This is a genomic window from Rhabdochromatium marinum (assembly GCF_016583795.1).
Lineage (GTDB): Bacteria > Pseudomonadota > Gammaproteobacteria > Chromatiales > Chromatiaceae > Rhabdochromatium > Rhabdochromatium marinum.
Window position 1 is genome coordinate 110,001 of sequence record NZ_NRRS01000002.1, and the last position, 44,913, is coordinate 154,913.

Consider the following 44,913-nt stretch of genomic DNA (forward strand, 5'->3'; position numbering starts at 1 on the left):
TCATCCTTCAGCGAGAGCCCGAAAGCCCCCTTTCACCCGTAGGTCGTATGCGGTATTAGCCCGGGTTTCCCCGGGTTGTCCCCCACTGTAGGGCAGATTCCCACGCGTTACTCACCCGTCCGCCACTCTACTCAGGACGAATCCCTTTCGCGTTCGACTTGCATGTGTTAGGCATGCCGCCAGCGTTCAATCTGAGCCAGGATCAAACTCTTCAGTTCAATCTTCTCTTTGGCACTTCACCCAACCCAAAAGGCTTTGATACCTCTCGAATCCAGCTCAGCGCCGTTTTCCTCTCTTGACGCGTTCTACCTCGTGGTACTACTCGTCAATGGCACTCCCGTACCACCTAAACCGAGCATCCACACAAGCTGACTTCCTGATTGTTAAAGATCTGTATCCCAATATTGGCTTGACTATAGCTTTACAATAGCCATTAGGGTAAAATCGACTGAAAATTATCGATCAACCCTACTTAAACCTGTGCGCCGCTGATATCAAGCTAAAGTTGCTTGAGAGCTAACCGCGCTGGGAAGACGGACTATTCTACCGATCTTGCCGCTGCCGTCAAGCGGTTTGGACAGATTTTTTTTCGAACCGGTTCCACCCTCAATCCTCGCTGATCTGAACGCGAGCGAACCGACGCTTGCCCACCTGCACCACAGGGCGCTCCCCTACCTGTAAGCTGAGCTTTGGATCGCTGATCTTTTCTCCATCCATGCGCACAGCCCCCTGCTTGATCAGCCGCAATGCCTCAGAGGTACTCCCCACCAAACCGGCTCCCTTTAATAGATGCCCGATGCCAAGCGCCCCGTTCTCAGCGCTTAAGCGCACCTCGGGGATATCCGTCGGCATCGCTCCTTTTTGAAACCGCTGAATGAAGTCGTCTTGCGCCCGATCCGCATCAGCCGCGCCATGGAAGCGCCCGACCAGCTCCTGGGCGAGTTGCATCTTGACATCGCGCGGATTCAGGCCAGCGGCAACTTCACGCGCCAAGCGCTCGACCTCCGCAAGCGGACGAAAACTCAGCAACTCAAAATAGCGCCACATGAGTTCATCGGAAACCGACATCAGCTTACCGAACATCTCTCCTGGCGGGTCGGCAATGGCGATGTAATTGCCAAGCGACTTGGACATCTTCTGCGTCCCATCGAGTCCTTCGAGAATCGGCATGGTCATCACCACCTGCTCGGGCTGACCATGGGCGGCCTGCAGCTGACGCCCAACCAACAGATTAAAGGTTTGATCGGTTCCGCCCAGCTCCACGTCAGCACGCAGCGCCACGGAATCGTACCCCTGGATCAGCGGATACAAAAACTCATGAATTGCAATCGGCTGACCACTGCGGTAACGCTTGGAAAAATCCTCGCGCTCCAGCATGCGCGCGACCGTATGATGCGCCGCTAATCGCACCAGCTCCTCAGCAGACATCGCCCCCATCCAGTGGGAATTAAACACCACTTCGGTGGCTTCAGGATCCAGAATCTGAAACACCTGCTGACGATAGGTTTCAGCATTCGCCAGCACCTGCTCGCGCGACAACGGCTGACGCATGACATTTTTCCCGGTCGGATCGCCAATCATCCCGGTAAAGTCGCCGATTAGAAAAACGACCTGATGCCCCTGAAGCTGAAACTGACGGAGCTTATTAATCAACACCGTATGACCCAGATGGAGATCCGGAGCGGTCGGATCAAAGCCCGCTTTCACCCTCAACCGCGCACCGGAAGCCAGCTTTTTGCGCAGCTCTGCTTCGGTCAAAATTTCTGCAACTCCACGTTTCAACTCGGCAACCGCGTCATCAATCGCCTGCATCAATGTCTTACTCCTGATAAAATTTGTTGTTTGCGCAAAGGTCAATCAGCGGCACTTGCGGTTCTGACTTCGCGCCGAGGCGCTAGCTTAGCCTGAAGTTGCGCGTATTGGGTGGCCAGCCCGTCGCAACACCTGGCCATCATCCGGCTTCACGCCCTCAAGCACCAAGGCCGTGATGAACAAAATCACCAACGTTAACCTAGTGGATTCACACAGAATTCCAAGTCTTCCGTTGACCTTCTACAAACATAGACTAAACTTGCTGAGTATGCGGTTACCTTTCAAAATCGGGACCTTGGGACAGATTCATGATGCGTGACTATAAGTTTTGCATGCGCGGCTCGAGCTCTCGGCGCGCGCCAAACCGCCGGTCGCGCCGTAGTCTGCGACTGGGTTTCCTGGCAGTGGCTGCTGGCATCAGTTATGCGCTGATACAGGTGGTGACATCAGGTTTCCAAGACCCAACGGCTGCCTCGCAAGCAAAGAATCCGAAAATCATTGAGCGGCCGCTATCACCAAACCTTAATCAGGAAACCAGGACACCTGATGCCAGCCCGTCACGCCAGGCTGAACGCCAAGGCTCTCAAGCGCTGGCCATCCCGCTCAATATCAGCCATCCACTGCAAGGAGCACACCCACAACGGCTGAGCCAGTTCAAACAACGTCCAAGCACAACCAACGCCCTTTATGATCCGCTCGGTATCGACCCGCTGCGCTTGCCTGACCTGCCTGAACTATCGACAGCGAACCCAGCAAGTTTCGTCCTGCAACTCAATGCCCCGACGACGACGCTCGCTGCAATCAAACCGCCGCCCACCCTGAGTCGCGGGCCTTTCCGTCTCGACTACCAGGTGCAGGCAGGCGACACGCTCGGCACTATCCTGCAATCACAGGGCCTTCCGAGTGACATGGTCTATCAGATACTTGGCGGCCTTTCAGATCAACAACGTCAGCGTCTCACGCGCATCCGCCCCGGCGAGACCATCCAGCTCAATCTTGACGAAACCTTGCAGCTGAGCAGCCTCAAGCTCAAGCTCAACGCAACCAAGCGACTGCTGGTCTACCGCGCAAACGACCATATCAGCGCCAAGGTTGAAGCGGTCGCAACCGAACCTCGCCGCCAATGTCTAACCGCTGTGGTGAAAAACTCCCTGTACAACGCCGCGAAAAACGCCGGGATCCCGGATCAAGTCACCCAGGGCGCCATCAATCTCTTCCGCCACCAGATCAACTTCGCCCGTCAAACCCGCAAGGGCGATCAGATTTCAGTCCTGTTTGAGCAGATCTACGCAGACGATCAGCCCATCAAAACCGGCCCCGTGCTCGCCGTTGAGATTACCAATGGCAACAAGCAATACGCTGCCGTGCGCTACACCACTTCAAAGGGCATCACGGACTATTATTCAACTGATGGTCAACCCCTCAACAAGAGCAAGTACAGCTTCCTGCGTCGGCCACTGAAGTACACCCGTATCAGTTCAAGGTTTAGTAACAGCCGCCGACACCCGATTCTCGGTCGAGTACGGCCGCATACTGGCGTTGACTTTGCCGCCCCCTCGGGACGCCGCGTGGTGGCTGCTGCTGACGGCCGGGTGCACTTCAGAGGCCTAAAAAGCGGCTATGGCAACCTCGTCATCCTGCGCCATGGCTCGCGCTATGAAACCCGCTATGCCCACCTGATGCGCTTTGCCACGGGACTCTCCCAAGGCAGCCAGGTCAAGCGCGGCCAGACCGTCGGCTATGTGGGCCAGACCGGACTCGCAACCGGCCCACATTTGCATTATGAGATTCGCATCAATGGCACGCCGGTCAATCCACTGACGGCCAAACTGCCCTTCCTCAATGAATTCGACGACAGCGAAAAAGCACGTTTTCGCCGCGAAACCAAACCCTTGCTCGTAGAGCTGCAGCGCAACAAAAATCAATCCTTACTGGTAGATGCGCGCGGCTTCGATCAAACGGATGATCGACTGCCAGCCCCGAATGGCGAAACGCTGCAATAGCACCGAACTCTACACACCAAACGATGATCCACAACCACAGGTGGTTGTTGCATTTGGGTTGCGGATCACAAACTGCGCCCCCTGCAAGCCTTCGCTATAGTCGATCTCTGCCCCGGTGAGATACTGCATACTCATCGGATCGATCAGCAGCTTAACCCCATCGGTGATCACCTCGGTGTCACCATCCTGAACCTGTTCATCGAAGGTGAAGCCATACTGAAAGCCCGAGCAGCCCCCGCCTTGAATATAAACCCTAAGCATCAGCTCATCATTGCCTTCGTCCTTGATCAGATCAGCAACCTTCGCGGCCGCTGAATGGGTAAAGACCAAGGGGGTATCCCCGGTTAGATCGGTTGTCATAGTCATCGCAGCCCTACCTCTATTCCGTATTGCCCGGAGTACCGGGCACTGTAGTCTGTTGAATAATGCGACCGCTCCAGGCGCGAATCAAGACCAAGCTCGAGCGCAAACAGCAGGCACCCAACGCAGGCCGGTTAAGATTAAGATGCGATGCAAGCTCCTCACTCCAGCTCGGGTCCAGACTCTAGCCCTGCCTCGACTTCAGATTGCCAAGCTTCCGGCTCCCAGGCATAGATACGTGATGAGGAAATCAAATTTTTCACCGCCGGTTCAATCTCAACCATCAGCGTCTGCGGCTGCATACCATCCGCCAGATGCAATCTCCCGCTGAAATGCTGAAAAAACTCGAATTTCATGCGATGCGCCCCCGGCTCCGACCCCTCCAGCTGAGCCGCCGTGCGCGAAAAAGGCTCGCCCTGAGCTGTTTTCCCCTCCACTCGCAACCGCACGTGACCGGAGGCCTGACCAAATTCCGGAATCAGCTGGGCAACGGTGAAGCGGTAGCCGAATTCATTGGGCTGCTTGGTCTCCCAAAGCTCGAATTCCTGCACCTGCACCACACCGCCGCCACCTTCGCGAATCAGGCGCTCCAACGCCGAGACCTGCTTGGCGTACTCATGTCGATCATTTTGCAATTTTTCAAGCTGCGCCTGGGCCAGCCGCTTAGCCTCGCGATCAATCGACTGCGCCCGTTCAAGACCGGCGATACGCTCCTGCGCCGCCAGCAATGACTCGCGCAGTTCATGCCGATCCGTCTTAAGCTGCTGCACTTCGAGTAAAGCATTATCCGCATCGTGGTAGGCTAACTGGTAACCCAGCACAAATGCACTGCCGATCACCACCAACCAGCCGAGGGTTGTAAACAGCCGAAACGTCCCGTCGGACACACCTGAGCGGCGGCCAGATGAGCCCACATTTGGATTCCACCTCATCGCAGCCGCTCGCTTCTGGAGGGGATCAATTCAGAGGTCAGGAGAAAAAGGACGCGCCATCACTTAAGGCGACCAGGCCAGCTCCGTCAAGCCAGTCGTCTCAGGCCAGCCAAACATCAGATTCATGTTCTGCACCGCCTGACCGGCCGCCCCTTTCACCAGATTGTCGATCACCGACTGCACCACCACCACCGGCCGATCCTCCGGCATGCAGACCGACAGCCGACAGATGTTGGTTCCGCGCACCGAGCGGGTCTCAGGGGTCGATCCCGCCGGCATCACATCAACAAAGGCCTCCTCACGGTAGCGCGTCTCGTACAGATGTTGCAGCGCCTCAAGTCCCCCGCTCCCCGGTTCAAGCTGCGCATACAAAGTCGCCTCAATCCCGCGGATCATCGGCAATAAATGCGGAACAAAGGTCAAGCCAATCGCAGAGGAACCCTGCGGCTGTACGCCCGTCAGTGTCTGGCGAATTTCCGGCTGATGCCGATGCCCAGCCACGCTGTAGGCTTTGAAGCTCTCGCCCATCTCAGCCATCAGCAAACCGGTCTTGGCCTGCCGCCCGGCACCGCTGACACCGGATTTGACATCTGCCACCAGAAACCCCGGCTCCACCATACCCGACTCGATCAAGGGCAAAAACCCCAGTGCCACCGCCGTAGGATAACAGCCCGGATTGGCCACCAAGCGCGCCTCGGGCAAGGCTGCCCGATTGACTTCCGGCAAGCCATACACAGCTTCTGCCAGCAACGCTGGGCAAGCATGCGCCATACCATACCAAGACGACCACAGATCGGCATCGCGCAGACGAAAATCGGCCGCTAGATCGATCACCCGCACGCCGGCCGCCAGCAAAGCCGGGGCTTCTTTCATCGCCGTGCCATTGGGTGTCGCAAAAAACACCAGATCGCACTCACTCAGCAACGGAGAATCCGCCGGAGCAAAGGCCAGCGAGCAAACACCCCTAAGCGCCGGGAAGTAATCACTGACCGCACGACCGGCTTCGGCGCGTGATGTCACCACCGCCAGTTCCGCCTCAGGATGCCGCAACAACAGCCGCAACAATTCTGAGCCGGTATAGCCCGTGGCTCCAACAATACCTACGCGCATCATCGGTCAGGAACAACCGCCTGAACCGGAAGACCCACAACTACCGCAACCACCGCCCGCTTTCGGCAGGTTATTAAAGACGAAGGTGGCATTCCCGTCGCCCTGATCGACAAAATCGATCTCGACCCCGCGCAAATAATCGAGCGTGCCGTCATCAACCACCAACTTAAAGGACTCGAAATCACGCACGCCATCCTGAGCGCTGATCTCATCGGTAAAGGCCATGCCAAAGCTGATGCCACTGCACCCACCCTGAGCCGCATAGACCCGCACACCCTGAACATTGTCCTCGACCTGCGCAAACAGCTCGGTCATTTTCTCGACCGCAGGACTGGTTAGGGTTACTTCAGTTTCCGTCAACGAAATAGACATGAATGCGCGCCACTCCCATCACAAATTCACTACCAAAGACTCTAAAGTTTTTCAAACCATAGCATGAAGATTGCCGTCAACTCCAGCCACAGGGACCGCTCAACATTCGAGCCGGTCTTACAAGCCAGCACTTAATCGGTATCCGCGTATACAAAAAACATCGCTCTATCCTCAAACAGCCATCATCAGCACAGTCAAATTTCCACCATCTCGAAATCCTCCTTACCCGCATTGCACTCTGGACACACCCAATCCTCGGACACATCCTCCCACTTGGTACCAGGCTCAATGCCATCGTCAGGCCAACCTTTCGCCTCGTCGTAAACCAGCCCACAGAGCAGACAAACGTATCGTTTCATCATCACCACCTGATCAATCCTGGTGCACTGCGTTGATTTCAGTCACCATGCACAAACATCCAAAATTCTGCGTTTCGCTCCGGCTCCGATTCAGCGACAATGCTGAACATGAAAGCATTCTCCTCAGCGCCTCGCGACCCGATCCTGCTCGCCATCGGCGGGCATGATCCCGGTGGCGGCGCCGGCCTACAGGCCGACATCGAAACCGCCGCCGCGCTTGGCCTGCATTGCTGCACAGCCATTACCTGCATCACAGTCCAAACCTCCTGCCGTCTGACACAGGTCATCCCGCAACCGCCGGAGCAGCTGCGCGACCAGTGCCAGGCTGTTTTTTCTGACTATAAGGTCGCGGCCATTAAGATCGGACTCATCGGTCACTCTAATCTGATCCAGACCATCGGCGCCCTGCTCGATGCCCATTCCAGCCTACCCGTGGTCTTCGATCCGGTGCTGGCTGCCGGCAGCGGTGAGCACATTGTCGATGCCGCCCTACTCAATCAGCTGCGCCTGCATTTGCTGCGCCGCTGTACCCTGATCACGCCCAATCTGCCCGAGGCCGGGTTGCTGGCCGATGTGGCGGAGCGCGACCAGGCTGCCCGGCAACTGCTCAGGCTGGGCGCGAAAGCCGTGCTGATCACCGGCACCCATGATGCCAGCGCCCAGGTTATCAATACATTTTACCCCGCCAACGCGCCCCCCAGCCAATGGGAGTGGCCGCGTCTGCCGGGCAGTTTCCATGGCTCCGGCTGCACCCTGGCCAGCGCCGTTGCCGCCCGACTCGCGCTGGGCATGCCTCTGGAGACAGCCATCATCGAAGCGCAGCAGTATGTCATCGACAGCCTGCGCCAAGCCCGCGCACTCGCACGCTGCCAACTGATTCCGCAACGCCTGTTCGCAACCCGCCATGCCGACTGACACCGGGCAGTCCCAAGCGCACATCAATTAGGCATCGGTTGCACCCGCCCCGACCAAACCAGACAATGACGGCTAGACGGGCTAAAATCCAGACCAATGCGTCCTTCATCACTTGTGCCTAAAAGGAGACCAGATTCAATGAGTCGATCCCACGACCTCTTCGTCGCCGCCCAACATCATATTCCCGGTGGTGTCAACTCACCCGTGCGCGCTTTCCGCAGCGTTGGCGGAGATCCCGTATTCTTCGAGTCCGCCTCCGGCGCCCATGTCCAGGATGCCGATGGCCGCGACTACATCGACTACGTCGGCTCCTGGGGGCCAATGATCCTCGGTCATGCCCACCCGGAGGTTCTCCAGACCGTCAGCGAGCGCGTCGCCAAGGGCCTGTCCTTCGGTGCCCCGACGGAACTCGAAACCCAGATGGCTGACAAGGTGTGCGAACTGGTGCCCAGCATCGACCTGGTCCGCATGGTCAGCTCCGGCACCGAAGCCACCATGAGTGCCCTGCGCCTGGCGCGCGGCTTTACCGGACGCGACAAGGTGATCAAATTCGAAGGTTGCTATCACGGCCATGTCGATTCCCTGCTGGTCAAGGCGGGCTCTGGCATGCTCACCCTGGGCGAGCCCAGCTCACCCGGCGTCCCGGCCGCACTGGCTGAACTCACCCTGACCCTCACCTACAACGACCTAGACGGGGTGCGCGACACCTTCGCGAAAATGGGCGACGACATCGCCTGCATCATCGTCGAGCCGGTCGCTGGCAACATGAACTGCATTCCGCCCCAGCCCGGTTTTCTGGAGGGCCTGCGCGAGCTCTGCGACCAGCATGGCGCGGTCTTGATCTTCGACGAAGTCATGACCGGCTTTCGCGTCAGCCTCGGCGGCGCCCAAGGGCGCTATGGCGTCACGCCCGATCTGACCGCGCTGGGTAAGGTCATCGGCGGCGGTATGCCGGTCGGCGCCTTTGGCGGGCGACGTGACATCATGGAAAAAATCTCCCCCCTGGGTCCGGTCTATCAAGCCGGCACCCTGTCGGGCAACCCCATTGCCATGGCCGCCGGCCTGAAAACCCTGGAGCTGATTTCGGCCCCTGGTTTCTTCGAACAAGTCGAGGCCAGCACCACGCGCCTGACCGCTGGTTTGAGCGAGTTGGCCAGTGCCGCCGGTGTTGGCTTCAGCACCAATCAGGCCGGCGCCATGTTTGGGCTCTTCTTCACCAGCGACGGCCCGGTTACCAATTACCAACAGGCCACCAGCTGCAACCAAGACGCCTTTCGCACCTTCTTCACCCGCATGCTGGAACAAGGCGTCTATCTCGCCCCCTCAGCATTCGAAGCCGGCTTTGTCTCCTCCGCCCACAGCGCCGCCGACATCGACGCGACTCTGAACGCCGCGCGCGAAGCCTTCGCCGCCGTGGCCGCCTAACTGGCACCCTGATCGCCTAACGCCACCGACCGACCACGGCTGAGCCCGGGTCGGTGGCGCACGGCAACCGCCCAGCCTGCGGCAAGCCGCTCCATGGAAGCCGCGCTCAGCGCCGTACTCGACAGCATCCGCGCCCACCCAAGCGCGGCCTATGGCGTCATTTTTGCCGTCGCGCTGGCCGAATCCCTGGCGGTCATCGGCGTAGTGGTGCCCGGTGTTCTGATGATGCTCGCCGCCGGTGCCCTGATTGCCGACGGGGTACTGAGCTTCTGGCCCAGCTGTCTGCTTGCCATCCTCGGCGCCATCCTCGGCGACACGCTGAGCTTCTGGCTCGGGCGGCATTATCAATCCCACCTGCGTCGCCTCTGGCCCTTTAGCCGCCATCCGGCGCCGCTGGAGCGCGGCATGGCCTTCTTCTCGCGCCACGGCGCCAAAAGCATCCTGCTCGGGCGCTTCGTCGGCCCCATGCGCGCCATGGTGCCACTGGTGGCCGGCATGCTCGACATGCCCATCCGGGCGTTTTTTCTTGCCAATCTGGGATCGGCGCTGCTGTGGGGGCCGGCCTATCTGGCGCCCGGCATTCTGTTCGGCGCCTCGCTGAAACTCGCCTCCGAAGCGGCCACCGGACTGTTGTTTATCAGCTTGGCGCTGATCGCTGTGCTGTTCGCCGCTGTCTGGCTCAGCCGCCACCTGGTGCGTTGGGCTGGTTACCAGGCCAGCGCCTGGGTCAGCGCCCTGCTGCACTGGGCCGATCTGCACCCGCTGATGGGACGCATCGCCGCCGCCCTGGCCGATCCACGCCATCCGGACGCTGGCACCCTGACCGGGCTGGCCTTGGCGCTACTGGCCGCCACCCTGATACTTGGACTCAGTTTAAGCCTGGTACTGCTCGGCCCGGACAGCCTGAGCCTCAACCGCATGGTGCTCGACCTGGGCCAGAGTCTGAGTTCACCAGAGGCCGATCATATTCTGGGCATGCTCAACACCCTGGGCGACCCAGCGCTGCTGCTACCTCTGGTGGCCCTGGTGTTTGTCTCTCTGCGCTGGCAGGCACGCCAGCGCGATGCGGCCTACTGGCTGGCCGCCGCCAGCTTTGCCCTCATCGCCAGCCCCCTGCTTGGGGCGCTGATCGGCACCGCACGGCCCACACCCCATGTCGAGCTGACTACTTGGCCCTGGTCGTTTCCCAATCCGCAGGTGCTGAGCGCCACCTTGATCTATGGTTTTCTCGCGCTGATGATCGCGCGCGCACTGCCGGTACGGCAGCGCTGGCAGCCCTTCGCCCTGGCCAGCAGCCTGGTCAGTGCCTTGAGTTTCGCCCGGCTGTATTTTGGCACCGAATGGCTGACCGATCTGCTGGCCAGCGTCACCCTGGCCTTGCTCTGGCTCGCCGCCCTGGGCCTGGCCTACGCCCGGCATACCGCGCCCGGGCGCGGCGCCCGGCCTTTAATTTTGATTGCCCTGCTAGCCTGGCTGCCGGGATACCTGATGCTGAGTCTGGACAACAACGCCGCGCAACGCATCCACCATCGCCCGGCCACCGCGCTCACACACCTGACACCGGAGCAATGGCTGTCCGGCGCACCAGCTGAGCTGCCCGGCATGCGCCAGGATCTGTGGCAACAGCAGCGCCAGCCCCTGGATATCCAGTACGCCGGCGCCTTGCCGGCCCTCAGCCACGCCCTGGCCGCCAGCGGCTGGCAACCGGCCACCAGGCTCAACTGGCACAATGCGCTGCGCTTGTTCTCCCACTCCGCGCCCCTGTCCAGCCTGCCGCTGATTCCTCATGTTCACCAGGGCCGCCATGAACGCCTGACCCTGTCCCGGCAGCACGCTGATGGACGGCGCTATGTTCTCAGGCTCTGGGCCACGCATGACCTCATCACCGGCTGCGGGCCGCTATGGATCGGCGACATTACCGAGGTCACCAAGACTTCCATCGCCGGTTGGTTTGCCATCCCCGTGACCCGCCCCGGCACTCCGGTCGCCGAACTCGACGCCCTCGCGCGCGCCCTCCAAAGCGATCCGAGCTTTGCCCAACACCGCACCGAGCGGCTGCGCCTCAGTCACTGTCGGGCGGCGGATCCCCCCAGCGCGGCATCAGCGCCTGCGGCACCTGCAAGTGATCCAGCACCCGCGCCACCATGAAATCAACCAGTTCCGCAACACTCTGCGGATGACAATAAAAGCCCGGATTGGCTGGCATAATCACCGCGCCAGCGCGCGCCAAGCGCAGCATATTCTCAAGATGAATCACCGTTAAGGGGGTCTCGCGCAGCACCAGAATCAGCGGGCGCCGCTCCTTCAGCGCCACATCCGCCGCCCGATCAATTAAATCCTGACTCAAGCCGGCCGCAATCCGCGCCAGGGTTCCGGTGGTACAGGGGCAGATCACCATGGCATCCGGCGGATGGCTGCCGCTCGCCACCGGCGCCGTCCACTGCTGCCGCCCAAACACGCGCAGCTGCCCAGGCGCGGCCCCCAAGTGCGCGCTGAAAAACCGCTCGGCCTCCGCCGGCCGCGACGGCACCTCCAGCCCAGCCTCCATTTTCAGCACCACCTGCCCGGCCTGCGACAGTAGCAGATACACCCGCACGCCAGCCTCAAGCAGACATTGCAACAGCCTTAATCCATACTGAATGCCGGAGGCTCCAGTCAGCGCCACAGCAATGGTGCGCGGCCAGTTGCCACCTGCCGGCGACTCAGACAGTGATGTGGACAGTGATTCAGACAGCGGCTGCGGCTCCGTCACAGTCCAGACGGCCCCATGCCTGGATTCTGTACTGGTTCGCGTGCCGCCAAACCATCAAGCAAACGCTGATGAATGCCCTGAAAACCGCCATTGCTCATCACCAGCAGCTGATCGCCCGGTTGCACCTGCGTCAGAATCTCAGCCACCAGCGGTTCAATCGCCGCGCACACCCGCACCCGCTCGCCCAAGGATGCCAGCGCCGCCGTCGCATCCCAGCCGAGATCAGGCGGAGCAAACACAAAAATCAGATCAGCCACCTGCAATGAAGCGGCCAGGGTCTCGGCATGCACACCGGCGCGCATGGTGTTGGAGCGTGGCTCCAACACCGCGAGAATCCGCGCGCCCTGCGCTGAAGTCGCTGAAGCCGTTGCAACATCAGCTAATGGATCATCTGCAGCATCAATCGACTGATCAAGCAGGTGACGCAGCCCATCAAGTGTGGTGGCAATCGCGGTGGGATGATGCGCAAAATCGTCATACAAACGCACACCACCGACCTCGCCGCGCAGCTCCATGCGCCGGCGCACGCCCTGAAACCGGCTCAGCGATGCCAGCGCTTGCGCCGGCTCAACGCCCACATGAGCGGCCGCCGCCAGCGCCGCCAGCGCATTGGCGACATTGTGCCGCCCGCTCTGAGACCAGGACCAGCGTCCCACTGGCGTCCCCGCACGGCCGAGCAGCACCTCAGTGCCGGCGGCATCCAGCGGAGTTGCGCTCCAATCAGCGGTGCCAGCTGCACCGGCCGCTGAAGACGTGGATGCGGCCTTCATCGGCAACGCCGTTTCCCGAGTTGCCTTGCTGGTCAGGCTTTCCATGGGCGTAGGCGTGGGCGAGAATTCGTCGCTCAGCGCCAGCGTCTGACAGGGCGTCCAGCAGCCCATGGCCAGGGTCTGCTCAATACTGGCAACCCCCTGGGGATGAATAATCAGCCCAGTGCTCGGCACTGTGCGCACCAGATGATGAAACTGGCGCTGAATTGCCGCCAGATCAGCAAAGATGTCGGCGTGATCGAACTCCAGATTATTGATCACCAAGGTGCGCGGGCGATAATGAACAAACTTGGAACGCTTATCGAAAAAGGCGGTGTCGTACTCATCGGCCTCCACCACGAAATAGCGCCCTGCACCCAGCCGCGCCGAGCAGCCGAAATTCCCCGGCACTCCGCCAATCAAAAACCCGGGTTCCAACCCCGCATCGTCCAGCAACCAGGCCAGCAAACTGGCTGTGGTGGTCTTGCCATGCGTACCCGCCACCGCCAGCACATGACGTCCGACCAGTAGATGCTCAGCCAGCCACTGCGGCCCGGAAAGGTACGGCAACCCCTGATCGAGCAGGTACTCCACCGCCGGCACACCGCGCGTCATCGCATTGCCGACCACCACCACATCGGGCGCCGGCTGCAAGGCCTCGGCACCATAGCCTGGGGTGAGCGCTATACCAGCCGCCTCCAGCTGCGTACTCATTGGCGGATAAACATTGGCATCCGAGCCGGTCACCCGATGGCCCAGCTCGCGCGCCAGCAGCGCCAGACCGCCCATGAAGGTGCCACAGATGCCGAGAATGTGCAGATGCATGTTTCAGCTCAACCCCTGAGTCATTCCGCCCACCACCAGCAACGACAATACATCGTAAACAATGGCGAGAAACACTCCCTGAATCAGACGAATCTCAAACGCATGGCGCAGAATGTGCGCCGTAATCAGCACACCCCAGAGCACCAGCGCCGTAAACAACACTCCGGCCAGCAACAGCGCCGAGCTTTGTTCCTCGGCGCCAACCGCCTGACTCAAGGGCACTAGCGCCAGCAAGCCGATCAGAGTATCCGTCCCGATTAACGCCGTCGCCGTCTGCAACAAGCGCGTCGGCTTGCCGAGATGCTGCAACACCGCCGCCAGTACCAGCAGCATTAAGCCACTGTCCAACAGCCCCTGGAGCAGACCGATTAACGCCTGTTCCCCGGCGCTCATCGCCAGCAGCATGGAGCCCAGCATACTGGCCGCGAACACCAGCACAAAGATTTCCCTGGACGCTGGCAAATCCTGAGGCGCACGTTTGAGCAGACAGAGATCAAGAAAAAAATGCAAAATTGCGAGCACAGCCGTTATCCGCCAGCAAGCTGAAGATGAAGCCTCGGCATGATACCGAGTCGCCAGGATGAGGCCAAAATCATCATGACCGGGCCAGCCGCCGCACCAGCGCCAGTAGCACCGCCCCCAGCAGCATCGCCAGCGCTAACCCAAGCGCCAGCCAGCTACCAAAGCGCGCAAAGGGCGTCTGACCGCTGAACGGCTGCACCGTGCCGACCAGGGCGCCGCGCTCAAAGGCGGGCAGCTCAGCGCGCACCTGGCCCTTCTGATCGATAATGGCGGAGATGCCGGTGTTGGTGGCCCGCACCAGATAGCGGCCATTCTCCAGTGCCCGCAGCCGCGCAAACTCCAGATGCTGCGCCGGAGCGAGCGAATCGCCGAACCAGGCATCGTTGGAAACATTGATCAAATAATCCGCCTCCGGCAGTGCTTGGCGCACCTGATCCGGAAACACATCCTCGTAGCAGATGGAGGCCCCCACCCGATGGGCGCCGACCTGCAACAAAGGCTTGCCCGTATGGCCAGCGCTAAAGGAGGACATGGGCACCTGAAACCAGTCCAACAGCGGCTCGATCCAGGTCCGCAACGGCAGATACTCCCCAAAGGGCACCAGATGGCGCTTGTAGTAGCGGTCCTCGGTCGTGCCAACGCTTAGCAGGCCATTGTAGTAGCGCCCGTCGCTTTCCATAATAGGCACACCAACCACGATCTCTGACCCCTCCGCCCGGGCACGCTCCGCCAGTGGCTCAATCAGCGACCGGCGCACCTCGTGCAAAAAGTTCGGGATCGCGGTTTCCGGCCACAAAATCAGCCCCACACCAAGATGCGCATGCGTCAGTTCCAGATGGGCTGCGAGATTCGGTTCCAATGCATCCGGCTGCCATTTAAGCGAGGGAGCAATATTGGCCTGCACCAGTGCGGCCGTAAAGGGCGCCCCTATCGGCTGCGTCCAGTCCAGCCCCCGCAACAGGCCACCACCGCCCCAAACAAGTACCAAAGCCAACAGCACGGCCACGCGGCCGCTGCGCTGCTTCCAGCCCAGCCACAGCAGCCCGGATGTCAGCACCGTCAGCAAGCTCAGTCCATGCACCCCCAGCAGCGGCGCCCAACCGGCCAGCGGTGAGTCGATCTGGGTATTCCCCAGCAACAGCCAGGGAAAGCCGGTCAGCACCCAGGCACGCAACCATTCGCTCAACACCCAAACGCCCGGCAACACCAGCAGAGCACTGGCCCAAGCGTGCCCGGCTCGCTCCAGAACAGACCCCAGCCGCGCAATCAGCCAGCCCGCCAGCCCGTAGTAGAGCGCCATGGCCGTCACGAACACCAGCATCATGCCATGCGCCGCTATAGCCGGCAGATGGGCAAATTCATTCAGGCTGATGCGAATCCAGGCCACCCCAAAGCCCAACAACCCGACCCCATAGAGCCAGCCATATAGAAAAGCACCACGCCCGCTGCGCCCACGCAGACAGTGATACCAGAACACCAGCGCCACAATGCCCAGCGGATACCAGTCGAAGGGGGCAAAGGCCAGCACTGTCAGGCCACCAGCTGCCGGTGCCAACAGCCAGCATCCGCGCCGCCTCAACAGGCTCACAAGCCAGGCACGCGCGTCAGTCGTAATCCTCATCCTTCCAGCGGCGCAGCGCGGTAAAGACCTCCGTCGCATCCGTCAGCGTGCGCCCGGCCGCGCGTTCGGCAGCTGCGATCACGGTCGGCTGAGCGACGCGCAGGAAGGGATTGGTTGCCAACTCCACTGCCAGGCGTGAGGGAACCGTGGGCTCATCGGCGGCGCGCAGCCGTTCAACCTCAGCGGCACGCTCCGCCAGCGCCGAGTTCTCCGGCTCCACCCAGCGCGCAAAGCCGATATTCTCCAGGGTGTATTCATGCGCGCAGTAGCACAGGGTTTCGGGGGCCAAATCTGCCAGGCGGCGCAGGGAAGCGGCCAGTTGCTCGGGGGTGCCGTCAAACACCCGCCCACAGCCGACGCTGAACAGGGTATCGCCACACAAGAGCACCGGTGGATCCTGATCAAGCGTCAGATAAGCCATGTGGCTGGAGGTATGACCGGGCACCGCCAACCCCTGGAAGTCAATCTCCAGGCCGGGCAGCTTGAAGCGCTCACCATCCCCCACCACTTGCGTGGCACCGGGAATGCGCGGATCAGCGGGTGCGATGATTTCAACACCCGGCCAGGCGGCTTGCAGCGCGGCCAAGCCGCCGATATGGTCGCGGTGATGATGGGTGATCACAATACAGGCCAGTTCCAACCCCTGTTGCTGAAGGACAGACTGCACCGGGCGCGCATCTCCCGGATCCACCACCGCCACCCTGGAACTAGACGCCGTGCGCAATAGCCAAATGTAGTTATCCGCAAAGGCCGCAATGGGTGCAAGTTCAAGTCTGTGCATCGGCAATCCCCGCACCGCCTCAGGCACTTTCCCGCGCCAGCGCCGAATTCAACTGTGGATCCAGCCCCAAATCCGCCAGCTCACTCAGCACCGCCGCGCGAATGCCTGGTGCATCCAAGCCGCACACATGCAGTTGCTCATTATGACTGGCCTGCTCCTGACAGACATCCGGCAGACCCAGATGCACGCAGCGCACGGTCAGGCCATGGGCCGCCAGCAACTCCGACACCGCCGAACCGGCTCCACCCGAGATGACATTTTCCTCAATGGTGATCAATAACTCATGTTGATCAGCCAGTTCCAGAATCAGACGCTCATCCAGCGGCTTGACGAAGCGCATGTTCGCCACCGTGACATTGAGTTCCTCCCCCACCTCCAACGCTGGCGCCACCCGGCTGCCAAAGCCGAGCAAGGCCACATGCCGCCCCTGGCGCAGCAGTTCGGCCTCGCCAATCGGCAGCACGCCAGCCTGGAGATCAATCTCCACGCCCGGCCCCGCACCACGCGGATAGCGCACCATCGCCGGCCCCGGATGCTCCAGCGCCGTCTGTAACATGCGCCGGCATTCGTTCTCATCCGCCGGCGCCATGATGACAAAGTTCGGCAGCGGACGACCAAAGCTCAGATCAAAACTGCCGGCATGGGTCGCCCCATCAGCACCGACCAGTCCGGCACGATCGACTGCAAAGGTCACATCCAAGCCCTGCAAGCAGACATCATGCACCAGCTGATCGTAGGCACGCTGCAGGAAGGTGGAATAAATCGCCACCACCGGCTTCATGCCCTCGCAGGCCATGCCAGCCGCCAGAGTAACCGCATGCTGTTCGGCAATGCCCACATCGAAATAGCGCTCCGGAAAGCGCTCGGAGAAAGCCACCATGCCCGAGCCTTCGCGCATGGCCGGCGTGATAGCCAGCAGGCGCGGCTCCACCGCCGCCGCTTCGCACAGCCAGTCGCCAAAGATCTGGGTATAGGTCTTACCGCCGGATTTCTTGTGCATGCGACCGGTTTTGGCATCAAAGGGCGTAACGCCATGAAACTGCACCGGCTGCCCCTCGGCCGGTTCATAACCGCGCCCCTTTTGGGTGGCGACATGCAGAAAGCGCGGCCCCGGCATGGCTTTCATGTTGTGCAGGGTCGAGAGCAGATCATCCATGTCATGACCATCGATCGGGCCGATGTAATTAAAGCCCAGTTCCTCAAACATGGTACTGGGCATCACCATGCCCTTCATGTGCTCTTCCCAGCGCCCGACCAGTTCGCGCAAATGCGGCATCCGGCGCAGTGCTGTCTTGCTGCCCTCGCGCATGCTGGTATAGACCTGGCTCGACAACAGACGCGCCAGATGGGTGCTAATACCCCCAACCGGCGGGGAAATCGACATTTCATTGTCGTTCAGAATGACCAGCAGATCCGGATCCAGCGGGCCGCCGTGATTCAGTGCCTCAAAGGCCATGCCGGCACCCAGCGAACCGTCGCCAATCACCGCAATCACATGGCGCTGTTCGCCTTTGAGCCGCGCAGCGATGGACATGCCCAGCGCGGCGCTGATGGAGGTGCTGGAATGCCCGACGCCAAAGGTGTCATAGCGGCTCTCGCTGCGCTTGGGAAAGCCTGAAAGTCCGTCTTTCATACGCATGCGATGCATGCGATCACGACGCCCGGTGAGGATTTTGTGCGGATAGGCCTGATGCCCAACATCCCACACCAAGCGATCATGCGGGGTATCGAAAACATGGTGCAACGCAATGGTCAGCTCCACCACCCCCAGCCCGGCGGCCAAATGTCCACCAGTGCGCGAGACGCTGTCGATCAGAAAGGCGCGCAGCTCGGTGGCCAGCTGCTTGAGTTGTTCGCTGCTCAGCGCACGCAGATCCACCGGGTCTTGAATCCGAGCCAGCAGCGGATACTGGGACATGGTGGCTTCAGCAGAGACGGCATCAAGCATAGTGTTTGACCGGTTGGTGACAGGATAGCCGAGGATTTTAGTCCAAATCGCCCAGGCGCGGGCAACTCCCGCGCAGCACACCGACTCTGGCGATCGCGGCAGCGGCCCGGAACCAGACGTTTGGGCCGATACCGCTATACTAACGCTCATGGGGTTCACCACCCCAAGAAGGATGAAATTATTGCTTCACAGTCATGCGGTATCCCTCTGCCCTCCGCCCCCCTGCCACACCAAGCGCACCATGATTCAACCCCCCAATGCCAAAGCTTTATTGATCGAAGACAGCCGCTCGCTGCGGCAGTATCTCGCCGATGCCATTCACAACGCCGCTGATGTCACAGTCGCGAGCGCCGGCTCGCTTGCCGAGGCCCGCCAACTGATCGACGCTGGACCGGGGGAATTCTTTGTCGGCATCCTTGATCTCAATCTGCCTGATGCGCCTGATGGCGAAATTGTCGATCTGGTTGCACAAGCCGAGATTCCCATCATCATCCTTACCGGCCACCTCGACGAAGGCCTGCGCGAGCGGATTCTGGCCAAACCCAATGTCATCGACTACGTCCTCAAGACCAACGTGAGCGAAATCAGCTATGTCGCCAACCTGATCAAACGCATTCATCGCAATCACCAAATCAAGGTGCTGATTGTCGATGATTCAAGCAGCTTTCGCGTCTACCTGCGCCAACTGCTGAGCACTCACCGCTACCAGACCATCGAAGCACGCAATGGCGAGGAAGCCCTGCAGTTACTGCACGAGCATCACGACATCCGCCTGATGCTGACCGACTTTCACATGCCCAAGATGGACGGTCAAACCCTGATCCAGCAAGCCCGGCGCCACTTCGACCGCAATCAACTGGGCATCATCGGCCTGTCCGATCAAAGCACTCCCATCACCTCGGTGAAATTACTCAAAGCCGGCGCCAATGACTTTATTCCCAAGCCTTTTCTAATCGAGGAATTTTATTGCCGTATCACGCAAAATATCGAAACCCTGGAGTTTATTCACTTCATGCGCGATTCTGCCGTGCGCGACTTCCTCACCCAACTCTACAACAGGCGCTATTTGTTTGATGTTGGCACCAAGGCGTATGAGCAAGCCAAACAGCAGGATCTCGGTTTTGCTACGGTAATGATCGATATCGATCACTTCAAACAGGTCAACGACAACCATGGACATTTTGTCGGTGACCGTGTCCTGCAACGTGTCGCGGGCGCCCTGCAACAATCCATGCACCCGGACGATCTGCTGGCGCGCTATGGTGGCGAGGAGTTTTGTCTGCTGATCCACGGTGAGCGCGCCTGCAGACGGCTGGCTGACGAACTCGAACGCATCCGGTGCGCCATTGCCGCCCTCGAAGTCGCCAATGGTGCCGATCAGCTGCGCATCACCGCCAGCCTAGGAGCCACTCGCAATCGGACTCATTCACTGGCCGCCATGATCGACATTGCCGATGCTGCGCTCTATCTCGCTAAGACCCAGGGACGCAACCAGGCGCAGATCAGCTAGTTTCAATGGGGCTGGGAGGCGTTGGCCGGGGGTGAATTGACCGGGAAAGCGAGGCCGCCAATGCAGCTGGGCGAGTCCCCGGCCTGGGGCGCAGTCGCTGCCCAGTCTCATCCAGCCAATGGTGCAGCACGCGTTCAAGCAACTCCAGGCGCAGGGGCTTGGTCAGATAATCGTCCATGCCGGCGTTCAGGCACCTGTCCCGATCGCCTTTCAGCACATGCGCTGTCATTGCGATAATGGGCGTCGTGCGATTGAGATGACCCGGTTCATCGCGAATCGCAATACTGGTCTGCACTCCGTCCATCACTGGCATCTGCACATCCATGAAAATCAGATCATAGCGCTGGGTGCGCGCCAGCTCGAGGGCTTGCAAGCCATTGGTTGCCGTCGTGACGTCAATGCCATAGCGCACCAAATAAGAGTGTGCCACTTTCTGATTAAAGGGTCGGTCCTCCACCAGCAGCGCCCGCTTGCCAGTGAAGTCCGCCCGCCGACTGGACGCCCAGACCCCAGTCGCAGCTCCAACCTCAGCGCCAGCGGCCATGCGGCTTTCACCGTATGCAGCAGGCGCCGCCAGCACCTGCGCAATGGCACGCAATAGCTGGCGGCTCCTGACCGGCTTAATCAGCAGGCCATGCACCCCCAGGGCGCGCAGACTGGCCATATCACCGCGCATGCTGGCCGAGGTCAGCAGCAGAATTTCCGGCTCACCGCAGGCCGGGGTGTTGCAGATGGCACGCGCGGTCTGTTCACCATCCATCCCCGGCATCAGTAAATCGAGCAACACCAAACGGAAGGGATCCTGGGCCTGCGACGCGCTGGTCAGCGCATCAATGGCCTCCGCGCCGCTGGCCACTGACTGCGGCTCGCAGCCCCAGCCGCTCAGTGTCTTCTCCAGCAAGCGCCGATTGGCACTGTTGTCATCCACCACCAGACAGGACAGCCCCTGAAGTGACGGATTGATCAGACTGGCCTTAAACACCGGACTGCTGGCCGCCAACATCGGCAGCAAAACCCAAAATTCACTGCCCAACCCCGGGGCACTGTTCACCCCGATCCGCCCCCCCATCAATTCAACCAGCTGCCGGCTAATACTCAGCCCCAGCCCCGAGCCGCCGAATTCCCGGGTAGTACCATTATCCGCTTGCTGAAAGGCGACAAAGATCTCCGTCTGCTGCTCAAGCGCCACCCCGATCCCGGTATCGCGCACCGCAAATTTCAGCCAGATGACGTTCGAGTCATCGACCTCCGGTTGTGGCGCCGGCGCCATTCCATCACTGGCACTGGATGCCAACTCGACACTCAACACCACTTCACCGGTGGCGGTAAACTTAATCGCATTCCCCAGCAGGTTGATCAACACCTGGCGCAAGCGCTGCACATCGCCACGCAAACCCAGCGGCACCTGAGGATCAATAAACTCAATGAGTTCCAGAGATTTTTCCGCCGCGCGCAAGCCAAAGCCATCCAGCACTTCCTCAAACAGCACGCTGAGATCAAAATCCATCGGATTAAGCGACACCCGTCGAGCCTCAAGTTTGGAAAAATCGAGAATATCGTCGATCAGTTCCAACAGCGACTCCGCCGAGGCATCGACAATTTCAAGATTCTCCCGCTGATCGGCATCCAGTTGCGAATCCAAAGTCAGCTTGGTCATGCCCAGAATGGAATTCATTGGTGTGCGGATTTCGTGGCTCATCTTGGCCAGAAACTCGCTTTTAGCGATGGCTGCGGATTCCGCCTTCTCCTTCGCGCTTCGCAGCGCCTGCTCGGTCTGCTTGATCAGGGTAATATCAACAAAACTTTCAATCAGCAGATTTTGTTCATTCAGGCGCAGCGGAACGGTACTTTTAAGCACGCTAACTTGTGAGCCATCGGCACGGACAAAGCGCGCCTCCTGATTGGTGACGGTCTCCCAAGTCTCCAGCGCCCCTTGCTCAAACGGGCACCCGGCCGGATTCAAACACAGACGCCCACCACAGGGTGACCCAATCAAGGCCTCGCGCGAAGAGCCCAAAATCTGCGCCGCCAGGTGATTGGCATCAAGCACCATGTGTCGATCATGATCGATCACCACAATGCCCGTCTGCACCGTCTCAATCACCGCCGCCAGATGTGCCTCCTTGGCGCGCGCACGCTCCTCAGCCCGGGCCGTGATAGAAATATCAGCCACCACCCAGAGGATGCCATCCTCGCAATTGGCCCCATTGAGCGGCCGGCCCGATAGCGCCGCCAGGAAGACCTCGCCATTGGCACGCTTCATCTCATAATGCACATCGGCCACACCACGGCTCTTGATGTGCCGAAACACTTCGGCGCCGAAACGCTCGCAAGCGGCCGGGGAGGTATGCAGAAGCTCAACCAACTCCCCGGTCAGCGCCCCCGCCTCATAGCCAAACAACTGGCTGGCACAGTCGTTGATCTTGATAATGCGCTGCTCATCATCAACCACAAAAATGCCAATCAGGCTGTTATCAAACACCAGCCGAAACAGATCTTCCGAATCCGGCGTCATGCCAGTCCTCTTATAAGGCCCAAAATCCATGCTGAAGGCCTGTTGTCAGCGTCTCCGCCTAAGACAGACTATCCTCAAACATCAGGCTGGCGGTCAGGTCATCGGCCTGCGGATAGGTACTGGGCGACTCGGCCATCAGGCACCGCCCCGGCCCTTCACGCTTGGCACGATCCATCGCTTCATCAGCCGCTTGCAGCATTTCATCAACACTGCCACCATGCTCGGGAAACACCGCCACACCAACACTGGCGGTAATTTCGACCTCCCCACCTGACAGGCGCATCGGCGCCGCCACCGCCGCCACCACCTTCTGACCGAGCGACATAGCCGCCTTGGCATCACTGACCTCGGTGAGCAGCACCGCAAACTCATCGCCGCCAACCCGCGCCACCGTATCGGAATTGCGCAGCCGATTGCTCAGCATACGCCCGACGCGAATCAGATACTGATCCCCATCGCTGTAGCCAAACCGCTCGTTGACGTCGCCAAAGCCGTCAAGGTCAAGCACAATCAACCCATAGCGTCTTTTATAACGCTCGGAATGCAGGTGAATACGCTCCAGGCGATCAAAAAACAACGCCCGGTTGGGCAGATCGGTCACCCGGTCAAAATCGGCCAGTTCCTGGGCGCGCGCCCGCTCGCGGCGCCACTTCAGCTGCGCATCGGCCAAAAACCAGGCTCCCACCGCAATGAGCGCAAAGAGCACCAGTCCAAAGACCCCCATCATCACACCGGTGGTTGCATCGGCCTGCTCGGCACGGTAGAACAGGAACATGGCCACTCCCAGCACCAGCCCTGCCGGCACCAGATAGCCAAAAAACAGCTTGATGGAACCCCACCGGGAGTTTGAGCGGAAACCCGGCTGAGCGACCGACTTGAGGTCCGGCGCGGATTCCGGCCTGGTACGGGGGTTTGATTCTCGGTTCGATTCAGTTGCAGCCATCGTGACGTCCGTCCATTCAGCCTTTCGATCCGTTTGCACAAGCGTTGAAGTTAAGAGTCTAATGCAATCGGCTGCTTTTCTCACCCGAAACCGCACGCGCGACCTTATCATTGACAAGCTGCGCGCAGGTCATTATGCTTAATCGTTTCCGGGCGTAGCGCAGTCTGGTAGCGCACCACAATGGGGTTGTGGGGGTCGCAGGTTCGAATCCTGCCGCCCGGACCAAATCACTTCTATCTCCGGATCACCCCGCGCGAGCAACCGAGTGCCCAACTCAAACAAGCCTCGCCTCCCCCCGGCTTCCTCACCAAACCACCTGCCACGCAACCCGCAGGCCGAACACATCCGCGTACGCGGACTGGTGCAGGGTGTAGGCTTTCGCCCGCACGTTTGGCACCTGGCCCATAGCCTAAGCTGCCGGGGCGATGTCCGCAACGACGGCGACGGCGTGCTGATCAGACTCTGGGCACCGGACACAGCAACCATTGATGACTTCTGTCAGCGTCTGCGCACCCAGCCACCACCGCTGGCGCGCATCGACTGCATCGAGCGCCATCCGCAGAACACCGATCAATCGGCCCCCGCGCCCCACTTTGAAATCATTGCCAGCGCTGCCACCGAGGTGCACACATCCCTGGTGCCAGATGCCGCCACCTGCCCCGCCTGCCTGGCTGAGCTGAAGGATCCCGGCAACCGCCGCTACCGCTATCCTTTTATCAATTGCACTCACTGCGGCCCCCGCCTCAGCATTGTGCGCGCCATTCCCTACGACCGCGCCAACACCAGCATGGCCGTTTTTCCGCTGTGCCCGCACTGCCTGACCGAATATCGCGATCCGGCGGATCGTCGTTTTCATGCCCAACCCAATGCCTGCCCAGTGTGCGGCCCCCACGTCTGGCTCGAAGATGCCACGGGCCAACGCTTGGATCCAGTCCAGCTCGGTGCCGCCGATGCCATTGCCGCCGCCAGTCAGCAGCTAGCCGCCGGACAGATTCTCGCCATTAAGGGCATCGGCGGCTTCCATCTGGCCGCTGATGCCACCAATGCCACAACCGTCGCCCGCCTGCGCCAGCGCAAAGCCCGCGACGCCAAACCCTTTGCGCTCATGGCGCGTGACCATCAGGTTATCCGCCGCTTCTGCCGCCTGAGCGCCCAGGAACAAGCGCTACTCGACAGCCCGGCCGCCCCCATTGTGCTACTTGAGGTGCAGCCCGAACGTCTGCCCGCCAGCCGGATCGCAACCGGCATCGCACCGGGCCAGTCCCGCCTGGGCTTCATGCGCCCCTACAGCCCACTGCACCATCTGCTGCTGGCCGACTGGGAGCGCCCGCTGCTGATGACCAGCGGCAATCGCAGCGATGAGCCGCAGGTCATCGACAACCAGGACGCGCGCACTCGCCTCGCGCCCCTAGCCGACGCCTGGCTGCTGCATGACCGTGATATTCTCAACCGCTTGGATGACTCCATCGTGCGGGTGGATGCCGGTCAGCCACGCCTACTGCGGCGCGCACGCGGCTATGCGCCAGCCCCCCTGCCGGTTCCGCCCGGATTCGAAGACGCGCCTCCTGTCTTGGCCTTCGGGGGCGAGCTGAAAAATACCTTCTGCCTGCTTGATGCCCCCCGGCTAATGCTGTCGCAACATCTCGGCGACCTCAGCGACCCCCGAACCCTGCGCGAATTCGAGCGCACCCTGGCACTCTACCGCCGCATCTTCCAACACCAGCCGCAGGCCATTGCCATCGACCGGCATCCGGAGTATCACAACCGCGCCATCGCTCACCAGCTGGCCGCCACCGCCGGGGTGCCCCTAATCGAAGTTCAGCACCATTTCGCCCACATCGCCGCCGTACTCGGCGACAACGGCTGGCCGAAAACCGCCGGCCCGGTCCTCGGGGTTGCCCTTGATGGCCTCGGCTACGGCCAAGACGGTGGTCTCTGGGGCGGCGAGGTGCTGCGCGCCGACTACAGCGGCTTTACTCGCCTGGCCTGGTTGCAACCTACCCCGCTGCCCGGTGGCGACCAAGCCGCCCATGAGCCCTGGCGCAATCTGCTCGCCCAACTCCATAGTCGCTTAGGCTGGTCGCATGCCTGCGAACAATGGCCCATCCTCAAACGCCTGCCGGCCCTCGACACCCCCGCCAGTGCCACCCTGTTGCGTATGCTGGATGCGGGACTGAACGCGCCCCTGAGTTCCTCCACCGGCCGGCTGTTCGATGCCGTCGCCGCTGCGCTGAGCATCCACCCCGAGCGCGTCGCCTATGAAGGCCAGGCCGCCATGGAGCTGGAGGCTCTGGCCAGCCGCTGGCGCAGAGACTCTGGTGCGGAAGTTGATTCTGACTCCAGCACCACCTTCGGATACCCCTTTGCCCGCCAGTCCTTGACGGCGGGCATTACCCTCGACCCCAGCCCCATGTGGCAGGCTTTGCTCACTGATCTGAGCCAGGGCGTTGAACGCGGCTGCATCGCCGCCCGCTTCCATCACGGCCTTGCCCAAGCTCTGACCGGCCTGTGCGTGGATCTGGCACAAGCACAGGGACTCGACACTCTGGCACTCTCCGGAGGCTCTTTCCAAAATCGCCTGCTGCTCGAATCCATCACTGTCCAAGTCGAACGCGCCGGACTCAGGGTGCTGTCTCACCATCAGATTCCCAGCAACGACGGTGGCCTAGCGCTGGGGCAGGCGCTGATTGCCGCCGCTGAGATGGACAACAGCCCAGCCCCAGTCACGAACTAAACCAGACACACCCCGCCGGCGCGTCTCTGCGACAATAGGCACTACAGCGACGCCCGCGCCGAAACGGCACGCGCCATGACACACACGACACCAGCGTCTTCAAGTTCTGTGCGATCCTATGGATAACGTATTCACCCGGTTTCTTTCCATCGAACTGCCCGCGCAACTGCCCTGCGAAGCCAAGGGCGGTAATCCCGCCTTCGCAGTCACCCTGACCGCCGACGGCGCCATCCCCTTTCCGCAAGTCATTCTGCGCCAACATGGGCGCGAGCATCTGTTTCGCAATCAGCAGATTGTGTGGATGTCCGACGATCCACAGCAGGGCTATCAGTATCGCGCCGACATTCCCGCTGGCCTGCTCAGCGAGGGCGAGGTACAGATTCAAATCGAGGGCTGCCGGCAGGCGAACTTCACCCGTGCCAACGACAATGACTGGATCAAAAGCTTTCGTGCCCTGCAACTGATCCGCGCCACGCCAAGCCCGCGTGAAGCCACCTCCAAGCACAACCACCAACAGCCCGCCGCCACCCCCTCTATCCGCGCCGGCCGCGACCAGCCCAAGCTCTACTTCGGCATCCACAAGCATATGCACCAGCCCTACTATGATGCCGTGGATCCGGACTATTGGGATGGCGAAAAAGACGGCATCTTTGGCACCCGCAGCGGCCCTTACACCGATTTTGTTCCTGCCGCCATTCACCAATACGAGGAATCCGGGCTGCCGCACGCCGGCCTGAGTTGCAGCTGGAGCGGCTCCCTGATCGAACAGCTGGAACGCTGTGCCGCGACCGGACGCGCTGGCGGTCGCTTCGGCGACTGGACCGCCGCCCTGCGCCAGGCCGCCCAGCTGACCACCGCCGCTGGCAATCGCCGCCTCGACCTCAGCGCCTTCGGCTTTTACCATCCGCTGATGCCGTTGATCCCGCCGCGCAACATCGTGCGCCAGATTCAGCAGCATCGGGAACTCATTCCGCGCATGTTTGGCGCCCCGGCCTCGGATATTCTGTTTCCACCCGAAACCGCCTTTCATCCGCGCATCATCCCGGCGCTGAATCAGGCTGGCATTCGCGCCGTTATCTACGACTCCATTCACCGCTACCGCGCCTGTCGCGACTATCCCTACGGCGGCTCGACTGAAGGCATGCTGCCGCCTAACCCGGCCGATCAGGTCAATCCACCGGCCAGCGACTGGCTGCGGCTGGGCAATGTCTGGACCGGCTCGGAAATCGCCCCGAGCCTGCTGCGCCCCGAATACCTGGCTTACACCGATCCCGAGGGGATCGAGCACACAATTATCGGCGTGCCCGCCGAGCGCTACATTGGCAACGAGGACGCCCGCGGCGGCTTCGGTGCCCTGCAATATCCGGATGTCTTCAGCCAGGTCCATGCCCAGCTTGAACGCCATCACAGCTTCAACCCGCAGCATCCGCCCTTTTTTCTGCTGCACTCCGATGGCGACAACCACGGTGGCGGCGCCGAGAGCTACTACCGCCACAACACCGCTGCGCTGCTTGCCTGGCTACGCGAGGATCCGCGCTTCGAACTCACCACCACCGCCGACTACCTCGACCGCTTCCCGCCCGATCCCAGTCAGGCAGTGCATCTCGAAGCCGGCTCCTGGAGCGGTGCTGACAACGGCGACCCGCAGTTCATGAAGTGGTTCGGTCGCTACCGCGAGTCCTACTCACCGGATCTCAACTCCTGGGCGGTGCTCACGGCGCTGCACAATGCTGTGCATACGCTTGAGGACAGCGAACCCGAGCACCCACTGCTGTCGCAGCTGGTACGCCTGATGCTCACCGCCGAGGCCAGCGACTACTGGTACTGGACCGGCCAAAGCGTCTGGGACAGCCAGGTCACCCGCGCCGCCAATCAAGCCTGGTCGCTGGCCGGCACCGAGTTCCAGCGCCTAGCCGACACCCGCGCCGATCGTACCGGCCCCACGCTCTTCCCGCCCTGGGTCACACCCGAAAACCCCGGCGGCCAGCAATGGCGCCCCGGTGGCCTCGAAGACGCCCCGCGTGAAGCAACCCTGCACAGCTTTGCTTATGATCTCTCCGGCATTGCCCGCCTGCGCTTGCATTTGCGCAGCGCCTCGGGCGATCACGCCAGCGAGCAGATCATTGACATGACCGATCACGGCCCCTATCCCTGCGAAACCGGCGCGCGCGTCACCGCGCACTACTTCACCGCCGCCCTACCCCCCGGCCTGGGCGACATCCGCTACTTCTTGATCGCCGAAGATCACAACGGCAACCACAGCCGCAGCGCCTTGGAGCGGATTTTTCTTGCCTGATCAGCCAAACACCCCCGCAATCTGCTGCTGCGCCCGCTCCGCTGCGGCGCGTGGATCCTCGGCATCGCGAATCGGGCGGCCAATGACCACATAATCGGCGCCATTGCGAAACGCCTGTTCGATATCCACCGTGCGCTTCTGATCATCCACCGGGCGGTTATCAACCGGCCGAATCCCAGGCGTCACCACCAGGAAGCGCTCGCCCAGCTCGGCACGCAGACGCGGCGCTTCCAGACCCGAGGAGATCACCCCATCGCAACCCAGGCGTAACGCCTTGCGCCCGCGCGACACCACCAGATCCTCGACATCGCAGTCAAACCCCAGGGCATCCAAATCCGAGCGATCCAGGCTGGTCAGCACCGTCACCGCCAGAATTTTCAGGTCGCCCTTCTCGCGAGCTGCGGCCTCCAGCATGCTGTCATTGCCATGCACAGTGGCAAAGTCTACCTGTCGGTCACTCAGCCGCCGCACCGCGCGTCCAACCGTCTCCGGCACATCAAAGAACTTGAGATCGCAAAACACCCGCTTGCCTTGCCCACGCAGCCATTCCACCAGCTCGAAATAGCCGCCCGCCATAAACAGCTCCAGCCCGACCTTGTAGAACTGACAGGCTGGGCCAAGCGTTCTGACCAGCGCCCGAGCGGCCTCTGCATCCGGTACATCCAACGCCACGATCAAACGCTCATTCAAGGGGATGGCTTTCTCTGAGAGATGAGAGCTTTGCATAGTTTTCACGGAATCTTAACTCTTAAAAAACATAGGCCAGACAAGCGTAGCGTATCCGGCAAAAACGTTCATAGACACCCAGCGGTTAATCCCCAGCGCCCAACACACAACCACTAAGCGCATACTCCAGCCGCTGCCAGGCCGCCTCGTCCCCCGGCAACCCAAAACGCAGACTCGGCGGTTCTACAAACAGGCGCGTCAGTATCCCCTGGCGAGCCAACTGCTGCCACAGCAAGGGTGCCCGCTCGGTGCGCACCCAGGCAAACAAGCCGCAACCGCCGCTCGGTGGCAGATGATAACGGCTCAACAAGGCCGCCAGACGTGCACCAGCAGCGCTCAAACCCGCGCGCGTCTCCTGCTGCCAGACCCGATCTCGCAGCGCCTGTTCCGCCAGCCAGCGTGCTGGCGTGCTGAGCGTCCAGGGGCCCAGCAGCGCCCGCATGCGCGCTAATAAGGCCGGCTCAGCCAACACAAAGCCAACTCTGGCACCAGCCAGCCCGAAAAACTTGCCCAGGGAACGCAGCACGATCAGCCCCGGTCGCGCCGACTGCTGTGCCAGACTCTGCTCCGGCGTGGCATCCATGAAGGCCTCATCCACAATCAGCCAGCCACCTCGATCCGCCAGGCGCTGATGCCAGGCCAGCAGCTGCTCCGGCGGACAGCGCAACCCGGTTGGATTGTTTGGCTGGATCAGCACCAGCACCTCCACCGCATCAAGGGCTCGCTCCAGCGCCTGCGTCACCGCCGCAGGGCGGTGCAGCGCATCAATACTCCTCACCTGATGTCCACCGCCACGCCAGGCCGCCGCATGCTCCCCATAGCCCGGTGCCAGCAAAGCGACCCGCGAGCACTCGCGCAACCGGGGCAGCGCTTGGATCGCCGCCTGGGAGCCAGCCACCGGCAGCAGGGTCGGGCAGCCATAGTAGTCGCGCGCGGCGGCTTCCAGCCCGTCCTCCTCCTCGGGCAACCGTTGCCAGCAAGAGGGCGGCACCGGCGGCACCGGCCAGCCGATGGGGTGAATGCCGGTGGACAGATCCAGCCAGTCTGACAACGGGCGGCCAACAGCCATCGCCGCCGCACGCAGGCGACCGCCATGGGACAAGGCGGCGCCTTCCGGCACCAGGTGTCTGTGGTGGGAGCTGGAGATCGGATCATTTACTCGCATGCGTGCGAGTATGACGCCTCACCCGCCCACCCGCCAGTCCGCCACCAAGCGCAAAGGTTTGACAGCTCGTGGCGAATTTGCTGCTATAGCTGGTCAAGTTAGCGGAACCGCTCTTGGTTCAATCCTGCGGAGATCAGCATGCGCATTTTGTTCATTCACCCCAACTACAGCGCCGGTGCCGCCGATATCGCCGGTAACTGGTCACCGGCCTGGGTTGCCTATATTGCCGGCTATCTGAAGTCGGGTGGCTATCAGGATTACCAGTTCATTGATGGTCTGGTGGAACAGCTCAACGACGAGCAAATGCGCGCGGCCATCCGCGCCACCCAGCCGGACATCATCGCCACCACGGCCATGACGCCAATGATCTATGCCGCCCAGCGCGTGCTGCAGATCGCCAAGGAAGAGCACCCGAACGCCGTCACCGTGCTTGGCGGCATCCACGGCACCTTTATGTACAATCAGGTGCTGGACGAGGCGCCCTGGATCGATGTCATCGTGCGCGGCGAGGGCGAGGCAGTGACGCTGAACCTGGTGCGCTGCATCGACGAGGGCCGCTGGCCAGCCGAGCGCGAATCGGTGCGCGGCATCGCCTTCCTCGACGAGCAGAGCAAGGTCATTGCCACCGAGGCCGAACCCTCCATCAGTGACGTGGACGCCATCTGGCCCGATTGGGGTATCCTGGAGTGGAAAAAATACATCTACATTCCGCTTGGCGTGCCGGTCGCCACCCCGAACATGGCGCGCGGCTGTCCCTTCACCTGTAGCTTCTGCTCGCAGTGGAAGTTCTGGCGCGACTATCGCGTGCGCAACCCCAAGCGCATGGTCGATGAGATCGAGGAACTGGTGAAGGTCCATGGGGTGGGCTTCTTCATCCTGGCTGACGAAGAACCCCAGATCAACAAAAAAATGTTCGTTGACTTCTGTCAGGAACTTATCGACCGCAATCTCGGCATCCACTGGGGCATCAATACCCGCGTCACCGACGTGATGCGTGACGAGGATCTGCTGCCCTTCTACCGCAAGGCCGGCCTGGTGCATGTGTCGCTCGGCACCGAGGCCGCCGCGCAGCTCAATCTGGATCGCTTCGTCAAGGAGACCACGATCGAGCAGAACAAGCGCGCGGTGCGGCTGTTGCAGGAAAACGGCATCGTCACCGAGGCGCAGTTCATTGTGGGCCTGGAGAACGAGACCCGCGAGACGCTCGAAGAGACCTATCGGTATGTCATGGACTGGGGTGCAGACATGGCCAACTGGTCGATGTACACTCCCTGGCCGTTCTCAGATATGTTCACCGAGATGGGCGACAAGGTCGAGGTGTTCGACTATTCGAAGTACAACTTCGTCTCGCCGATCATGAAGCCCGACAACATCGACCGCGCCGAGCTGCTCGACGGCGTCATGGCCAACTATCGGCGCTTCTACATGAAGCGGATGCTGTTCCAGTATCCCTGGGTACGCGATCCCTTCCGCCGCAAGTATCTGATCGGCTGCATCAGGGCCTTCTTCAAGAGCGCCCTGGAGCGGCGCTTCTATCAGCTCGGCAAGCAGAACTACTGGGGGCCATTGTTCAAGAAGCTGATCAAATTCGATTACGACAAGAACAAGTCAAAGATCGTCGAACCAGATCACAACGCTTGGAAGAAGGCACCGCCGGCCAAGCGCCCGGGAGCCACAGCGGCCGGAACCCCGGCGCCGACCATCTCCGGCGCCATGCCCAAAGCCTGCGGCGGCGGCAACCAGCAGCTCGAAGATATCAGCGACCTGCCTCCAGGCACCGCCAAGTGCCAGCCCGGCGGCTGCGGCGGCACTGGCCCGCGCCCGGAGTCCAGCAGCGCCCAAGTGGCCATGCCAACACCGCCAGCGGCGGCCAGCAAACCGGAGCGGGTGGCTGAAGAAGCCTAACGCTTGAACCACAGCACCGTGAACCACAGCACCGGGCCAAACTTGGCCCGGTCGTGGCTTGGCAGGCCGTCTCACACTACGATTTCTACGTTACCCGCTCCCTTCGAATGGGCATTAAACCAAGGTTTTAACCTCGAAATTCACCACCGCACGCGCTGCGGCGCTGGATTCCACCCCGATCAGATGAATGGGCTGACCTTGCCCCTGGTATTGGTTGGCATAGCCCTTCGACTTGAGTTGCGCCATGGCCGCGCCCGCACTGCTGTGCTCGATGACCTTAAATTCGATCAGGTACACCTGATCGTTGAATCTCAGGGTTAGATCCACCCGTCCAGCACTGCTACTCTCCTCCGGAGTCAGGTCCAGTCCCAGACTGGCAAAATAGGCATAAAACACACTGGCGTAGTAGCCCTCGTACTGGGCCATCGGGTTGTTGCGATACCAATCGTGCGGGATGCTGGCAAAGAACGCCGTGATCAGTGCTTGCAAGCCGTTAAAGTCATTGGCCAGCAGCAGCTCATACAGACGCGCGGCCTGGTGTGGTGTATCTGCAGCGCGACCACGCAAATGATGCAGCAGAGCATTGTTCAGACTGGCGCGGACTTCAAGATTTGGATAGCGCAAGACATACTGCATCAGAAGTCCAAACTGGCGTCTGCACTCAATGGTCAAATAGCCAGTCTGAAACAACAGGGCCTCAGTGGTGATGTAATCAACATCGAAGGTTGAGAGCAACTGTTCGTCAGTCAGCAGATGCTCCAAACTGGGTACGAAGGTGTGGCGCCCGGTCAGCACCTCGATCAAAAAAGTGGGCGTAGCGGTTTCAAACCACCAGGGACGAAACTGCCGGCTGTCGAACAGCAACAAGACATCAAATGGGTTGTAAACCGCTTCCCCGGTCCAGTTGTAGCCAAAGCCGGTTTTGTCTACATAGTAGTAACTGTCTCCGCGAATCTTGGCAAAGGTTTGAATACCGATGGCAGCTTCTTGCGCGACATAGGCAAACGGGTGCGGCCTTTGAATAATGTGATCACCCGAAACAGGCGGCACCGAATTGATCAATTCGCTGCCAAAATTGTTGCCAGCGCCCGGTCGTTTGGCTCAGCGCCCGCAGGCTGAGTACAATCCCGGCGCCTTTGGTTTTCCAGCGCATGCCCGATGCGCACAGTCGCTGCTTGACCAGCGTCTTGCAGGCCGCTTCAGTCACCCCTGAGCCGATGGGAAAATGCTCGGCGAGGAAACCGGGATAGTCCATCTGGTGGCGATGGTTGGTGAAATAGGTCCAAGCGCGGCGCACGCCTTCGCGAACCGCTTGGGATAAGCCGCGTTTCTCGCCCAATCGTTTGGCCTCGTTGATGAGGGCATCAACGGCGTGCGGATCATGCTTGAGCCGATGGGCTTGGTCGTGGCGGTACCGCTCCCGCGCGCTCTGCTCGTTGCGCTTGGGGTAACGGGCTTGAGCGAGCAGGGCCAGATACTCGCTGGCATGATAGAAGTCGATGAGCTGTTGCTCGGTGTGTTGCGCCAAAAATGACCAATTGGCAGCAGCCCCGTCAGCGATGCCAATGAACCGCGCGTCAGGGTAGTGCTGTTTGGCCGCGGTGATTTCGCGGGCCAGCCGTTCCGTGAAGGTCTGTTTGCCGTATTCTGGCGCGGCGGCCAGGTAAATGGTGTGCTGGCGCTCCCCGGCCGTGTCGTAGAACGACAGCGCACCGACCATGGCTTCGCGATACCCGCTGCTGTCGGCCATGGGAATCATGGCGCCATCCAAGCTCACGGCCACCGTCGTGATCGCCTGCGCTAANCGCCGGGATTGTACTCAGCCTGCGGGCGCTGAGCCAAACGACCGGGCGCTGGCAACAATTTTGGCAGCGAATTGATCAATTCGGTGCCGCCTGTTTCGGGTGATCACATTATTCAAAGGCCGCACCGTTTGGTATTCCTTCGGATCGCGGGCGCGCGCAGTCAGCTTGATGTCGCCGACGCGAATCGGACTCCCATCGGTATCAAAACGTCCCAATGCCTCGGCCGTCGCACAGCAGCCAACTGCGTTGGTCGCCTTCTGAATCTGCTGTTCCATCTCCTGCAAGCTACCATGCAACGGCAGGCTCACTTCGATGGTGATCTCTTCGCCCGAACGCCGAACAACCGTGGCCATGATCGCTCCTCGCCTCATCATTTACAGAGGCTTAGAGCATACTCCTCGAAATAACATCTTGTCGAGGCCGCACCCTCACCGAGAATCTCGATTGGTCCGTTGTAGAGCGCATCCTGGGTGCCGGCGCGACAGGCATATTCCCACTGGGCTTCACTGGGTAGGACAAAGCCTGGAATCAACGCATTGAGCGCTGGCAGAAACCGTTCCTGGACGTCATGCCAGCTGACTTGCTCTACCGGACGGGACGGATCCTTAAAGTCGCTGGGATTCTCGCCGAGCAGCGTTTCCCATAGAGCTTGGGTGCAGGGCGTGTCGAACAGCCAGAACCCCTGCTCGATCGTCTCTAGGTGCCGTGGACCCTCTTCCTCGTCCCGACCCGGCTCATCCTCCGGCGAGCCCATCCAAAACCGCCCCGGCGGAATCCAGCGCAGCCGTTGCGTCACTTCGTCCAGAGTGAAGGCGACGAAGACCCCGTAGCGGTCCTCGCCCCACTCGCTCGCCCACTCGGGCGGGCAGCCGGTGACTAGCGGATGCCAGGCGGTGTCGATCTTGAGGATGTCGCCCATAAGCGGTTCTCGATTGGCTTGGAATCGGCCCGTCGGCGAGCGTTCGCCGGGCATCTGCGCCGGCTACTGGCACACCGGGGGCCATTGGATTGCGGCGCTGTTCCAGCCGAGACTGAAGCAGCGCCCCGAAGGCCGGTCTGTTCAGGTCCAGGGTATCCACCCCGGTCGTGAGCTCGGGCGCACCGGAAGCCGAGGTTGTTGTTGCGGTTGTCGGGCGTGTTCCTGTTGCGCTAGGCGGAACGGCAGTTCCGCGCATTGTCGTTCCAGGAGCCCCCGCGGATCACTCGGTTCGCGCCGGTTGCGACCCGCCTCCGGTCTCTCGACGTTACAGCTCGGCCAGGGCCGGAGCAAGCGGGACGCGGCGGAGTTGCTCACGACGCCAGGCGACAGCGTCCGCGTGCAGGGTAATCGCCAGCCGTAGGGTCCGCTGTGCGGACCGATTCCTCGTATCAACCGCCCCCGGATGTTGCATCTATTCTCCGAATGCACCGGCAACATCTCCAAGATCCGGCTCCTGGTAGCCCCAGTCCTGCGAATAGGCGCCAACGTTGAGATAGCGATGAAAGGTCGACCAGGGCCACTCCCGAGCACAAGCGACATAGCCGTGCTTCACCGGGTTGTAGTGGATGTAATCCATCTGTCGCCGCAAGTCCTCTTCGGACCGGATCGTATGCTCCCAATACTTCCGCTGGAGGACGCCCCGACGCCGGTCCCGCAGCCGGGATTCTGAGCGCAGCTGCTCATGACCACCAGCGGCCAACCATGCCTTGGTGAATTCCTTCTTCCACCAGCCGATGCGCGTTGGATAGGCGCAATCGCCCGGCGGCAGACGCCAGATGGTATGCAGATGATCGGGCATGAGGACGACGGCCAGCATCTCGAATGGCCAGCGCGCTCGGCAATCGTGCAAGGTCCGACGCAGGATTGTCCGGGCTTGTGGATCGGAGAAGAGGGGCGCGCGGTGCTCCGTGACCAGCGTGAAGCTGTAAGTCCCGCCAGGCTGGAAGACGCGGTGCCAGTTGGACATCGAGGTCCTTGGGTTTATAGGGATCGAGACGCTATAGGGTGGGTGGATGATCGCACAGAGAAGGTCCGCACAGCGGACCCTACGACCTCGCGATAGTCGACCTTGCCGAGCCGGGTGGTGGGCGGGCGGCCACCCTCGCCGGCGGGCTCGAAGGCGACGCAGACGGCCCAAGCACTGGCCCCGCCATCCTGCACCAGGTGGCGCTCGACCGCCAGGATGTGTTGGGCGGCAAGGAAGCGGTTCAGCTCCTCGGCGATCGGCTCGCCGCCGTGGATCGGGATGGTGAAGAAGCGCAGTTGCATCGATCGTCTCACCTGTTGGGTCGAAGAAGTGCGAAACGCGCCTCACGGCGCGGGCCATCCCTGGCAGCCTCTACGCTCGTCCCGATGCTCGCATGGCTCACGAGACCTGAACTCGGGCGCACCGGAAGCCGAGGTTGATGAGGCGGAAGTCGGGCGTGAGCCCGTTGCGGTACGCGGAACGGCAGACCCGCGTGCCGTCGTACCAGGAGCCCCCGCGGATCACCCGGCCCGCGCCGGCCTCAGCGGATTCCCAAACCGAACCATTGATGGGCGCGCCTTCGTAGCTGTCATGCCAGGCGTCCTGAGTCCATTCCCAAACATTGCCGAGCATGTCGTACAGCCCCCAAGGATTTCGGGCCTTTCGCCCAACCGGATGCGTGCCCGCCTTACCTTCCGGGTACTGCATATCGCTCAGCCAGCTGCGCTCTTGACCATTCTCCAGCTCGAAGCCCACGCCGCTGTTTCCTCCATACCAGGCAATGGAATCAAGCGCGGGGGCATTGGCGTCGCCAAGGATCTCGATCGGCCCACTGTAGAGTGCCGTCTGTGTCCCCGCTCGGCAGGCATATTCCCACTGTGCCTCGCTGGGCAGAACAAAGCCCGGAATACGCTCGTTCAGCGCCGGAAGGAACCGCTGCTGGATGTCGTCCCAACTCACCTGCTCGACCGGACGCGTCGGGTTCTGAAACTCGCTTGGATTCTCCAGTCCCAAGGCCACCCACAACGCCTGGGTGCAGGGCGTGTCGAAGAGCCAAAAGCCCTGGCCGATGGTGACCGCATGCGGCGGACCCTCGTCGTCATAACGCCCAGGCTCGTCCTCCGGCGAGCCCATCCGGAACCGCCCCGGGGGGATCCAGCGCAGGCGTTGGATGACGGGCGCGCCGTCGCTCGGATCGATGCTGAATTCGGCCCAGAGCCCAAAGCGGTCACGTCCCATGGCGTTGGCCCAGGCGGGTTTGGCGCAGCGCTGTAGGTGCAGAATCTCGCGATCGGTGCGGATCTCCAGGCCCGGAGCGTCCGGCAGTTCCGTGCTCGCCGAGGGCGTCGTGTCGAGACGCAGCAGGACCGGCTTCGCGTGCTCCTGCCCGGCTGCGCGCGTCGGATCTGTCCCGCCCCGGCCGGATCCGCTCCGTGGGCCGGGTCGGGCCAGCTCCGCTCGCTCCGCCTCCGGTTTGTCTGGCTCACGAACCTGAACTCGGGCGCACCGGAAACCGAGGTAGTCGCCGCAGAGGGCGGGCGCGTGCCTGGCGCGGCACGTGGAACGGCAGCCCCGCGCGGTGCCGTTCCAGGAGCCCCCGCGGATCACACGGTACGCGCCGGCATCAGTGGTTTCCCAAGACGAGCCGTCTACAGGTGCGCCTGCGTAGTTGTCGTGCCAGGCATCCTGAACCCACTCGTCGACGTTGCCGTGCATCTGGTAGAGACCCCAGTCGTTTGGCGCCAGGGCTTTCACGGGGATGGTTTTCTCACGGAACGGTCCCTTTGGCCCATCCGCATAGGGATAGTTGCCGTTGTAGTTGACTAACTCAGGAGTAACCGGGTTTCCAACAGTGAGACCGATTCCATCTTGCGTGACGAGCCTATTGCCGTCCTGGGTGCGAAGAAAGGCTGTTTCAGGAAAGGCAAAGGGTGTCGTGGTCCCCGCCCGGCAGGCATACTCCCACTGGGCCTCACTCGGCAGACTCAGCCCCAGTCCGGGAAGACGCGCATTGATCGTCGCGATGAAGCCCTGGACATCTATCCAGGTCACTGATTCGACTGGGCGATCCGGGTATTTGAAGTGGCTCGGATTCTCTCCCATCACCGCTTCCCACAAGTCTTGGGGACAGGCCGTATCGAAGAGCCAAAAGCCATCCCGGATTATCACCTCGTGCTGCGGCTCTTCATCGTTATATCGCTCCAGCTCATCCTTGGGCGAGCCCATCAGGAAGCTCCCCGGCTTGATCCAGCGCAGCCGCTGGGTAGCCGGCTGGCCGTCCTTACCCTCAATCGCGAACTCGACCCAGGCGCCGTAGTCATCCCAGGCCCAATCGGTCGCCCAGGAGGGCGGCGCTCCAATAGCCCAGAAGGCGGGATCCCGATCGATTGTCTGCTGCTCGGTGCTCACGCCGACCCAGCGGTTTCGCGTCGTCATCTCGCCAAGTGGGTTGCCTGTGGTGGTCGCGGAAGCGCCGACGGGGACGAACCCTAGTTGACCGCCCCTCTGCTCAAGTCGAATGTGCCGCTCTTGGTCGTCGGCATCGGGCGGCATGTCCTTGGGCTGCAGGCTGGGCGGCGGCTCGGCGCCCGCGTCGTCGGCGTGCAGGGCGACCCAGATGCGATGCACGGCCTGGTTGGCCCAGATGGGCTCGATGTGCTTGCGAGCACGCCCTTCCATGCGCCGGAACCAGGCGGCCGCGCCGCTCGGCTCATGGACCGTTCCGAGCTGTTGGCTGAGGACATCGAAGAACTCGACGAGCAGACGGCGCTCCGTCTCGGAGAGCAGCGCTTCGGCGGCTTGCTCGCTGAGCTGTGCGGCCTCGCTGATGAAGACGGCATCAGGCAGATGCGCGCGCCAAGCGCAGAGCCGCTTCCAAATGGTTTCGCGCAGGCGGCCGAGCCGATCGAATTCGCTGCGGCGCGCCTTGAGGACCGAGGTATCCAGGGTTGCGGCAACGCTGGATGGACTGGTGACGGCGGCGTGCTGCCAAAACGCCGCCTCAGTGGCCGCGTCGAGTCCGAGCAGGCGCCTGACCTCGCGCAAGAGTCCAGGCTCTACCCGCACGGTGACGGCGAGCGCCTGGAGCAGCTGCTCGACTTGGGCCATCCGCTCGGCTGCAGTCAGGTAAACTGCTGTGCGCTCCCAGGGGATTAGGGTCCAATGGCTGGCGATGGCCTCCGGTGCGGTGGCCGGTGCGAAGGGCACCAAGGCGACAGCGCGCACACCGGCTTGCTGCGCCTCGCGCCCGAGCGCACACCAAAATGCCACGGCCCTCGGGTCGGCCTCGGTGAGGGCGCCAAGGTCTCCAAGAGCCACCAGCACACCCCCCGGTGCCGGCGGCGCATAGTCCGCATTGAGGTGCGCGCGTTGGCGAAGCCGCAACGGCAATGTAAGCGCGTCGTCGACTATGGCATGCACGACCGCGTGGCGCGGGACCAGGCGGGCGAGCTCATGGGCCACCAAGGCTTGGTCCTGCCAGTAGGGCACGAGGCGCCGGCTGTGGTCTTCGATGATCTGCAGCGCGCTGCCCCATCGCCGAGTTGTCGTCCGAGGTAAGGTGTGCAGCAGCTCGCCGCAGCTGAGCTGCGTGACGACGCGCGACAGATCCAGCGCGCGTGCGGGCTGCTCGATGGCGAGAGACCGACGCAGGCGTGGCAGCAGGGCGCGCCAAGGGCTCAAGGGTGCGAAGCGCGCCGGCGGCGGACGGGTGGTCCAGGCCGGCAAGCTGGCGGCACAGGCATCGCTGGGTGTGCGGGTCTGGACCGTCGCGTCGAAAGTGTCCGCCGTCGCCAGAACCCTCAGCTCGGTTGCCATCCAGTAGGGCGGCTGGGGCATGGGGGCCATCAGCGTGCTGGCGGTCAACTCATGGCCAGGTGTCGGCACGTCAGCAGCGTCTTCGGCATCAGAGGGCGATTCAGCGGTGGTGCGCGTAGTCGCCGGGGTGCGATGACGTTCCAAGCCAAGCTGCGCTGCGGCGGCGTCCATGAGTTCGCGCCCGCCGGCTGCGCGAATCCGCACTAGGTCGGCCCAGCCGAGCGCGGCCGATGGCATGGTCGGTGCGTGAGCGGCGGAGCGGCTGCGCGAGGCAGGCTTTCGGATCACAGCTCGGTCGGCCGGTTCTTGACCAATGCGAACTCCTGAATGTCGTCCAGGATCTCGCACTGGCGTTTGTGGCTGCGCGGTGCCATCTCGGTGACGGCGCGCAGCAGATCGAGCAGCTCGGCGACGCCTGGGCGCGGCAGCGGACCGGACACCGGCAGTTCGGTTTTGGCATCGATGCGCTGATCGGCAACCAGTTTGATCGCCTGGTCGAGCACCGCGACGGCGGCCGGTTTCTCGCCGAGGGACGGAAAGTGGGCGAGGGCTCGCGCGCGCAGGTCGTCTTCGAGTCCTCTGCGGCTGTCTTGCAGAGTCAGGCAGAGCACCCAGCAGCGACGCAGGAATGCTGGCGGCAGCTCACGCTCCTCATTGGTGGTAATGATCACCAGCGGCGGTGGGCCGACAGCGTCCACGGCGTGCTCTTCTCCGAAGGGCACGAAGCGTCCGTTGCCCAAGGCTTCGAGCAGGCCATTGGGCACTTCGCTTTCCGCTTTGTCGATCTCGTCGATCAGGAGCACACAGCCATTGCTCACGTCTTCGCCAGCGTCGCAGATCGGTTTGGCGAGACAGCCGGGGTGCTTGCACGCGGACTCCCAGTTCAGCGCCCACCAGAGCGGCCCGGGGCGCACGTAGCGGGCGACCGCTAGACGCGCCTCGAGCTCCTTGTGCTCGAGCTTGAGCGGATTGCCGAGCTGGGCCTCGGCAAGGCGTGCCACGGCATCGTAGCTCCACAGCAGATCGCGGGCCTCGGTGCGGGCATCTACCACCAGCTCGAGGTAGGGACGCTTCAGGCAGCGAGCGGTGGCGTGGGCGAGCTGGCTCTTGCCGATCCCGGGCTCGCCACGGACCAGCAGCGGCCGGCGCGAGGCCAGCGCGGCATTGATGGCGAGGATGGAGGCTTGATCGAAGACATGCGTTTGCGCGGGCAGGACACCGCGTTGCGGCAATCGCTCGATGTGGCCCGCTTGGATCTCGAGAAGCGTCGGTGTCATGGCAAGGCCTCTTGCAGGCAGGGGAGCAGGTAGCGCAGGGGCAGAAAGCGCGCTTCCTCACGACCCAAGATATCAAGGTCTTGGGCATAGATGAGCATGGCGAAGTCGAGCTCCGGATAGTGCTCTTTCAGGGTCTTGATCGACGCGATGGCCTCGCCGTGCGCTGGGACTGCTGCGGGATCGAGCAGGAAATAGTAAGAGCGGCGCTCACGGGTGGCGCGCGTCTGCAGCTCGCGCCGGACCATTCCACGCACGGCAGTGCGATCTCGATCACTCTTGACCAGTGCCTCACGCTCGGGACGAAAGGTACGCCCGAGGAAGCTCTCGACGGCCTGAATACGGCCGACGCCAAGCAGGTTGGCGAGGTCGTCCTCGAGGTTCTGTGCCAGCGCCTGGCCATCACTATCGAAGCCCTCATCGGGAGCGGAGGGCAGCAGGTCTCGTGGCTCGGGGAAACTATGTCGATCGGGAAGCGGTTTGAAGTGGGCCGGACGGGCGCGCAGGCCCGCCATGATGATCTCGCCAGCGGTGCGCAGGCCAGCAGGTAGGTCGAGACACCAAGCACCGGGCTGTGCGCCGCGCTGCGCTGTGCCAGCCATGGCGCTCGGATCGTAGATCGCAGGGAGCAGCTCACTCAGGATCATGGCAACCGTTTCACGTGCGGGCTGGGCGAGGTCTTGGGGAAGCTCTTCCAAAGTCTGGTCGAGCGCGCCCAGGACCCCCTCCAGGGGACAGTCGAGCAGGGCCTCGGCGAGTTTTTCGGGGTTGGCTGATGCCCCACCCAAGGCATCGCGGAGCTTGGGACAGAGGGCGTGAGCACGCGTTGCCCGGAGGGCTTGAGTAAGAACATCGAGCGCAGCGTCTCGGCGCGCTAGGCGCGCGTCGTGCCCAATGACTCGACGGAAGTCGGCGTCAGCCAGCATGTGGCGCATCGGACTGGCTTCGAAGCGGCGGGTCGGCGCTGCTGGATCCCGTGCGACGGCGATGCCGACGAGACGATGGTCGATGAAGACCGGCATCCCGGAAGCGCCCTCGTACCAGGCGTGTCGATCGCAGGCGTCGTCGATACCGAGGCTGAAGCGGGTCTTGCGCGAGGCCGCCGAGTAGACACGGCCCTGAAAGTCATAGGAGCCGGTCGCGGTCGGACCTTGGTCGCCGGCCGCAGCAATCCCTGCGCCACTCCAACGCCGGGTGTCATCCAGCGGCTCGTCCGAGGGCAGGCCAAAGCGATCGCGCAGCCCTGCGGGAAAGCGGCACATCAGGACGGCGGCATCCAGCGGCTCGCTTTCCCAGACGACACAGGCACGTCGCCAGCGGCGGCTGGCCGGGTCTGTCTGCTCATGCCAGCGGACCTCGATCCGACGAGCCTTTGACGCAACGTCTGGCAGCAGGCCGTGGCGCGCGGTCAGGATGCGTCCTGGCGCGATCGGATAGCCCGTCAGGCTGCTCTCCCGCTCCCCTGCGCTGACGAAGATCTCGACCAGCAGGTTTTTCTCATGCTCGTCCATGTCTCAAGGCCGGTTTGCCAGCGTTATGCGCTAATCCGGGCGTCCGCGGTTGCGACTGATACGCAGGTCGGCGTCGGTCTTCAGCCGGAGCTTGACCTTTTGAGTCTGGACCGTGCTATCGCGGAGCTTGGCGTCGGCGTCGATGACCCAGAACTTGATACCAACGCCTCCAGAGCCCTCCTGGGTCGTCGCCATCTGTAGCTCGATCTCGATATCTTCGACCAAGAATTTGAGGTCCTTGTCTTCGCCTTCAGCTTTGGCGTCGATCAGTTCCTGGCGGAGCTGGGCGAGCATCTTGGCAAGTGGGATTCGGGCAGCGTCGTCAGGCGTCTCACTCATGGCTATTCCTCGTGGCGGATAAGGTTCCGCCGGATGATACCCTCTGCAGCTGGAAGAAAAGGGGACAGTTTCTGATGTATCCCCACTAAAAGATTAATCTAAGTTCTACACCGCTGTATCGCGCTGCGGCGGGTTGGCATCCACCGTCGGCGCCTAGCCGTGCTGTTCGAAGCCGTCGCCGCAGCGGTCAGTGGTCCGTGCCTAACGTTGACCGAGATTGGCCAGCGCTTCGGCGGCCGGTCGGACCTGCGCCATTGCATCAAGCGGGCCGACCGGCTACTGGGCAACGTGCATCTGCAACGCGATGCGCGCCAGATCGACACGGCCTTGGGTCGTCTGCTGCTCGCGGGCGTGGGCGAGCCGCTGATCGTGATCGACTGGAATGCACTGCTCGCCGAATGAGCGCGGGCAGGTCGGATTTGTGGGGATACCTCAGGATCTGTCCTCTTTTTCCCAGAAGCGGACCGTCGCCGCGAACCAGATCGCCTGGGTGCTGATCGCCCGAGTCGATCGATCGCTTCAGCGCGCAGATGCGCGACATGGAGCCCGTCATCAAGCGTCTAGAGGCAGGCAGCGCCAGCATCGGGCAGGTGATCGAGACCATCACCGGAATCGCCGAACAGACCAACCTGCTAGCGCTCAACGCCGCGATCGAGGCCGCCCGCGCCGGCGAGGCCGGTCGTGGATTCGCGGTCGTGGTCGACGAGGTGCGCAACCTCTCGAACCGCACCCAGGAGTCGACGAGCGAGATCGCAGCCATCCGCGCGAGCGTCGGAGGCGTCAACGACATGGGCGAGCAGATCGCAACCGCCGCGCACGAACAGAGCGCCGTCGCCGTCGAGATCAGCCGCAGCATGAATCGGATCAACCAACTGGCGGAGCAGAGCAGCCAAGCGAACGCTCGCGCAACGCATCAAGACCTGACGCATCCGGCGTTACGCTTGGCCCGCACAAGATCTCAAGCCGCCTCATGGGGGATCACCGCGCGTTCGATCGCCGCAAGCGATTCCAACTCCGCGCGGCGTAGATCGAAGTTCGACTGCAGGCCCGTCGCTGTCGCCGTCCGCGCGCAGCAAACGCGCCGAAGCGAGCGCAGGTCGCGACTTGGCCAGATACAGAACAGGGGTCACAGACGCATTCCGTCGCGATGGATGTTAGCGATGAGTTCTGGGTTCTCAAAGCGCTCGGGGTGCGTCCATTACCCTCCCACAGCGGCAAGAGATTGATGAGTACACCGGCTTCGATATCAGGTCGAAGGCGATCCCGGCCATGCCCACGGCGGCATCAATGCGGGCACCGGGGGCCTTGAGCGCCGCACAAGAGCACGGCGATGTCGGCATCGGAGGTGATTGTGTCGACTCAGTGATATAATACATAGTGTGATATAGCATCGGAGTGAAAGAGCACGTGAGGATCTTCAAGAACGCTTGGTTCGAGCGCTTCGCGCGCAAGCAGAAGATCCGGGACGGGATGTTACGTGAAGCCGTCGTGCGAGCGGAGCAGGGTCTGATCGATGCTGATCTCGGCGGAGGAGTCATCAAGCAGCGTTTGGCGCGCCCTGGGCAAGGCCGCTCAGGAGGCTACCGGACGCTGATCTTGTACCGTCAGGCGCATCGCGCCTTCTTCGTCTACGGGTTCGCCAAGAGCCAGCAGGCCAATATCAGCGACGAGGAAGAAACAGCATTCAAGAACGCGGCGCGGCACGTCCTTGAGTTGACGGACGAGCAGCTCTCTGCACTGATCCAGAATGGGCAATTCTCGGAGATAGACTCTAGCCTTAAAAAAAGTGCTTTTTGATACTATAATAGGTATATGAAAAACACTATCTCAACAGGCAAGGCGGCGAAGTTGCTTGGCGTAACAGTAAAAACAGTTCAGCGATGGGAGCGGGAAGGCAGACTGATTCCCGTCGCTCGCACCGATAGCAATCGCCGCCTTTACA

Annotated in this window: 36 protein-coding genes, 1 tRNA gene, 1 rRNA gene and 2 pseudogenes (1 of these 40 cut by a window edge); 13 read left to right on the forward strand and 27 right to left on the reverse strand. The window is 61.8% G+C overall.

The annotated features are described in order from the left end of the window. Together CKO36_RS01305 and tyrS are read right to left on the reverse strand one after the other, a co-directional pair. Window positions 1-218 (reverse strand): 16S ribosomal RNA (locus tag CKO36_RS01305); it reaches 1,312 nt to the left of the window's first position. Window positions 219-606: 388 nt separating this feature from the next. Further along, window positions 607-1,812, reverse strand: coding sequence for a tyrosine--tRNA ligase (gene tyrS, locus CKO36_RS01310; RefSeq protein WP_200279425.1), 1,206 nt, complete (start codon window positions 1,810-1,812; stop codon window positions 607-609). Window positions 1,813-2,252: 440 nt separating this feature from the next. Here tyrS and CKO36_RS01315 point away from each other — a divergent pair, with 440 nt between their 5' ends. Then, the gene (locus CKO36_RS01315; RefSeq protein WP_200279428.1) at window positions 2,253-3,815 is read left to right on the forward strand and encodes a peptidoglycan DD-metalloendopeptidase family protein; all 1,563 of its coding nucleotides are present in this window, start codon (window positions 2,253-2,255) and stop codon (window positions 3,813-3,815) included. A gap of 9 nt (window positions 3,816-3,824) precedes the next feature. Here CKO36_RS01315 and erpA read toward each other — a convergent pair whose 3' ends face one another. The 5 genes from erpA to CKO36_RS01340 all read right to left on the reverse strand — a co-directional run bounded on the left by erpA (window position 3,825) and on the right by CKO36_RS01340 (window position 6,951). Continuing rightward, window positions 3,825-4,181: an iron-sulfur cluster insertion protein ErpA gene (erpA, locus tag CKO36_RS01320; RefSeq protein ID WP_420826302.1), complete on the reverse strand. Its 357-nt coding sequence runs from the start codon at window positions 4,179-4,181 to the stop codon at window positions 3,825-3,827. Window positions 4,182-4,336: 155 nt separating this feature from the next. After that, a complete protein-coding gene (locus tag CKO36_RS01325) occupies window positions 4,337-5,089 on the reverse strand; it encodes a DUF6776 family protein (RefSeq protein ID WP_200279431.1) in 753 nt (250 codons plus the stop codon). Between the two features lie 81 nt (window positions 5,090-5,170). Further along, a complete protein-coding gene (gene argC, locus CKO36_RS01330) occupies window positions 5,171-6,220 on the reverse strand; it encodes an N-acetyl-gamma-glutamyl-phosphate reductase (protein WP_200279434.1) in 1,050 nt (349 codons plus the stop codon). A gap of 3 nt (window positions 6,221-6,223) precedes the next feature. Continuing rightward, window positions 6,224-6,589 (reverse strand): HesB/IscA family protein, encoded by a 366-nt coding sequence (locus CKO36_RS01335; RefSeq protein ID WP_200279437.1) that lies wholly within the window; start codon window positions 6,587-6,589, stop codon window positions 6,224-6,226. 194 nt (window positions 6,590-6,783) lie between these two features. Then, window positions 6,784-6,951, reverse strand: coding sequence for a rubredoxin (locus CKO36_RS01340; RefSeq protein ID WP_476705507.1), 168 nt, complete (start codon window positions 6,949-6,951; stop codon window positions 6,784-6,786). Window positions 6,952-7,056: 105 nt separating this feature from the next. On the opposite strand from CKO36_RS01340, the gene thiD reads away from it, so the two are divergent. From thiD to CKO36_RS01355, 3 genes are all read left to right on the forward strand, one after another. Beyond that, a complete protein-coding gene (gene thiD / locus CKO36_RS01345) occupies window positions 7,057-7,863 on the forward strand; it encodes a bifunctional hydroxymethylpyrimidine kinase/phosphomethylpyrimidine kinase (RefSeq protein ID WP_242469313.1) in 807 nt (268 codons plus the stop codon). A 138-nt stretch (window positions 7,864-8,001) separates the two neighbouring features. Next, complete coding sequence (gene hemL, locus CKO36_RS01350; RefSeq protein ID WP_200279443.1) at window positions 8,002-9,288, forward strand: glutamate-1-semialdehyde 2,1-aminomutase; 1,287 nt, start codon at window positions 8,002-8,004, stop codon at window positions 9,286-9,288. A 93-nt stretch (window positions 9,289-9,381) separates the two neighbouring features. Then, complete coding sequence (locus CKO36_RS01355) at window positions 9,382-11,436, forward strand: VTT domain-containing protein (RefSeq protein WP_200279446.1); 2,055 nt, start codon at window positions 9,382-9,384, stop codon at window positions 11,434-11,436. On the opposite strand, the gene CKO36_RS01360 is transcribed toward CKO36_RS01355, so the two are convergent. The 6 genes from CKO36_RS01360 to dxs all read right to left on the reverse strand — a co-directional run bounded on the left by CKO36_RS01360 (window position 11,351) and on the right by dxs (window position 18,486). Then, window positions 11,351-11,998 (reverse strand): flavin prenyltransferase UbiX, encoded by a 648-nt coding sequence (locus CKO36_RS01360; protein WP_200279554.1) that lies wholly within the window; start codon window positions 11,996-11,998, stop codon window positions 11,351-11,353. The two genes, CKO36_RS01355 and CKO36_RS01360, sit on opposite strands and share 86 nt — an antisense overlap. Before the next feature lie 38 nt (window positions 11,999-12,036). Further along, a complete protein-coding gene (gene mpl / locus CKO36_RS01365) occupies window positions 12,037-13,614 on the reverse strand; it encodes a UDP-N-acetylmuramate:L-alanyl-gamma-D-glutamyl-meso-diaminopimelate ligase (RefSeq protein WP_200279449.1) in 1,578 nt (525 codons plus the stop codon). A 3-nt stretch (window positions 13,615-13,617) separates the two neighbouring features. Further along, window positions 13,618-14,136, reverse strand: a complete 519-nt coding sequence (locus CKO36_RS01370; protein ID WP_200279451.1) for a hypothetical protein — start codon at window positions 14,134-14,136, stop codon at window positions 13,618-13,620. A 73-nt stretch (window positions 14,137-14,209) separates the two neighbouring features. Beyond that, complete coding sequence (lnt, locus tag CKO36_RS01375) at window positions 14,210-15,691, reverse strand: apolipoprotein N-acyltransferase (protein WP_338053396.1); 1,482 nt, start codon at window positions 15,689-15,691, stop codon at window positions 14,210-14,212. A gap of 49 nt (window positions 15,692-15,740) precedes the next feature. Further along, entirely contained in the window at window positions 15,741-16,538 is a 798-nt protein-coding gene (gloB, locus tag CKO36_RS01380) for a hydroxyacylglutathione hydrolase (RefSeq protein ID WP_200279457.1), read from the reverse strand. 19 nt (window positions 16,539-16,557) lie between these two features. After that, window positions 16,558-18,486: a 1-deoxy-D-xylulose-5-phosphate synthase gene (dxs, locus tag CKO36_RS01385; protein WP_200279460.1), complete on the reverse strand. Its 1,929-nt coding sequence runs from the start codon at window positions 18,484-18,486 to the stop codon at window positions 16,558-16,560. Window positions 18,487-18,727: 241 nt separating this feature from the next. On the opposite strand from dxs, the gene CKO36_RS01390 reads away from it, so the two are divergent. After that, the gene (locus tag CKO36_RS01390) at window positions 18,728-19,996 is read left to right on the forward strand and encodes a diguanylate cyclase (protein WP_200279463.1); all 1,269 of its coding nucleotides are present in this window, start codon (window positions 18,728-18,730) and stop codon (window positions 19,994-19,996) included. Here the strand turns inward: CKO36_RS01390 and CKO36_RS01395 are convergent. Next, on the reverse strand, window positions 19,989-22,511 hold the full coding sequence (locus tag CKO36_RS01395) for a PAS domain-containing hybrid sensor histidine kinase/response regulator (protein WP_200279466.1): 2,523 nt from the start codon (window positions 22,509-22,511) through the stop codon (window positions 19,989-19,991). The genes CKO36_RS01390 and CKO36_RS01395 overlap by 8 nt on opposite strands. Window positions 22,512-22,569: 58 nt before the next feature. After that, window positions 22,570-23,454: a GGDEF domain-containing protein gene (locus CKO36_RS01400; RefSeq protein ID WP_200279469.1), complete on the reverse strand. Its 885-nt coding sequence runs from the start codon at window positions 23,452-23,454 to the stop codon at window positions 22,570-22,572. A gap of 148 nt (window positions 23,455-23,602) precedes the next feature. On the opposite strand from CKO36_RS01400, the gene CKO36_RS01405 reads away from it, so the two are divergent. The 3 genes from CKO36_RS01405 (at window position 23,603) to CKO36_RS01415 (ending at window position 28,484) form a co-directional block, all read left to right on the forward strand. Further along, window positions 23,603-23,679: transfer RNA gene (locus CKO36_RS01405), tRNA-Pro, on the forward strand. 40 nt (window positions 23,680-23,719) lie between these two features. Further along, the gene (hypF, locus tag CKO36_RS01410) at window positions 23,720-26,188 is read left to right on the forward strand and encodes a carbamoyltransferase HypF (RefSeq protein WP_200279472.1); all 2,469 of its coding nucleotides are present in this window, start codon (window positions 23,720-23,722) and stop codon (window positions 26,186-26,188) included. A 118-nt stretch (window positions 26,189-26,306) separates the two neighbouring features. Beyond that, the gene (locus CKO36_RS01415; RefSeq protein WP_200279475.1) at window positions 26,307-28,484 is read left to right on the forward strand and encodes a polysaccharide deacetylase family protein; all 2,178 of its coding nucleotides are present in this window, start codon (window positions 26,307-26,309) and stop codon (window positions 28,482-28,484) included. Here the strand turns inward: CKO36_RS01415 and pyrF are convergent, their stop codons facing one another. Together pyrF and cobD are read right to left on the reverse strand one after the other, a co-directional pair. Continuing rightward, window positions 28,485-29,210 (reverse strand): orotidine-5'-phosphate decarboxylase, encoded by a 726-nt coding sequence (gene pyrF / locus CKO36_RS01420; protein WP_200279556.1) that lies wholly within the window; start codon window positions 29,208-29,210, stop codon window positions 28,485-28,487. 85 nt (window positions 29,211-29,295) lie between these two features. Further along, the gene (gene cobD, locus CKO36_RS01425) at window positions 29,296-30,294 is read right to left on the reverse strand and encodes a threonine-phosphate decarboxylase CobD (protein WP_275957803.1); all 999 of its coding nucleotides are present in this window, start codon (window positions 30,292-30,294) and stop codon (window positions 29,296-29,298) included. A 219-nt stretch (window positions 30,295-30,513) separates the two neighbouring features. On the opposite strand from cobD, the gene bchE reads away from it, so the two are divergent. Continuing rightward, window positions 30,514-32,280 carry a magnesium-protoporphyrin IX monomethyl ester anaerobic oxidative cyclase gene (gene bchE / locus CKO36_RS01430; protein WP_200279481.1) on the forward strand — a complete coding sequence of 589 codons (1,767 nt, stop codon included), beginning with the start codon at window positions 30,514-30,516 and terminating at the stop codon, window positions 32,278-32,280. Between the two features lie 114 nt (window positions 32,281-32,394). Here the strand turns inward: bchE and CKO36_RS01435 are convergent, their stop codons facing one another. The 10 genes and pseudogenes from CKO36_RS01435 to CKO36_RS01485 form a co-directional block, all read right to left on the reverse strand. Continuing rightward, window positions 32,395-33,330, reverse strand: coding sequence for a PD-(D/E)XK nuclease domain-containing protein (locus CKO36_RS01435; RefSeq protein WP_338053397.1), 936 nt, complete (start codon window positions 33,328-33,330; stop codon window positions 32,395-32,397). After that, window positions 33,311-34,084: pseudogene (locus tag CKO36_RS01440) on the reverse strand (ISKra4 family transposase); the annotation flags it as partial. The pseudogene CKO36_RS01440 and the gene CKO36_RS01435, both read right to left, overlap by 20 nt. 15 nt (window positions 34,085-34,099) lie before the next feature. Next, window positions 34,100-34,438: a hypothetical protein gene (locus tag CKO36_RS01445; RefSeq protein ID WP_200279490.1), complete on the reverse strand. Its 339-nt coding sequence runs from the start codon at window positions 34,436-34,438 to the stop codon at window positions 34,100-34,102. A gap of 17 nt (window positions 34,439-34,455) precedes the next feature. Beyond that, the gene (locus tag CKO36_RS01450) at window positions 34,456-35,004 is read right to left on the reverse strand and encodes a formylglycine-generating enzyme family protein (RefSeq protein ID WP_200279493.1); all 549 of its coding nucleotides are present in this window, start codon (window positions 35,002-35,004) and stop codon (window positions 34,456-34,458) included. A 472-nt stretch (window positions 35,005-35,476) separates the two neighbouring features. After that, window positions 35,477-36,031: an REP-associated tyrosine transposase gene (locus CKO36_RS01455; protein WP_200279496.1), complete on the reverse strand. Its 555-nt coding sequence runs from the start codon at window positions 36,029-36,031 to the stop codon at window positions 35,477-35,479. Window positions 36,032-36,045: 14 nt separating this feature from the next. Further along, window positions 36,046-36,333, reverse strand: coding sequence for a hypothetical protein (locus tag CKO36_RS01460; protein ID WP_200279499.1), 288 nt, complete (start codon window positions 36,331-36,333; stop codon window positions 36,046-36,048). Between the two features lie 97 nt (window positions 36,334-36,430). After that, window positions 36,431-40,018, reverse strand: coding sequence for a formylglycine-generating enzyme family protein (locus CKO36_RS19480; RefSeq protein ID WP_242469314.1), 3,588 nt, complete (start codon window positions 40,016-40,018; stop codon window positions 36,431-36,433). 113 nt (window positions 40,019-40,131) lie between these two features. Next, window positions 40,132-41,124 (reverse strand): AAA family ATPase, encoded by a 993-nt coding sequence (locus CKO36_RS01475; protein ID WP_200279502.1) that lies wholly within the window; start codon window positions 41,122-41,124, stop codon window positions 40,132-40,134. Beyond that, window positions 41,121-42,632, reverse strand: coding sequence for a trypsin-like peptidase domain-containing protein (locus CKO36_RS01480; RefSeq protein WP_200279505.1), 1,512 nt, complete (start codon window positions 42,630-42,632; stop codon window positions 41,121-41,123). The genes CKO36_RS01475 and CKO36_RS01480 overlap by 4 nt, the downstream gene beginning before the upstream one ends. A 30-nt stretch (window positions 42,633-42,662) precedes the next feature. Further along, on the reverse strand, window positions 42,663-42,971 hold the full coding sequence (locus CKO36_RS01485) for a trypco2 family protein (RefSeq protein WP_200279508.1): 309 nt from the start codon (window positions 42,969-42,971) through the stop codon (window positions 42,663-42,665). A gap of 159 nt (window positions 42,972-43,130) precedes the next feature. On the opposite strand from CKO36_RS01485, the gene CKO36_RS01490 reads away from it, so the two are divergent. The 4 genes and pseudogenes from CKO36_RS01490 to CKO36_RS20365 all read left to right on the forward strand — a co-directional run. Continuing rightward, window positions 43,131-43,373: a hypothetical protein gene (locus tag CKO36_RS01490; RefSeq protein WP_200279511.1), complete on the forward strand. Its 243-nt coding sequence runs from the start codon at window positions 43,131-43,133 to the stop codon at window positions 43,371-43,373. 104 nt (window positions 43,374-43,477) lie between these two features. Further along, a pseudogene (locus tag CKO36_RS19485) lies at window positions 43,478-43,861 on the forward strand (methyl-accepting chemotaxis protein); the annotation flags it as partial. A 505-nt stretch (window positions 43,862-44,366) separates the two neighbouring features. Further along, a complete protein-coding gene (locus CKO36_RS01500; RefSeq protein WP_338053399.1) occupies window positions 44,367-44,768 on the forward strand; it encodes a type II toxin-antitoxin system RelE/ParE family toxin in 402 nt (133 codons plus the stop codon). A gap of 15 nt (window positions 44,769-44,783) precedes the next feature. Next, window positions 44,784-44,913: MerR family transcriptional regulator (locus CKO36_RS20365; RefSeq protein WP_200279514.1), on the forward strand; the 130-nt coding region annotated here is incomplete at its 3' end.

What these genes read in the sequence shown, in the direction of transcription:
- hemL (WP_200279443.1), top strand. Translation starts at nt 8,002, where the DNA reads ATGAGTCGATCCCACGACCTCTTCGTCGCCGCCCAACATCATATTCCC.
- pyrF (WP_200279556.1), bottom strand. Translation starts at nt 29,210, where the DNA reads ATGCAAAGCTCTCATCTCTCAGAGAAAGCCATCCCCTTGAATGAGCGT.
- CKO36_RS01395 (WP_200279466.1), bottom strand. Translation starts at nt 22,511, where the DNA reads ATGACGCCGGATTCGGAAGATCTGTTTCGGCTGGTGTTTGATAACAGC.
- CKO36_RS01415 (WP_200279475.1), top strand. Translation starts at nt 26,307, where the DNA reads ATGGATAACGTATTCACCCGGTTTCTTTCCATCGAACTGCCCGCGCAA.
- CKO36_RS01480 (WP_200279505.1), bottom strand. Translation starts at nt 42,632, where the DNA reads ATGGACGAGCATGAGAAAAACCTGCTGGTCGAGATCTTCGTCAGCGCA.
- CKO36_RS01455 (WP_200279496.1), bottom strand. Translation starts at nt 36,031, where the DNA reads ATGTCCAACTGGCACCGCGTCTTCCAGCCTGGCGGGACTTACAGCTTC.
- CKO36_RS01460 (WP_200279499.1), bottom strand. Translation starts at nt 36,333, where the DNA reads ATGCAACTGCGCTTCTTCACCATCCCGATCCACGGCGGCGAGCCGATC.
- CKO36_RS01485 (WP_200279508.1), bottom strand. Translation starts at nt 42,971, where the DNA reads ATGAGTGAGACGCCTGACGACGCTGCCCGAATCCCACTTGCCAAGATG.
- CKO36_RS01355 (WP_200279446.1), top strand. Translation starts at nt 9,382, where the DNA reads ATGGAAGCCGCGCTCAGCGCCGTACTCGACAGCATCCGCGCCCACCCA.
- CKO36_RS01475 (WP_200279502.1), bottom strand. Translation starts at nt 41,124, where the DNA reads ATGACACCGACGCTTCTCGAGATCCAAGCGGGCCACATCGAGCGATTG.
- tyrS (WP_200279425.1), bottom strand. Translation starts at nt 1,812, where the DNA reads ATGCAGGCGATTGATGACGCGGTTGCCGAGTTGAAACGTGGAGTTGCA.
- CKO36_RS01450 (WP_200279493.1), bottom strand. Translation starts at nt 35,004, where the DNA reads ATGGGCGACATCCTCAAGATCGACACCGCCTGGCATCCGCTAGTCACC.
- CKO36_RS01400 (WP_200279469.1), bottom strand. Translation starts at nt 23,454, where the DNA reads ATGGCTGCAACTGAATCGAACCGAGAATCAAACCCCCGTACCAGGCCG.
- CKO36_RS01335 (WP_200279437.1), bottom strand. Translation starts at nt 6,589, where the DNA reads ATGTCTATTTCGTTGACGGAAACTGAAGTAACCCTAACCAGTCCTGCG.
- CKO36_RS01445 (WP_200279490.1), bottom strand. Translation starts at nt 34,438, where the DNA reads ATGGCCACGGTTGTTCGGCGTTCGGGCGAAGAGATCACCATCGAAGTG.
- dxs (WP_200279460.1), bottom strand. Translation starts at nt 18,486, where the DNA reads ATGCTTGATGCCGTCTCTGCTGAAGCCACCATGTCCCAGTATCCGCTG.
- CKO36_RS01340 (WP_476705507.1), bottom strand. Translation starts at nt 6,951, where the DNA reads ATGATGAAACGATACGTTTGTCTGCTCTGTGGGCTGGTTTACGACGAG.
- bchE (WP_200279481.1), top strand. Translation starts at nt 30,514, where the DNA reads ATGCGCATTTTGTTCATTCACCCCAACTACAGCGCCGGTGCCGCCGAT.
- mpl (WP_200279449.1), bottom strand. Translation starts at nt 13,614, where the DNA reads ATGCATCTGCACATTCTCGGCATCTGTGGCACCTTCATGGGCGGTCTG.
- CKO36_RS01390 (WP_200279463.1), top strand. Translation starts at nt 18,728, where the DNA reads ATGATTCAACCCCCCAATGCCAAAGCTTTATTGATCGAAGACAGCCGC.
- erpA (WP_420826302.1), bottom strand. Translation starts at nt 4,181, where the DNA reads ATGACTATGACAACCGATCTAACCGGGGATACCCCCTTGGTCTTTACC.
- gloB (WP_200279457.1), bottom strand. Translation starts at nt 16,538, where the DNA reads ATGCACAGACTTGAACTTGCACCCATTGCGGCCTTTGCGGATAACTAC.
- CKO36_RS19480 (WP_242469314.1), bottom strand. Translation starts at nt 40,018, where the DNA reads ATGGACGCCGCCGCAGCGCAGCTTGGCTTGGAACGTCATCGCACCCCG.
- argC (WP_200279434.1), bottom strand. Translation starts at nt 6,220, where the DNA reads ATGATGCGCGTAGGTATTGTTGGAGCCACGGGCTATACCGGCTCAGAA.
- thiD (WP_242469313.1), top strand. Translation starts at nt 7,057, where the DNA reads ATGAAAGCATTCTCCTCAGCGCCTCGCGACCCGATCCTGCTCGCCATC.